The organism is Aquiflexum gelatinilyticum, assembly GCF_024741135.1.
Lineage (GTDB): Bacteria > Bacteroidota > Bacteroidia > Cytophagales > Cyclobacteriaceae > Cognataquiflexum > Cognataquiflexum gelatinilyticum.
This window is the reverse complement of the sequence record NZ_JANSUY010000015.1, coordinates 57,672-115,342: the sequence shown is the minus strand read 5'-3', so window position 1 is coordinate 115,342 and position 57,671 is coordinate 57,672. Positions and strand designations below refer to the sequence as shown.

General features: G+C 40.0%; 37 protein-coding genes (2 of these 37 cut by a window edge). 20 read left to right on the top strand and 17 right to left on the bottom strand.

Annotated elements, in window-relative coordinates:
* The 6 genes from NU887_RS16020 to NU887_RS15995 form a co-directional block, all read left to right on the top strand.
* Nucleotides 1-4,631 carry the 3' portion of a gliding motility-associated C-terminal domain-containing protein gene (locus tag NU887_RS16020; protein ID WP_258424396.1) on the top strand. The gene continues 865 nt to the left of window position 1, outside the view, so 4,631 of the gene's 5,496 nt are visible here — the last part of the coding sequence; its start codon lies off the left edge, out of view; the stop codon is at nucleotides 4,629-4,631.
* A 15-nt stretch (nucleotides 4,632-4,646) separates the two neighbouring features.
* The gene (gene yaaA / locus NU887_RS16015; RefSeq protein ID WP_258424395.1) at nucleotides 4,647-5,396 is read left to right on the top strand and encodes a peroxide stress protein YaaA; all 750 of its coding nucleotides are present in this window, start codon (nucleotides 4,647-4,649) and stop codon (nucleotides 5,394-5,396) included.
* 191 nt (nucleotides 5,397-5,587) lie between these two features.
* Entirely contained in the window at nucleotides 5,588-9,070 is a 3,483-nt protein-coding gene (locus NU887_RS16010; protein WP_258424394.1) for a flagellar hook assembly protein FlgD, read from the top strand.
* Nucleotides 9,071-9,330: 260 nt separating this feature from the next.
* Nucleotides 9,331-12,045 (top strand): hypothetical protein, encoded by a 2,715-nt coding sequence (locus NU887_RS16005; RefSeq protein WP_258424393.1) that lies wholly within the window; start codon nucleotides 9,331-9,333, stop codon nucleotides 12,043-12,045.
* A 148-nt stretch (nucleotides 12,046-12,193) separates the two neighbouring features.
* The gene (locus NU887_RS16000) at nucleotides 12,194-13,399 is read left to right on the top strand and encodes an MFS transporter (protein WP_258424392.1); all 1,206 of its coding nucleotides are present in this window, start codon (nucleotides 12,194-12,196) and stop codon (nucleotides 13,397-13,399) included.
* Between the two features lie 61 nt (nucleotides 13,400-13,460).
* Nucleotides 13,461-14,819, top strand: a complete 1,359-nt coding sequence (locus NU887_RS15995) for a glycoside hydrolase family 140 protein (protein WP_258424391.1) — start codon at nucleotides 13,461-13,463, stop codon at nucleotides 14,817-14,819.
* A gap of 27 nt (nucleotides 14,820-14,846) precedes the next feature.
* On the opposite strand, the gene galK is transcribed toward NU887_RS15995, so the two are convergent.
* The 9 genes from galK to NU887_RS15950 all read right to left on the bottom strand — a co-directional run bounded on the left by galK (nucleotide 14,847) and on the right by NU887_RS15950 (nucleotide 25,636).
* Nucleotides 14,847-15,992, bottom strand: a complete 1,146-nt coding sequence (gene galK / locus NU887_RS15990) for a galactokinase (RefSeq protein WP_258424390.1) — start codon at nucleotides 15,990-15,992, stop codon at nucleotides 14,847-14,849.
* Between the two features lie 11 nt (nucleotides 15,993-16,003).
* Entirely contained in the window at nucleotides 16,004-17,071 is a 1,068-nt protein-coding gene (locus NU887_RS15985; RefSeq protein WP_258424389.1) for an aldose epimerase family protein, read from the bottom strand.
* A gap of 36 nt (nucleotides 17,072-17,107) precedes the next feature.
* The gene (locus tag NU887_RS15980) at nucleotides 17,108-18,133 is read right to left on the bottom strand and encodes a LacI family DNA-binding transcriptional regulator (protein ID WP_258424388.1); all 1,026 of its coding nucleotides are present in this window, start codon (nucleotides 18,131-18,133) and stop codon (nucleotides 17,108-17,110) included.
* 25 nt (nucleotides 18,134-18,158) lie between these two features.
* A complete protein-coding gene (locus NU887_RS15975; RefSeq protein WP_258424387.1) occupies nucleotides 18,159-19,139 on the bottom strand; it encodes a M28 family peptidase in 981 nt (326 codons plus the stop codon).
* Nucleotides 19,129-20,619, bottom strand: coding sequence for a cysteine--tRNA ligase (gene cysS, locus NU887_RS15970; RefSeq protein WP_275982414.1), 1,491 nt, complete (start codon nucleotides 20,617-20,619; stop codon nucleotides 19,129-19,131). Before cysS ends, NU887_RS15975 begins: the two co-directional genes overlap by 11 nt.
* 232 nt (nucleotides 20,620-20,851) lie before the next feature.
* Nucleotides 20,852-22,378: a bifunctional phosphoribosylaminoimidazolecarboxamide formyltransferase/IMP cyclohydrolase gene (gene purH / locus NU887_RS15965; protein ID WP_258424386.1), complete on the bottom strand. Its 1,527-nt coding sequence runs from the start codon at nucleotides 22,376-22,378 to the stop codon at nucleotides 20,852-20,854.
* A 108-nt stretch (nucleotides 22,379-22,486) separates the two neighbouring features.
* Complete coding sequence (gene purN, locus NU887_RS15960) at nucleotides 22,487-23,044, bottom strand: phosphoribosylglycinamide formyltransferase (protein WP_258424385.1); 558 nt, start codon at nucleotides 23,042-23,044, stop codon at nucleotides 22,487-22,489.
* 204 nt (nucleotides 23,045-23,248) lie between these two features.
* Nucleotides 23,249-24,121, bottom strand: coding sequence for a geranylgeranylglycerol-phosphate geranylgeranyltransferase (locus NU887_RS15955; RefSeq protein WP_258424384.1), 873 nt, complete (start codon nucleotides 24,119-24,121; stop codon nucleotides 23,249-23,251).
* A 93-nt stretch (nucleotides 24,122-24,214) separates the two neighbouring features.
* On the bottom strand, nucleotides 24,215-25,636 hold the full coding sequence (locus tag NU887_RS15950) for an aminopeptidase P N-terminal domain-containing protein (protein ID WP_258424383.1): 1,422 nt from the start codon (nucleotides 25,634-25,636) through the stop codon (nucleotides 24,215-24,217).
* 173 nt (nucleotides 25,637-25,809) lie between these two features.
* On the opposite strand from NU887_RS15950, the gene pafA reads away from it, so the two are divergent.
* Entirely contained in the window at nucleotides 25,810-27,453 is a 1,644-nt protein-coding gene (gene pafA / locus NU887_RS15945) for an alkaline phosphatase PafA (RefSeq protein ID WP_258424382.1), read from the top strand.
* Between the two features lie 254 nt (nucleotides 27,454-27,707).
* On the opposite strand, the gene NU887_RS15940 is transcribed toward pafA, so the two are convergent.
* Together NU887_RS15940 and NU887_RS15935 are read right to left on the bottom strand one after the other, a co-directional pair.
* Nucleotides 27,708-28,871, bottom strand: coding sequence for a homogentisate 1,2-dioxygenase (locus NU887_RS15940; RefSeq protein WP_258424381.1), 1,164 nt, complete (start codon nucleotides 28,869-28,871; stop codon nucleotides 27,708-27,710).
* Between the two features lie 117 nt (nucleotides 28,872-28,988).
* On the bottom strand, nucleotides 28,989-29,189 hold the full coding sequence (locus tag NU887_RS15935; RefSeq protein WP_258424380.1) for a CsbD family protein: 201 nt from the start codon (nucleotides 29,187-29,189) through the stop codon (nucleotides 28,989-28,991).
* Nucleotides 29,190-29,272: 83 nt separating this feature from the next.
* Between NU887_RS15935 and NU887_RS15930 the strand changes: the two genes are divergently transcribed.
* Nucleotides 29,273-30,073, top strand: coding sequence for a glycoside hydrolase family 16 protein (locus NU887_RS15930; RefSeq protein ID WP_258424379.1), 801 nt, complete (start codon nucleotides 29,273-29,275; stop codon nucleotides 30,071-30,073).
* A 228-nt stretch (nucleotides 30,074-30,301) separates the two neighbouring features.
* Here NU887_RS15930 and dinB read toward each other — a convergent pair whose 3' ends face one another.
* The 6 genes from dinB to NU887_RS15900 form a co-directional block, all read right to left on the bottom strand.
* Nucleotides 30,302-31,492 carry a DNA polymerase IV gene (gene dinB / locus NU887_RS15925; protein WP_258424378.1) on the bottom strand — a complete coding sequence of 397 codons (1,191 nt, stop codon included), beginning with the start codon at nucleotides 31,490-31,492 and terminating at the stop codon, nucleotides 30,302-30,304.
* Between the two features lie 561 nt (nucleotides 31,493-32,053).
* Nucleotides 32,054-33,619: a calcineurin-like phosphoesterase C-terminal domain-containing protein gene (locus NU887_RS15920; protein WP_258424377.1), complete on the bottom strand. Its 1,566-nt coding sequence runs from the start codon at nucleotides 33,617-33,619 to the stop codon at nucleotides 32,054-32,056.
* Nucleotides 33,620-34,074: 455 nt separating this feature from the next.
* Nucleotides 34,075-37,107 (bottom strand): SbcC/MukB-like Walker B domain-containing protein, encoded by a 3,033-nt coding sequence (locus NU887_RS15915; protein ID WP_258424375.1) that lies wholly within the window; start codon nucleotides 37,105-37,107, stop codon nucleotides 34,075-34,077.
* 84 nt (nucleotides 37,108-37,191) lie between these two features.
* On the bottom strand, nucleotides 37,192-38,409 hold the full coding sequence (locus NU887_RS15910; protein WP_258424374.1) for a metallophosphoesterase family protein: 1,218 nt from the start codon (nucleotides 38,407-38,409) through the stop codon (nucleotides 37,192-37,194).
* Nucleotides 38,410-38,442: 33 nt separating this feature from the next.
* Nucleotides 38,443-38,865, bottom strand: a complete 423-nt coding sequence (locus tag NU887_RS15905) for a type II toxin-antitoxin system VapC family toxin (protein ID WP_258424373.1) — start codon at nucleotides 38,863-38,865, stop codon at nucleotides 38,443-38,445.
* Complete coding sequence (locus NU887_RS15900) at nucleotides 38,862-39,110, bottom strand: DUF6364 family protein (protein ID WP_258424372.1); 249 nt, start codon at nucleotides 39,108-39,110, stop codon at nucleotides 38,862-38,864. Before NU887_RS15900 ends, NU887_RS15905 begins: the two co-directional genes overlap by 4 nt.
* Nucleotides 39,111-39,547: 437 nt before the next feature.
* Between NU887_RS15900 and NU887_RS15895 the strand changes: the two genes are divergently transcribed.
* From NU887_RS15895 to NU887_RS15840, 12 genes are all read left to right on the top strand, one after another.
* A complete protein-coding gene (locus NU887_RS15895) occupies nucleotides 39,548-40,084 on the top strand; it encodes a septal ring lytic transglycosylase RlpA family protein (protein ID WP_258424371.1) in 537 nt (178 codons plus the stop codon).
* Between the two features lie 245 nt (nucleotides 40,085-40,329).
* Nucleotides 40,330-41,436: a TolB-like 6-bladed beta-propeller domain-containing protein gene (locus NU887_RS15890; RefSeq protein ID WP_258424369.1), complete on the top strand. Its 1,107-nt coding sequence runs from the start codon at nucleotides 40,330-40,332 to the stop codon at nucleotides 41,434-41,436.
* A gap of 327 nt (nucleotides 41,437-41,763) precedes the next feature.
* Nucleotides 41,764-42,894, top strand: coding sequence for a 6-bladed beta-propeller (locus tag NU887_RS15885; protein ID WP_258424367.1), 1,131 nt, complete (start codon nucleotides 41,764-41,766; stop codon nucleotides 42,892-42,894).
* 5 nt (nucleotides 42,895-42,899) lie between these two features.
* Nucleotides 42,900-43,406: a hypothetical protein gene (locus NU887_RS15880; protein ID WP_258424365.1), complete on the top strand. Its 507-nt coding sequence runs from the start codon at nucleotides 42,900-42,902 to the stop codon at nucleotides 43,404-43,406.
* Nucleotides 43,407-43,457: 51 nt separating this feature from the next.
* Nucleotides 43,458-45,068 carry an ArnT family glycosyltransferase gene (locus tag NU887_RS15875; protein WP_258424364.1) on the top strand — a complete coding sequence of 537 codons (1,611 nt, stop codon included), beginning with the start codon at nucleotides 43,458-43,460 and terminating at the stop codon, nucleotides 45,066-45,068.
* A gap of 636 nt (nucleotides 45,069-45,704) precedes the next feature.
* Nucleotides 45,705-46,751 (top strand): NHL repeat-containing protein, encoded by a 1,047-nt coding sequence (locus NU887_RS15870; RefSeq protein ID WP_258424363.1) that lies wholly within the window; start codon nucleotides 45,705-45,707, stop codon nucleotides 46,749-46,751.
* A 74-nt stretch (nucleotides 46,752-46,825) separates the two neighbouring features.
* Entirely contained in the window at nucleotides 46,826-48,007 is a 1,182-nt protein-coding gene (locus NU887_RS15865; RefSeq protein WP_258424362.1) for a 6-bladed beta-propeller, read from the top strand.
* Between the two features lie 564 nt (nucleotides 48,008-48,571).
* Nucleotides 48,572-49,810: a hypothetical protein gene (locus NU887_RS15860; protein WP_258424361.1), complete on the top strand. Its 1,239-nt coding sequence runs from the start codon at nucleotides 48,572-48,574 to the stop codon at nucleotides 49,808-49,810.
* A 335-nt stretch (nucleotides 49,811-50,145) separates the two neighbouring features.
* Entirely contained in the window at nucleotides 50,146-50,514 is a 369-nt protein-coding gene (locus NU887_RS15855; protein WP_258424360.1) for a hypothetical protein, read from the top strand.
* Between the two features lie 132 nt (nucleotides 50,515-50,646).
* Complete coding sequence (locus NU887_RS15850; protein ID WP_258424359.1) at nucleotides 50,647-51,714, top strand: efflux RND transporter periplasmic adaptor subunit; 1,068 nt, start codon at nucleotides 50,647-50,649, stop codon at nucleotides 51,712-51,714.
* Nucleotides 51,715-51,719: 5 nt separating this feature from the next.
* Complete coding sequence (locus NU887_RS15845; RefSeq protein WP_258424358.1) at nucleotides 51,720-54,746, top strand: efflux RND transporter permease subunit; 3,027 nt, start codon at nucleotides 51,720-51,722, stop codon at nucleotides 54,744-54,746.
* Between the two features lie 181 nt (nucleotides 54,747-54,927).
* Nucleotides 54,928-57,671, top strand: the 5' portion of a protein-coding gene (locus NU887_RS15840) for an efflux RND transporter permease subunit (RefSeq protein WP_258424357.1). It continues 358 nt past the right edge of the window; only the first 2,744 of its 3,102 coding nucleotides appear in the window; it begins with the start codon at nucleotides 54,928-54,930; its stop codon lies off the right edge, out of view.

Here is a 57,671-nt window from a genome sequence, read left to right as displayed (position 1 = left end):
ATTTTATTTATTTTTCCCGCGGTGATGAGTTGCTTCGGGTTCCATTGAGTGATCTGACTGCAACTCCTGAGGTAATTCCCTTTGAAAATGACGTTTTTCAGATCTATGATGTAAAAACAGGACCTGATGGCAGACTTTATTACATATATGAAGAAGTAGCTGGTGGTCCTCAATTGATCGGTCGTGTTGAAAATCCTGATGTGGTTGACCTTACTGAAATCGAATTGGAAGAAGATCCATTTAATGGAACAGATTTTTGTGGAAGGATTTTTCCACAGTTTGCTCCAAATCAAAACATCAATGCAACAGTAGATTTTGAATGGAATCCTGAAGAACCCTGCTCTAACAATCCGGTACAGTTGACAAGTTTGATTACACCCGAAAATTTTCGCCCTGTAAGCTTTGAATGGACTTTTAATCCGCCATTAACAGATGAAGATGGTGCTCCGGTTGATATCGATTTTACCCAAGAGCATTTGTTGATTCCTGAGGAAGCTACTTCCAACGAGAGCATTGATGTTACCTTGACAGTAACTTTTGCTGACGGAACCACACAAACAGTAAACAAAACCATCACATTGTTGCCTAATGAATTGCAGGTTCAATTCAGCGCGCAAGACACCACGGTTTGTGAGGGGGCCTGCGTAGATATTGGCTCAATGCTGGAAGTCCAGGCGGGTGACGACCAAGGCGGCGGTGGAGGCGGCGGTGGAACTTATGAATATTTTTGGTCCAATATCCGGGAATGGAGACCAATCAAAGACAATTGTGTTGATTTGCCGGGATTGTATTGGGTTTTAGTAAGGGAACCGGGTTCTGAATGCTATGCCTATGGCAGTGTTAGAGTTAGGATCTGGGATTTAAATGACCAAAGCAATAACGTTTGGTATTTTGGAGATGGTGCCGGATTGGATTTTAATCCTGATCCCAACAATCCCAATGGACCCACACCGAGAGCGGTCAGCCACAATCAAAACATCCCTGCAGGTACGACAACGATATCAGATGAAACTGGTCAGGTCTTGTTCTTTACTGATGGGGAAACAGTTTGGGACCTGAATGGGAATGTCATGGAAAACGGAGACAGCATCGGTGGAAGTAACCTTTCTTCCCAAAGTGTGTTGGCTGTTCCTGTTCCACAAGATGAAACAATATTTTATCTCTTTACTACCCAAACTGCAGCAGATGGAAGTAATCAGGTTAAATTTTCTGTTGTAGATATCAAAGTCGAAAATCCGAACGGGGTCGGAAATGTAGTCAGTAAGGACAATTTCCTTTTCAGTCCAAGCACAGAGCATTCAGCTGCATTGGCAGCGGGAGATACCACATGGGTGTTGTTCCACGAACTTGGCAATAATACATTCAGGGCATATCCTGTTTCAATATTTGGGATAGGTAGCCCGGTATTTTCATCTGTTGGATCCAATCATGGATTTAATACAGGTGTAGGTACGATGAAATTCAGCCCTGATGGGACGAAAGTTGCTGTTACTATTCAGGATGGGGCTTGTAGCAGATTGGAAATTTTTGATTTTGATCCTGAAACCGGAGAGATGACGGAGTATGCTTTGTTGGATTTGGGATGTAACGGAGAGGATATATATGGAATGGAATTTTCTCCAGATGGCAGCCGTGCTTATGTCTCATATACTGGGGGAGGAGGAAAAGTAGAGGAGTTTTTGATACATGCTCCGGAGCAAAACGGTACCACTCCTTTAGCCTGCGCAACCTGTTTTGAAAATGCCACCACAAGACCTCAAAGAGAGGCATGTATTTTGAATTCTTCAGTAAGGGGAGTGTTGAGCACATCGGGGCCATTTGGAGCCTTGCAAATCGGTCCCGATGGTCAAATCTATGTTGCCCGACCTGGCCAGAATATGCTTGGATCCATCAATTCAGGCACCGATTGCAATGTGAGTATTTACAATGAAATGGGTTCACCTCCATTGACAGGGATGAGTAACCTGGGATTGCCTTCTTTTGTGCAGCAGTCCGGTAGCAGCATACCTGATCCTTTACTTTCAGGAACTCCGCAATTATGTCTTGATCCCCAAAATGGAGTGATTGGACAGTTCCAAGGAGCTGGCGAACCTGATATTGACAGTTATTTCTGGACAATCACCCACGAGGACGGCACCGTTGAACTCAATAACTTTGGCGGTCCTGGTGAGCAGTTTCAGATTTATGAGCATCAATTTACCAGACCTGGTCTGTATACAGTTGATCTGAGGGTAGACCGCTGTGGAGATCCTGATTTTTATGAAGGAAGGCTTGAAGTTTTGGTGATTGCTCCTCCTGCACTTACATTGCCCGAGGCTGTTACTTTGTGTTTGGGAACTCCTATAAGTCTTACTGCGATTGATGGATATAATCCGGCTGATGGGCTTTATGATTTTGAATGGAGAAATGCAGCGGGACAATTGTTTGGTGACCAAAACTCCAATACTATCATTGTAAATGAAGAAAGTATTTTCACCGTATCGGTATCCCATAGACCGGGTGCGGGTGTAGATCCGGCCTTTTTTGACCCATGTCCTTCGGAAGCTTCTGTTTTTGTAGGCCCCGCTTTTGAATTTGACCTGACGCAATCAGCTGACCAGGTTTGTTATGATGAAAATCTTGTTGTATTCGCACCTAATACCCCTATTTCCGGAGAATGGTTTTATCAGGTTCAGGGAACCGTAAACAGGGTTCCATTAGGAGAGTTTTTTGAATTGAATCTGGTTCCCAATACTCTTCCCTCTCCTGGAGTCTATGATATAATTTTTGTTACAGAAGACCCTATCCTGGCAGGTTGTATTATTGAAAAACAATTGGAACTGATTGTATTTCCGATTCCGGTTTTCGAAGTGGTGGTTTTGACACAAGCAGATGACTGTGCCGCAGCCAATGGTAGTTTTGAAATAACCATGTTGGCGGATGCCGATGAGGTACGGATTGATGAAACAGGCCAAACATTTACCAATGTGGTTTCCGGCGATGTGTTGCCTGTTGTGACTGGACTGGAACCGGGAGTGTATACAATAGTGGCGACAAGTGATTCGGGTTGTGAATTTTTACTACCCGTAGTGGTTCAAAATTTGAATCCTCCGGTTGGTATTTCTGATTTTGAAATCACTGCCAATCCTGAAACCTGTACCGCAACAGGGGTTGACTTTGGATCAATGGATATAGTGTTTAATCTTGGCCCTCAGTCAGGCTCCTATCAATTGATCAGACAAGAAGATGGTCAGGAGTTTACGGGCACATTTACTGCTACTGATTCCATCAATGTCCCACTCCCTGATGGAACGTATAATTTGACTCTGATTGATATTGTAGATTGTGCTTTTCCCGATCCTGTTTCTTATATCATTGACAATGCCGAACAGGTTGTATTCTCAGTCCCTACCAATGTGACTGCCTGTGGTTTGTATATTTTAGAACCCCAATCTCAGATAGTACTTAATTATGAAGTACGGGGACCAAACGGGCAATTGATCAATCCTGATCAAGATGGAGGATATTTGTTTGAATTTACCGGTGTGTACACCGTCAGAGGATTTGACCCCAATGGGGTTTTGTGTCCAAGTGAGTTGAGTTTAATAGAAGTGGTCATTAACAGTCCTATCGATTTCTCTTTGAGCGACCCTATAGTAGACTGCGATTTGGGAGTATCCTATGAAGCTGTACTTTTTGGGTTTAATCCCAATAATGCGAATTTCTATTGGAGAAATGTAGCCGGGGATATTGTAGGTCGAAATCAGGTGTTTTTCCCGCCAAGTCCAGGAACATATACTTTAGAGGTTCAACCAAGAAGTGGAGGTTTATGTCCGGAGAGAACCATAGAATTTGAAGTAGATGAATTTTTAGAGGATTTGGAAATCAACTTGGTAGCACAACAGTTTTGTGCTGGAGACACCTTTGCCAACATTACGGTTGAGGCTGATTTTACCAATGTCTCCGAAACACTTTGGTTTAGTGTCGTGGGTTCTGTGAGGACGCCACTCCCTGACTTGACAGGACAGCAAACTGTTACTGTTTTTGATGTCGGGGTTTTTGAAGTTGCTTTAATTAGCGATTTAGGTTGTGAGTTGGCTAGGGAACAAGTGCAGATTTCCAGGTCGGTAATAGTTCCTCCCGTATTGGCCCCAAGCTATACGATCTGTGCAATAGAAAATGTGACAGTTCAACTTAACCCCGGGGTTTATGATTTTTATTCATGGAAACTTGAAGGAAATGAAGTTTCTCCTGATCCTGTTTTTGTACCTACTTTACCGGGAAATTATCTGCTTACCGTTTCTGATAACTTGGGTTGCGAGTATACAGTAAGCTTTGAAGTTCTAGAAGATTGTGCCTTGAGGGTAATATTTCCTGACGCCATGGTGCCAAGCAATCCCGATAGGAACTTTTTGGTTTATACCAATGATTTTGTAGATGAATTGGAAGTTTTCATCTTCAACAGATGGGGGGAATTGATTTTCTATTGCGAACAGAAAAACATAAGTGCAGATACATTTGTTTGCAGTTGGGATGGGACAGTGAACGGAACCTATGTCCCAATTGGCGTTTATCCTGTTGTAGTCAATTTTAAAAGCAACAACCAAAACGTTACCAACAAAATCACAAAGTCCATTTTAGTAATTGAATAAATATTAAAAATAAGCATGATTACCCTTATTTCACCCGCAAAAACACTTGATTTAAGTACCTCAGAATTACCTTTATTTTCATTGCCTGATTTCCAAAAGGAAACTTTTGAATTGGTTAGATTAATGAAAAGAAAATCCCTTTCAGACCTTCAGAATTTGATGGGGATAAGCGAAAACCTCGCAGTTTTGAATAAGCAGCGATTTGTTGATTTTCAAAATGAATTTGAAATGCATAACTCGAAACAAGCGCTATTGGCATTCAAAGGCGATGTCTATATGCAAATTGATGTGGATAATTTTTCGGAAGAGGATTTTCAGTTTACCCAAGAAAATTTGCGAATTCTTTCAGGTTTGTATGGATTGCTAAAACCATTGGATTTGATTCAGCCATATCGTTTGGAGATGGGGGTCAGGCTTGAGAATAAGAAAGGTAAAAACCTATATGAGTTTTGGGGGACCCGGATTGCAAAGGCTATCAATGAAACAGCAAAAGGAGAAGCATTGGTGAATCTTGCATCACAGGAATATTTCAAAGCGGTGGACCAAAAATTCTTGAAAATGAAAGTAATCACTCCTATTTTTCAAGAATATCGGAACGGGAAATATGAGGTCATTGGATTGTTTGCAAAAAAAGCGCGTGGAATGATGGTTAATCATATCATAAAAAATAGAATTAATGACCCCGAATTGCTCAAAACGTTCAATGAATCAAATTACGAATGGGCAGGAGAGGATGCTGAGGGAAATTGGAGATTTGTAAGATAATTACTTTGAAATCATACAAATATTTTTATTCAAACATGATTTTAAAAAACACTTTCAAATTATAAATCATACGAATAAATGTTTTTTATATTTAAATAAATGTATTTTAAATACAAAAATATTTTTTTCTACAATTAAAATACTGTAGATTTGGGTCAAGGTTTCTTTTGAATCTTTACCCTATCTCGCAAATGAAAAGTTTAAAAAATCACCTCATAGCAATTCTATTGCTTTTTTTGTCGGTGCAATCGGGAATTGCCTCTATAGAATCAGATTTGGACCATAAAAATCCGGGAGAAGTTTCTGCTATTTTACCGGGTACGATCAGCGATTTTGGAATAACAGGACCAGAAGAATTGTGTCTTTATTATGGAAGTATAATCGGAGAATTTTTTGGTGGAGGTTTGGTCTCAGATGTATTTCGATGGAAAATTATCAAAACTGACGGAAGTGTTCTAATAGAAAGGGAAGGTGGGTTTCAATCTTTCAGTTATACCTTTTCAGAACAAGGGGAGTTTGAAATCCAATTGACCATAAGAAGAGGGGTAGAAGAAGTATATTCCGGAACAAAAAAAATCATCATCAACAAAGGAGCGGATTTAATCATACAAAATTCATATCTGCTATGTAATGATGGTACAGCCACGCTGACATTATTGGATCCAAATACTCCTAAACTCAGTTCTTTCCAAATAAAATGGTATGATGGAAGCGGCCAACTTGTCGGAACAGGTAACAGTATCCAAGTCAATAAAGAGGATAAGTATAGTGTTGAATTTTTTACCCTGAATGAAATAGGGGGGGAAGTTTGTCCATTTTCAATTACTACCTACGTCTATAAACCCAAGGAGTACCAATTGTCCATCAGTACAGATCAGGTCTGTGAAGGATCCCAATCTACAATTGTGTCTGCAGGAAATTCGGTTTTCGGATCTTGGTTTTTTCAAAAAGAAGGTACTGATGATAAAGTATTTCTTGGAAATGGCAACAAATGGCAGATTGTTGGAGGTAGAGATTTGCAGGGCCCCGGGTTGTATAAGATAATTTTTGAAGTAGATAACAGCGCTTCCGAATATTGTAAAACTGAAGATTTTGTAAATTTCACAGTAAACCAGCATAGTAATTTCAATATTACCTTTGAAAAGGGTTCAGAAAATTGTGGCTCCAACGACGGGATTTTGGAAATCGTTGCTTTGACTGACTTGGATATCTTGAGGGTTAGAAGAGATGGAATTGTTTTTGCCACATTCCGAAACCTTACCGAAGGAGAAGTAATTAAAATCCCAGGATTGTCACCAGGTTTATATGCAGCTTCAGGTGCCTTGAATGGATGTTCAAGATCAAAAGGTGCTATTTTGCCCCTAACCAATCCCCCATCCAACCTTGAATACACCGTAAAGGAAGTGGTCGGAGAAACCTGTGATATTTCAGGAAAAATTGATGGCCAAATCTACATCAAAATGCTTGAGGCAAATTTCTCGGGGACGTACAGACTTTTGACAACAACAGGTGGGGTAGTGAAAAAGGGAGATTTAATTGATGTGGAAGAATTTTCCATTTTAGCCCCTGCAGGGAATTATTTTGTAGAAATCAGTGAAGCCGCAGGATGCGTTAATCCAAAAACTGAGAGAATTGTAATCGGCAGCAAACCTCAGGTTAGCTATTCTATTCCTGATAGACTGAATGTTTGCGGGTATTTTGACTTAACCCCGACTACAAATCAAAACCTGTCATTTACTTTGACTTACCCTGACAATTCTAAGGTGACAAAAACCAAAGACGAGGCTTTTAGAATTGACCAATCAGGAGAATACATTTTTTTGGGATTTGAAAGCGATTCTCAGGGAGGATTGTGTCCCAAAGAAACAACGCTGTTTGTGACTGTTTCCAATCCTATCGAATATCAACCTGAATTGATTTCAAGAGATTGTTTTGGTAACAAGCAGTATGTTGCCAATCTTTTTGGCGCTGATCCAAGCAGGTTTAATATTACTTGGTTCAATGAAAAAAATGAAATAGTCGGAACAGAAGAGTTTTTATTCCCAACTTCTTTTGGAGAATTTAAACTTGAAGTGCAGCCTAAAAACTCAGAGGCATGCCCAACACCTCCAAAATCCTTCATAATCGATCGTGAAATTTTAGAAGTGGAGTTATCTCTTCAATCTACAGCACTTTGCCCGGGGGGAATTTCCGAGATTACTCTTTCAACAGATCAAGAGTCAGTTGAAACCATTTCCTGGTTGTACATAGATTTATTGGGGAACATATCGGTTTTGGATCAATTCGAAAATGAAACCCGGATTTCTGTCAGCAGTCCTGGAAACTATGAGGCAGTCGTATTCAATGATTTGTCCTGTGAAATCGGCAGAGCTCTTGTCAGCATAAAAGAAAGTGAGGATTTGGCATTCTTTGAAGTACCTGAACAGCTGGTTGTCTGTGAAACTTTTGAACTTATTCCGATTACAGATTTGGATTTAAAATTCACAGTTATCAATCCAGATGGAACTTCAAATACTTTTGGGAAAGGCGAGAAATTCTTGATATCAGAAAATGGAGAGTATTCCATTACAGGAGAAAGTGCTGACAGCAATATTGCCTTGTGTACTGTCACAAAAAAAATACAGGTAATAAAGAATGCTTCAGTGGATTTTGAGCCCGAGATTTTAGAACAAAACTGTGAAGGAAAACTTGTTTATTCAGCCAACTTGTTTGGCAAACCAACTGCTGAAGTTGATATTTTTTGGTACAATGAAGTTGGTGAGTTGGTCGGAACCGAAGAATTCTTGAGTCCACAGAGTTTCGGTATTTTTGAGTTGGAGGTAAGACCAAAGGGAAGTTTTGCATGTCCTGAACCCAACAAAAAGGAATTTGAAATAAGTAAGCCAATACTTGCATTTGAAGGCAAGCTTGTATCCTCGCCTTACTGTCCGGACACAGAAAGTGTTTCCATTACATTAGAAGCTAATCTTTCTCCTTCAATCATTATAAATTGGTTTTTTACAGATTTCAATGGGAATAGAATCTCATTGGTAAATTTTTTAAACCAGAATGAAATCGTGGTTTCTCAAGAAGGTACATACGAGGTGGAGATGAGAAACCATCTGGGTTGTCTTTTGGGAAGTGACTTAATCCTCCTCATGAAAAGTATGGATGAAAATAGGCCTCAGGTCGAGGAAAATTATATCATCTGTCCGTCATTGGGAAATGTCGTTTCTATCAATCCGGGTTCTTTCTTAAAGTATGAATGGTTTTTGAACGGAGTTTTGGTGAATGACCAACCTACATTTTCACCTTCAGAGAAAGGAAGTTACAAATTGACCGTGACGAGTTTTGAAGGCTGTTTATTTACAACTTCCTTTGAAGTAAAGGAAGAATGTGTTTTTCAAGTCAGACATACTACTGGAATGAGCACAAAGGATGTTTCAATGCCATTTAAGGTTTATTCCAATTCTTTGGTTGATCAAATTGAGGTTTATATCTTTAATAATTGGGGTCAGATGGTTTTCCATTGTACCAAGCAAAATTTTGATGCTGGAATGGACTCTTGCGAATGGAATGGAGAATTCAATGGACAATCAATTCAGCCCGGGAATTATTCCGTCAAGATCATTTATAAAAATAATTTTGAAAATATTTCTAAATCCATAATTAGCTCAGTTACGGTTGTTGATTGACCCCTTCAGGATTTTGGGTCTTTGATTTTGAAGGTTGGATGGTTTTTTTTGTCATACAAACAATTTTAATTTTAAAAGTATAGGTGTAAAATATTTTCCATTGATAATTAGAAGGTTAGACCGATATTTTTGAGTTGTAATTTTTTGCAGAGGGATATTAATGGTATTGTTTTTGTGTTGTACATTGGGATGTTGGTTTTGGATTTCTGGTCTTAAATCACACTATCTCGCTGATATATCACCCACGGAACAATTATTTTATGAAAAATGCCCCTGACTTTTTAAGGCTTAGAATTATTTTGGTTCTTTTCATTTTGTTTGTAGAATGTGACCGGATTTTTGCAAATGAAATCGAAGGTTCAAATAATTCAAAAAATCTATTTGTTGACCCTGTATTATCCGGTCCGGACAACTTATGTGTCATATTTGGAAGTGCCATAGCTGATTTTTCAGGAGGTGGTGAACCGACAACGGATGTCTATGATTGGGTAATCATAAATCCCTCGGGAGGAGAACATTTTACCAGAAACGGAGGAGCAACTTTTCAGAATATCAGTGTGCAATTTTCCCAATTGGGGAATTATACTGTCACATTGAGTGTGAGACGGGGAAATGATATCATATATACGGCTTCAAAAAACCTTTCTGTAATCCAAGGCCCTCAAATAGTTCTTCAGCCGGATTATTTATTGTGCGGCAGTACTCCTGTTGTCCTCACTGCCATTAATCCAACTACTCCAAACATCAGCCAATACACTTTTGAATGGACCAATTCTGCAGGAGATATTGTAGGAAGCCAAAATGAATTGAGTGTACAAGATGAAGGGTATTATTTTATTTCACTGTTTTTGACAAATTCCTCAGGAGGGACGGATTGCCAAATAAACGGCGGAACTTACGTTGGACAGCCTCGGGATTTCCGTTTGTTGATCAACAGCAATGAGGTCTGTATGGGAGAAATTGTCGAAATCGGGTTGGATACTCCCATTCCGGGCCAATGGTTAATTCAAAAAATCGGCGAAACAGAACTGATAGATTTTGGAAATGCATTTTCCCTCAGTTTGGATTCAGAGGAGGATCTTTTTGGGTCAGGAAATTACAGGGCTGTTTTTAGAGCTCAGGACAGCCAATACCCTAATTGTGTTTCGGAAAGAGAAATCAGGTTTTCTGTAAAGAACCAAGCTGAATTTATGTATTCAAATGTCGTGGCCGCTTCCGGTTGCAATATGCAGGATGGAGGATTTTTGTTTACTGCCCAATCTGATTTGGATTTTCTTAGAATCAATGAACTTTCTTTGTTGGAAGCCGATCTTTCAGCAGGTGAAACAAGGTCTTTCGCCAATTTATACCCGGGAATTTATGTCCTAGAGACACAATTGGATGGTTGTAACAGAACAGAGGTGGTAATTATTCCAAATAACAATCCTGACCCTGAAATGCTGTTTGAGGTGGTTGAAATAGGAGAGTCATGTTCAGAAACAGGAAAAATAAATGGAATTATCAGGGTAAATTTACTGAATGGACCCTACACAGGGGAATATAGGGTTGTAGAAGCTTCGGGAGCTGTGTTCTTCACTGGAGCCATTTCCAATGTCAGTTCCTTTGATGTATCTGTTCCAGGAAATAATTATGCTATTGAAATAATTTCACCCTCAGGATGTAAACTTCCTGAAAACAGGATTTTGGATATTCCTGTGAAGGAATTTGTGCCATTTTCTATTCCTGAAGAAGTCACAATTTGTGGAGCTTTCGATTTTGTACCTGTGACAGAAGAGAACCTGACCTTTACTTTGATCAGTCCTTCAGGAACTGTAGAAACAAAAAATGCGGGTGAAGCTTTTGTGTTAACCCAATCTGGAAGCTATACTTTGACCGGAACAAGTTTGGATCCAAGTCCTGAATTTTGTCCGCGTACAATACCATTCTCTGTTGTAAACATAGCAGTTCCTAATTTCGAACCGGTTTTGGAAAGTGAGGATTGCTTTGGGAATAAACTTTACAAAGCAGAATTATTTGGTGTAGATCCTTCTACGGTGTCAATCAGGTGGTATGATGAAAACCTGAAAATAGTAGGAAGGGGAGAAATGTGGTATCCGACTGCTTATGGTAATTTTTCTTTGGATGTACAGCCTAGAGGCTCAAGTCTATGCGGTTTCAATCCAAAACCTTTTGAAGTGAAGCAACCGGTTTTTGAGGTTGATGTGACTTTGACTTCGGGTTTGATTTGTGGTGATGGACAATTTACAACAGTAACAATGGATTCGGATTTTGAAGAAGTAGAAAGGATAGAATGGATTTTTATCGCTGCGGATGGGACACAGACTAATTTGACGCAGTTTGCCAACGAAAGAGAAATAGAAGCCGGGGAAGAAGGGACATATGAAGCTGTAGTTTACAATCGCATCGGTTGCGAGATCGGAAGGGATTTGATCCTTGTGTTGAAAAGTTATGATGAAACTAGACCTGACATAAAACCCTTCTATTCCATTTGCACCGAGTCCAGTTATGGTGAAATTGTTAATCCGGGGATTTTTGAATCTTATGAGTGGTTTCTCAATGGAGAGTTTATTTCTGATGAACCAACATTGAATCTTAGAAGAGAAGGTAATTATACCTTATTGGTGACCAATGCTGATGGATGTGTCTTTGAATCTTCTTTTTCTACTTTTGAGGATTGTACCTTCCAAGCCATTCTTACAACAGGAATGAACTTGAGTGATGTCAATAAGCATTTTGAAGTGTATGTAAATGATGCAGTGGAAAAGGCTCAAATCTGGATCCATAATAGAAACGGGGAATTGATCCATTTCTGTGAAAACAGTGAAATCCAATCACGGGTAGCTTTTTGTCAGTGGGATGGATTGGTGAGAGGCAAAGAAATTCCGGTAGGTTCGTATACTGTCACCTTGAGGATCGTCAGTACAAGGTTTGGATTAGAACAGAAATTCATCCAAAATCTTATTGTGTTTGATTGATAATCCCGGATTTTTTCTTTTATCAAATCCTTGGATTCATAATTTTTTATGAAAGGGTATCACTATACCTGATATTTTTTATATTTTCCGTCTCAAATAAAATCAACCCCATTTAAAAGTCAATTGCAACCTTTTAAACCCAACCAATATGAACGAAAATTTAAACAAATCGGCATTATTTAATGCCAGTTGCTTTGCCCTAATTACTACTGCATTTACCTTCGCCATCCGTGCGGGTATTTTACCTCAGCTGGGAGATCAGTTTGGTCTTTCTGCCGAACAGCTTGGATTTATCAACTCCATGTGGTTTCTCGGATTTCCGATTTCTATGATCTTGGGTGGGCTTTTCTATCACACCATCGGTCCTAAAATCATCATGCAAATCGCCTTTATTGCACATACACTTGGAATTGTTTTGACCATTTATGCAGGAGGATATACAGGACTTTTAATTTCTACCCTATTTATTGGATTCGGTAATGGATGTACAGAAGCTGCCTGTAATCCTATGATTGCAGACATGTATTCAGGTCTTAAAATGAATAAAATGCTTAACAGGTTTCACATGTGGTTTCCAGGTGGAATTGTAATAGGAAGTTTGATTTCCAAATTCATGACTGATTTTGGAATGGGATGGCAAATGCAAATGTGGGTATTGATGATTCCTACTTTGATTTATGCATTCTTGTTTTTTGGAAAGGCATTTCCAAAGCCTACTGTGGAGGGTGTTACTTCCATTTCCAGTAATTTGAAGGCAATGTTCTCTCCGGTCTTCATTTTCTTATTTTTCTGTATGGCACTGACTGCAATTTCCGAATTTGGACCACAGCAGTGGGTAAACGTCGTGATGAGCGAAAGTGGAGCAAGCGGTATGTTGATCTTGGCTTTGACCACGGGTATCATGGCAGTTGGAAGATTCTTTGCCGGACCTGTTGTTAAGACATTAGGCCAAACAGGTGTGCTTCTAGGTGGAGCTATTTTTGCCACAATTGGGATATATATGTTTAGTACCGTAACAGGTCCAATGGCTTATTTAGCTGCTGTGGTTTTTGCCATAGGCGTTTGTTATTTCTGGCCGGTAATGGTGGGTGCTGTTGCACAAAGAGTGCCGTTGAGTGGTGCATTGGGTATGTCTATCATTGGTGGAGTAGGAATGTTCTCAACAGCGATTTTCCAACCAATTATTGGAAAATGGATTGACACAGCAAGGGCCATCCATGATAAAGACCTACTTGCTGGTCAGGCAACTTTGCTCAAAATGGTCATGTTCCCGGCAATATTGATCGTCTTGTTTACGATATTCTTTATTTGGCAGAAAAACTCAAAAGTCGCCGCAGGAGCTGCGGCACACTAAAAACTTCAAAGCAGTCCGAAAGGGCTGCTTTTTTTTTGTCTTTTGTTTTGTAAATTCCATCATGAAAAAGTTGGTATTTATTTTCTTCTTTTTGGGTTCTCTGGTTACCGGTTTTGCTCAGGTCAATGGTCCAATCAAATTGTCAGAAAACAAGAGGTTCCTGGCCCAATATGACGGATCTCCTTTTTTTTGGATGGCGGATACAGCCTGGGAATTGTTTCATAGGACTGACCGGGCAGAAGCTGAATACTATCTTGATACAAGGGTGTCTCAGGGATTCAATGTGGTGCAAGCTGTAGCCTTGGCAGAATTGGATGGGTTAAATTCACCAAATTCCTATGGGGAAATGCCCTTTAGCTCGATTACACCTTTGGCCTTCAATGAAAAATATTGGGAGCATGTGGATTATATCATTGATCTAGCTGCGCAAAAGGGAATCCATATAGCCCTTCTACCTACTTGGGGTGACAAGCTGTATAAAGACAGTTGGGGAATGGGTCCGGAAATATTCAATGAAGAGAATGCCTACACTTATGGAAAATGGATCGGAGCAAGGTACGCCGGAAAGAAAAACCTGATTTGGGTTTTGGGAGGCGACCGCAATCCCCGAAAAGACGCTGATGATGTGGAAGTCTGGAATCAGATGGCAAAAGGAATCCAATCTTCAGCCAAAACGGATAATCCGATTTTGATGACTTTTCATCCACAGCCAAACCGGCCGGCAGGTTCTTCGACTTGGTTTCATCAGGAGGATTGGTTGGATTTCAACATGCAACAAACGGGACATTGCCCCAATCAACCCACATACCGAATCATCAGTCACGATTACGGGCTGAATCCAACCAAACCGACTATCGATGGAGAACCGCTCTATGAAGAACATCCCAACTGCTTCAATGCCAAAGAGCTTGGCTATAGTAATCCTGACGATATTCGAAGAATCATGTATTGGAATGTTTTTGCAGGTGGGGCTGGACAGACTTATGGCTGCCATGCGGTCTGGCAGATGTTTACTTTGGACCGACAGCCTATCAATGCAACCTTAAGACCCTGGAAAGTTTCTCTGGATCTCCCTATGGCTAATCAGGTCAAGCACCTCAAAAATCTTATGCTTTCAAAACCGTATTTCACCAGAATTCCTGATGATGACATGGTGATTAGCAAGCAAGAAGATGATGAGCATTTTGTCATTGCCACCAGGGATACAGAAGGATCTTATGCGATGGTTTATTTTCCTACCGGAAAAAGCGTGGAAGTAGATTTTTCAAAAATGAAAAATAGAACTCTGAAAGCCAATTGGTACGACCCGAGGACAGGTGTTAGTTTTCCTTATTCAGGAACTGAATTGGTCAAAGGAAAAAATAACATTACCCCCCCATCGAGTGGAAAAGGTCAGGATTGGGTATTGGTGGTGGAATAAGAATGGTAGGTTCAATTCCTAAAAGCCTCAAATTAAACCTGTACCATCCTCCAAACTTACCTCATAAAACTTTGGGGTAACTCCAAATCTGGATTCAAAAGCGGGTTGGATACTTTCTTTAAGGGCTTTGAGTTTTGCTTTTTCGACAATATTGATGGTACAGCCACCGAATCCTCCACCCATCATGCGACTGCCAAGGACGTAATCCTGTTCCTTGGTGAAATCAACCAAAAAATCAAGTTCAGGACAGGATACCTCGTACAGTTTAGAAAGACCTTCGTGGGAAGCATACATTTTTTCTCCAAAACCTTTTAAGTTATTCTGGTCTAATAATGCTGATGCTGCCACCACCCTGTTGTTTTCTTCAATGATGTATTTACACCTGTTGAAAACTGTTAGGCTGATGTCAGATTGAATAGTATCCAATAGTGCCAAATCCATATCCCGTAGAGATTTTATGTCTGGATTATTTTTTTTGGCAGCTTGGACACCTTCTTGGCATTCCTGTCTTCTTTTGTTATAGGCAGAATCTGCCAAAGAATGCTTCACACAGGTATCAATCAGCAGGATACTATGATTTGGCAAGTTCAGAGGGAAATGTTGGAAATCCATTGACCTGCAGTCCAATCGGATGACATGGCCTTTTTTGCCCATCACAGAGGCAAACTGGTCCATAATGCCGCATTGAACACCTGCAAAAACATGTTCTGCTTTTTGTGCATAATGGATCAATGAGCGCTTTGGAATATGAAAACCAAACAAAGTGGTCAATGCAAATCCGACAGCGGCTTCAAAGGCGGCAGAAGAAGAAAGTCCTGCACCGACTGGAATATCCCCGCCAAAAACCATATCGAATCCCTGAACAGCATATCCGGCTTGTTGCAATTGGGCAGTGACTCCCAAGATGTAAGTCGCCCAATGACCTTTTTTTGGACCAAAAGAATCAAGGTTGAAAGCGAATTCCTCTTCAAAATCTACTGAATAAACCTTCGCTTGTCGGGTACGGTTGGCAGCGATGGCTACAATCATTTTTTTATCAATGGCTGCCGGCATCACAAACCCTTCGTTGTAATCCGTATGCTCCCCGATCAGGTTAATCCTCCCGGGTGAATAAACCATAAGTGGTTCTTTTTGGAATAATTCCTTGAAGGTGGTCTCGATAGGTTTTTTCATTTATAAAATCTTCACTCTGCCGAAAATACGAACTGGGTCCTGGATTGGAATATTTCTTCCGGCATCAGGAGTATGGATGGAAACTCAGGATGGTTGCAGGAATCCGGGAAATGTTGCGTCTCCAGACAGATGGCTGTTCTCTTTCCATAAGTCAGTCCATTTTTTCCCTCAAAATTATTTCCCAAATAATTACCTGTGTAGACCTGAATCCCAGGTTCGGTGGTAGAAAGTTTCAATTTTCTCCCTGATTCAGGGTCATAAAGTACAGCGCAATCCTCAGGTTGGTTGAGGACAAAGCAATGGTCGATTCCTCCCGCAATTTCTAATTGGGAGTGTTCCCGGTGAATAGGTTCGCTGATTGTTTTCAGGTTTCTAAAGTCAAATGGAGTTCCGCCGACACTTGCGATTTCCCCAGTTGGTAAGCTGTTTTGGTTCATTGGAAGGTATTTCCCTGCGTCTACAAAGAATCCGTGCCCCTCGATTGTTTTGGAGAAATCGCCCGTGAGGTTAAAATATGCATGGTTGGTGGGATTGATGATTGTTTTCTCATCGGAGCTCGCTTTATAACTGATCTCCAATCTGCCTGTTTCATCCAATGTATAAGTCACCCAAATGTCAATTGTGCCCGGATAATTTTCTTCACCAGCTTTGCTTTGGTAATAAAAAGTGACTCCCACAGAGTTATTGGTTTCAAATGGTTCTGATTCCCATACTTTCTTATCCCAGCCTTCCATTCCTCCATGCAGATGAATCCCGTTTAAGTTGGCTGGAAGTTCATATGTTTTTCCTTCCAAATGGAACCGATTGTCAGTAATCCTGCCCGCAATCCTTCCAATCGTCGATCCGATATAGCAATAATGTTCCAAATAATCTTTTTGCAAATACCCGTCTAAAGTATCAAAACCCAATACCACGTCTTCCAATTTTCCATTTCGATCAGGTATTAAAAGGTGCGTCCAAGTTGCCCCATAATTCATGACAGAGACCTCAATTTGACCAGGAATACTAAATGTAAAAAGTTGGATTTCATCTCCTTTTGGAGTATTCCCAAATTTCTTGGAAGTTAATACAGGTTGCATAGGCTGGTTTGGTTATAAAAAAAGCCATTTAAGGCTTTAAGATTTTTTCTTTGAGGAATTACGTGGTACTAATGTGGTCAGCAATACAAACGACTGTGGATCGTCAGGCACGATTTCCTCCAACTGATCAAGTAAATGGTTGGCCGCAAGTTGTCCCATTTCATATCCAGGCTGTGAAACCGTCGTGAGGGAAGGTTCCACTACGGCTGAGGTTGGATTGTTGGTAAATCCTGCGAGTGCTATCTGTTCAGGTATTTTGATGCCCTTTTCCTTTAATACTATCATGACATCCACCGCGACAGGATCTATCATTGCAAAAATAGCATCTGGCAAATCCCCACTTTCAAGCATTTCAATTGTCACTTGGCGGTTCATTTCAGGCGTCAGGTCAGTGAAATAGACTTTACTTTCTTTTTCCGACAGACCATATTCGGCCAAAGCTTCCAAATATCCTTCTTTCCGTTTTTTACTGATATAAAGGTCCTCTGGCCCCGAGAAGTAGGCTATTTTTCTGCATCCCTGGTCCAGAAGGTGCTTCACTACCAAATAGGCACCATGTGCATCATCAACCGTAATTTTGGAGACTGGGATTTCTTCAGTTACCCTATCAAACATGATAAAAGGAATACCTCTATCGAAAATGTCCTGAAGGTGTTCATAAGTTTTGGTTTCTCTACTTAATGAAATCAACAATCCATCAACCTGTGACGAAACTAGTGTCCTGATATTGGCTTTTTCCTGATCAAATGACTCATTGGATTGGCAGATCATGATGTTGTAGCCACGCTTGTAAGCAGTATCTTGAATTCCACTGATATTGCTCGAGAAAAAATGGGAAGTCAATTCAGGTACTATCACTCCTAAAACCTTGCTTCGGCTGATCCTGAGACTTTGTGCCAAAAGGTTATATTGGTAATTCATGCTTTTGGCCATATCCACGATCCGTTTTTTGGTATCGGGATGGAGCTCAGGCGAGTCTTTCATCGCCCGGGAAACAGTAGAGACCGACACGCCAAGTTTTTTGGCTATCTCTTTCATTGTAACCTGATGGCCTTTTTTCATGATTTGTTGGTGGTTTTATAGGATTTTATTCTTGGTAAACAGTGAATAAAACTGTTTGGCCTACAGCCTTAAGTGTTCTTTTATCTATTATTTCCATATTGTCCATATGGGTATGATGGTAGTGACCAAATCCTGCCCTAGGAGAAAATTCAATGATATCTATCATCGGAATCCCCGCATCTCTATTTACAAAAACATGGTCGTCAATGATTTCAGGAGCATTTTCCAAGATAAAGAAGTCTGAATATCCCAATTCTGAGGCAAAATTCCACACTTTATTGACAATGTTTTTAGCATAGCGCATGGAATTGCCCTCTTTGAAGAACCTCGCACCTTTTGCCCCGACAAGATCTACCAATATGCCGTAGTAGGCTGAATACCCTGCTTGGTGAGGATTTTTCGACCAATGCTGAGAACCGAGACACCACCAAACCTGTGAATTATTGGAAAAGGAGGTATGTTCAGGTTCTCCATCATCTTCCCCATCAAAAAGGATAAAATCAATCCCTATTTCAGGTTTTTGCTCCGAAATGCTGATAATCCTGGCAATTTCCAATAGCACACCCACACCTGATCCGCCGTCATTGGCACCATCTATAGGTTCATCAATCCTTTCGGTATCTTTGTCAGCAATCCTTCTTGTGTCCCAATGGGCAGCTAGAAGCACTCTTTTTTTCGCCGAAGGATTATAAGAAGCAATGACATTGGTCAGATTCCAAAGTTGGTTGTCATAGGTTTTGGCCTGAAAATCTTGGGTTTGAACGTCCAATCCAAAGCTTTCAAATTTTTGAACAAACCATTCTTTTGTTTTTTTATGCGGTTCCGTGTTGGGCACCCTTGGACCAAAATCCACCTGTTTTTGGATATAAGCGTAGGCTGAGTCTGCCACAAAATCGGGAACAGGTTTGTATGAGACCTGAACCTGACCGGAATCTGTTGTTTTGTCTCCGTTACAGGACCAAAGGAAAATGAATACAAGAATATATATTCCCCAATTACTCTTCATATGCCCAATCGATTTTGTCTTTCATATCCTTAACCACTATTCCCAAGTCTTTCAACCCATTCCGGATCTCATCCACTTTATCGTAGTTGCGGGCTGTTTTTGATTCAGAATAAAGTTTCAACAGAACATCCAAAAGGCCTTGTTGGTTATTGGCTACTTCTTCTTTTAGACCCAATATTTTTTCAACAAAAACCACATAGGTCTGGATCATTTGGTCAAAAACATCCTTGCCAAATACATTTACATTCAACTGGCCTGTATAGATGGAATTGATTTTTTTCAACAAATTGAAAATATGGCCAATCGCCTGAGCTGTGTTGAAGTCATCTTCCATCGCTCGATATGCATTGTTGATGCTGCTTTGGACCTGCTTGATCTGCTCCGCATCCAAGGATACTTTCTCGTCGGCTGCAAATTCCAATTTTTTTGTAATGCGTAAACCATTGATGATTTTCTTATATCCTTTTTGGGCGGCTTTCAGGGCATCATTTGAGAAATCCAAAGTGGACCGATAATGGGCCGTCAATATGAAATAACGGATCGTCATCGGGCTATAGGCTTGCTCCAGGAGTTTGTGGTCTCCGGTGAAAAGCTCCTGAAGGGTAATGAAATTACCCAATGATTTGCCCATCTTTTGCCCGTTGATGGTGATCATGTTGTTGTGCATCCAATACTTAGCAGGGTCCTGATGGTTGCAGGCATTGCCCTGTGCTATTTCACATTCATGGTGCGGAAACATCAAATCCATCCCGCCTCCGTGGATGTCAAACTGCTTTCCAAGGTACTTGGAACTCATCGCGGTACACTCGAGGTGCCAACCAGGGAAGCCCGTACCCCATGGTGATTCCCATTTCATCAGGTGTTCGGGAGAAGCATTTTTCCACAAGGCAAAATCAACAGCATTTCTTTTCTCACCCTGTCCGTCAAGGTCACGGCTTCCGCTGATCAGCTCCTCTAAAACCCGGCCTGAAAGCTTTCCATATTCATAAGTTTCATTGTATTTCAATACATCAAAATACACCGAACCATTGACCTCATACGCCAATCCTTCTTTCAAAATATCCTCCACCAAGGCGATCTGCTCAGGAATATGTCCTGTTGCCCTTGGTTCAATGCTCGGTTTCCATGTATTGAGCGCCTCCATGTCACGGTGGTAAGTGTCAGTATATTGCTGCGCCACTTCCATCGGTTCCAATTGCTCCAATTTTGCTTTTTTGGCAATCTTGTCCTCACCCTCATCCGCATCGCCCTGCAAATGTCCTACATCTGTGATGTTGCGGACGTAGCGTACACGATAGCCAAGATGCGTAAGGTATCTATTGACAGTATCAAAAGTGATTGCCGGTCTAGCATGGCCTAGATGCGCATCTCCGTATACGGTAGGACCGCAGACATACATGCCAACAAAAGGAGGGTTGATCGGTTCAAAATCTTCTTTCTTGCGGGAAAGAGTGTTGTAGATTTTTAGATTATGAGTCATAATATATGGGTACGGAATACCAAAGAATAAAGGTATTTAAAATGAAGACGCAAAATAGAAAATAGAAATCGGGAATGAAAAGAAATGGGTTGGGATAAGCCTTTAATATTCAATTGATCTCCTGATGGTAAAAAATCAATCAGGTTTCCCAAGTATTCCAGTGGTTTGAAAAGAAAAGACCGTCTGAAATGTTTTCAAACGGTCTCGTTTCTGATCTCTCGCTTTTCGCAAATCAATGCTTGAAATGTCTCACACCTGTCATCACCATACTCATGCCATGTGCATCGCAGAAGTCGATGCTGTCTTGGTCCTTGATGGATCCGCCCGGTTGGACGACAGCGGAGATGCCTGCTTCATGGGCGATTTCTACGCAATCAGGAAAAGGGAAAAATGCGTCTGAAGCCATTACGGCACCTTTCAACTCAAAGCCAAATGACTTTGCTTTTTCTATCGCTTGTCTGAGTGCGTCCACCCTTGATGTCTGTCCCACTCCCGAAGCAAACAATTGGTTGCTGTTGCTAAGGATGATCGTATTGGATTTGGTATGCTTGCAGACTTTGGCAGCAAATACCAAAGCGTCCTGTTCTTCGTCAGTTGGCGTGATTTTGGTCACCACTTTGAAGTCGGCTTTGGTTTCGGTCTTCAAATCTTTATCCTGTTCGATGATGCCATTGAGCAAAGTTTTGATTTGCTTGGTGCCTTCGATCTGGATTTTCTGCCTGAGCAGGATTCTGTTTTTCTTTCCTTTGAGCAATGCCAAAGCATCCTCGTCAAAAGAAGGAGCGATCAACACTTCAAAGAAAAGGCTGTGCATTTCTTCGGCTGCCGCAAGGTCTACGTTTTGGTTGGTTATCAAAACTCCCCCAAATGCGGAGGTGGTATCCGCCTCGAAAGCTTTTTTATAAGCTTCCTGAACGGTTTTGGCGGTTGCGACACCGCAGGCATTGGTATGTTTTAGGATGGCAAACGCCGTTTCTCCATCAAATTCAGCGATCAAAGCCACCGCTGCATCCACATCCACTAAGTTGTTGTAGGAAAGCTCTTTACCATTCAATTGGTCAAATAAGGCCTCCATGTCCCCGTAGAAATGGGCGGCCTGATGTGGGTTTTCTCCGTAGCGTAATGCCTTGGCTTTTGTTTCGGAGATTTTGAGGGCAGGGATATTTTCAGTTTGGTTGAAAAAGTTGAAAATATGGGTATCATAATTCGAAGAAACCTGAAATGCCTGCGCCGCAAAATAACGTCTGTCTTCCAAAGTCGTTGCGCCATCCTGTCGGCTTAGCCTTTCCTCTAGTTCAGCATATTGTCCTTTGGAAGCGATGATAACGACATCCTTGAAGTTTTTGGCTGCTGCACGGATTAGGGAGATGCCTCCAATGTCTATTTTTTCTATGATATCTGCTTCGGAAGCACCTGAGGCGACAGTTTCTTCAAATGGATACAAGTCCACGATCACCAGGTCAATGGCAGGAATATCAAACTCGGCAGCTTGGGAAATATCTCCTGAATGGTCTCTTCGGTGGAGAATTCCTCCAAAAATCTTTGGATGAAGGGTTTTGACACGTCCTCCGAAAATTGACGGATATCCTGTCAATTCTTCAACAGGGATGACTTCAGCACCTTGTTGTTCGATAAATGCCTGAGTACCGCCGGTAGAGTAGATTTTCACTCCTTGGGCTTTCAGTTGGGCAATGATAGGTTCGAGATTGTCTTTGTAATAGACCGAAATGAGGGCGGATTGTATTTTTTTGGTAGCCATGTTTGAATGAATCCCACAAAGACACTTTTCAGATCAGGAATAGTGTGCTATTGGGGTGATTTATTTATTGGAAATTTTTCAAGTCGCAAAGGTAGGAAAACCAAGGGATTATAGCAGGCTTTCAATCACATTTGGGAAGTATTTGTGCTCAAGTTGATGGACTTTGTCAGCAATATCGTCAGGAGTATCGGAGGGAAGTACAGGTACAGCTGCCTGAAAGATGATTTTTCCTTCGTCATAATGTTCATTGACCATGTGTATGGTGATTCCTGTTTCAGCATCCCCTGCATCTTTCACAGCTTGGTGGACATGGGCACCATACATTCCTTTTCCGCCATAACTTGGTAACAGAGCAGGGTGGATGTTGACAATTTGATTTGGCAATTTTTGAATTAGATTATCAGGAATTTTGAGTAGGAAGCCCGCCAAGACTACCAAATCGATCCCTAAAGTCTGAAGTTTGTCGGTTAGGATTCCGGACTCAAGTTCTGATTTTGAAAAAATGAAGGTTGGTACCTGAAATTTCTTAGCCCTTTCTAGTACGAAAGCGTCTTTTTTGTTAGAGGCTACTAAGACAACTTCACCTTTTTGGGAATTTTGGAAATACTCCATGATTTTCTCCGCATTGGTACCGCTACCTGAAGCTAGGATGGCTATTTTTTTCAAGGTTGCTTGGCTTTTTTTGAAGCTGTAAAAATAGAGGATTGGTATTTAAAATTCCTTTTTAATCCTAGAATAAATCATCCAAGGTTTTTTCTGACAATTATTGTTCTGAACCCAATACAATTTTAACCAAAAATTGTATTGAACTCAAAACAATATTCTAATTATGAATTTTTTTAATCTCAAATCTCACATCTCAAGTCTCTTTCACAAAAAAGCCATGCTCAAAATCCCCGTAATCATCAGCATCTTGGAAAGAATACTCAGTTGGGTGAAATGGGCTTTGCGGTCAGCCATATAGATTTTATACATAAAGATGAAAAAGAGAATACTCAGACCTCCAAAGTAAAAGTACAGCTGGGTATTATTGATCTTAAAAGTCACTACCAAAATCGCACAGATAAAGCAAAAGGCAATCAGAAAGATGATCCTTTTGGTATTGCGGAAGCCAAACACAATGGGAAGCGTGCGACAACCGTGTTTTCTGTCGCCCTGTCTGTCCTCAATGTCTTTTAGGATTTCCCGGATCAAGTTAATGAAGAAAGCAAAAATGGCATAAGTGAGCACTAGCAGTTCAGACTTTTGGTAGTAATACCCAATCATCCAAATGGCAGTTCCTGTCAATAAGGCCACAGTGAAGTTCCCGATAAATGGAAGCCTTTTCAAAGAATTGCTATACAACCAAAGCAAAAAAGAAGCAATGAAATTGATCAAAGCTATTCTTGGACTAACGATAAGTCCGATTCCAACTCCGGTGAGGTTTAGGAATGAGTGAAAGAATATAACAACCCTTCTTTTCATTCCCTTGCCAATGATGACTTCATCGGGTTTGTTGATATAGTCTATTTTGACATCATAATAATCATTGATCATATATCCTGCAGCAGTCAAAATTACTGTGGAAAGAATGATCAGGTAAAGATTGATATCCTGTAATATCGGAAGACCTTTTCGTGTAGTCTCTACCAAAAAATAAGCAGTCATGAGCTGCGCAAATGCCACAATCACCAGATTTAAGGGTCTGCTGATTTTGAAAAGACTCCAAAAAGAAAATTTTTTGGCTTTGACCGTAGCGCTCATGATTCAAAATTAAAACAAAAATGGTCAGGAACTTGGATATATTCCTGACCACTATCAACTTTATTTTAAGCAATTAGGTTTTGGGGATTCTGCTTATTTCTTATTCAAATTTGGAAGCCTGGTTTTTTGCAGAAGACCTTCCTCTTTCATCAATTTTTCAATTTCGGCAATGGTTCTAGGCACAAATTCACTCAGGTTTTCATTTCCTTCTTTGGTGATCAAAATATTATCCTCGATCCGGATGCCGATTTTCCACCACTTTGGATCTACCGGACTGCCTTCTGGAATATAAATGCCCGGTTCTACCGTCAGGATCATTCCGGGTTCCAAAATGCCATAAGCACCCCGGTCATGAACATCCAGACCTAAATGATGCCCGATACCATGCGGAAAATACGGATGCCTTTCTCCCGGCTTGACGATTCCCAAAGCTACCAACCCATCGTTTATGACTTTACGTGCAACGGCATCTACTTCTCTGTAATCAGCGCCAACCACACAAGCTTTTGTCCCTGTCTCTAATGCTTTCAAAACGATTTCATAAATGGCTTTTTCCTCAGGAGAGAAAACGCCTTTGACCGGGGCTGTTCTTGTGATGTCACCTGAATAGCCTCTGTATTCCGCTCCTACGTCCATCAACACGACTCCTTCTTGGAGATTAATTACACCATTGTCAACATAGTGCAGAATAGTGGAGTTGTTACCCGAACCGACAATCGAACCATATCCGACATATTCTGCTCCCATGGCCTTATGGACAAATTCATGTGCTCCTTGGATTCCTCTCTCTGTTGTGCCAGGTTCGATAGATCTGAACGCTTCTATATGGCCATATCCAGAGATTGCTACGGCTTTTCTCAAAAGATCAATTTCTTCTGGGGTTTTGACTACCCTCAATTTTTCCATGAGGTTATTCAAAGCCATATCGGCTGGTTTTGTCGGAGTGGAATTGGCTGATTTTAATGCAGCTACCATTGCCTTTAGAGGATTGTTGTAATCGTTTCTTTCAATTTCCCCCATATCAAAGGAAAACACACTTTTCAGTTGCTTCAGGTCAATTACAGGATTTTTTAGAAAATCAGAATAAAGATAAACATGCTCAAATCCGAGCTTTTCTTTGACTCCTTGCACACCCAATCTTTCACCGTCCCATTGTTCTTTGGCAGGGTCTTTGGGTTGGATATAGATGATTTCACTGACTGTTTTTCCTTCTATTGTCTGAGGGCTTTTAAAAATGATCAGAGCAGAATTCGGCTCCCTAAAACCTGTGAAATAATAAAAATCGGAGTTTGGTCTATAGGTAAAATCAGTGTCGTTGGAGCGGTTTTTGACTGGATTGTTAAAAAAAACAGCTGCCGAATTTTCAGGCAACAAAGCCCTCAGGGCTTCGCGTCGGCCTTTGTGGAATTCGGGACTCAAACCATCAGCGAAAAAAGATTGAGCAAGTAGGTTGTTTTCAAATAGAAAGTGGGCAATTAAAGCAAAAAGGAAAATGCCGGAGAATTTGAATTTCATTTAGTTTTATTTTTTGATAAAGTGGGAAATATAGTGCCCTTTTAATAAAAAAAGTAAACCGATAATGGAAAATCGAATCCTCCTTCTGACAAATACCCTTCGATTAACAAATTGGTAAAAAGCTTCCAAACTGGAAATCTATATATTTGCCAAAATTTAAACCTTAGAGAAGAATGAAAAAATTATCGGCCGCTTTGATCTTTTTATTTTTTAATCTGATTGCACTTGCCCAAACCGAAAAAAAAGCACCTGCTTCCAAACCAAAAATAGTGGTTGGTATAGTAGTGGACCAGATGCGCCAAGAGTATTTCTATAAGTTTCAGGATAGGTATACTGAGGGTGGCTTCAAGAGACTGATAAAGGATGGGTTCATGATGAAAAATGCTCATTACAACTATATACCTACCTACACAGGGCCTGGACATGCCTCAGTGTATACCGGAACAACCCCGGCTACCCACGGAATCATAGCCAATGATTGGTATGTGCGAAGCCTTGGCAGAACCATGTACTGTGCGGAAGACAGCACAGTCACTGCGGTAGGAGGGGATGCTGAAAACGGGAAAATCTCTCCGCGGAATATGTATTCGACCACGATCTCTGATGAAATGAGATTTGCATCAAACAAAAGGTCGAAAGTCATTGGAATTGCCATCAAAGACAGAGGAGCCTCCCTTCCCGCAGGTCATTTAGGAGATGCCTATTGGTTTGACAACATTACAGGCAATTTCATGACTTCAACATACTATTATGATTCTTTGCCCACTTGGGTACAAAAGTTCAATGAAAGGAAACTGGCAGAGAAATACAGTTCCAAAAAATGGGAAACACTTTTCCCCATCGAAACTTACAAACAAAGTATTGCGGATGACAATACATTCGAGGGTCCTTTTATAGGTCAAGAGAAGACAGTTTTCCCATATGACCTGCCAAGTTTGATGGAAAACAATGGGGGTCTTGGCATAATTGCCGGGACGCCATTTGGAAATACCCTCACCTTAGAAATGGCTTATGCAGCCATTGAAGGGGAGAAGTTGGGCAAAAGAGGAGAAACCGATCTGCTCTCAATCAGCTTTTCTTCACCCGATTATATAGGGCATCGGTTTGGGCCGACAGCTGTAGAATTAGAAGATAACTACCTGAGACTCGATAGGGAACTGGAGCAATTTTTCAATTTCCTAGACAAGGAATATGGCAAAAATGAGTATTTGGTTTTCCTGACGGCCGATCATGCAGTGGCAGATATTGTGGATTATATGTTGAGCGAAAATGTTCCTGCCGGAAACTTCAATACCCGTTATATCCTAACCCAAATGAGAGGATTTTCAATTTTGAAATATGGTGAAGGAAACTGGATTTCAAGTTTTACCAACGAGCAGGTTTTTCTAAATCATGATCTGGCAAAAGAAAAAGGGGTCAACATAGAGCAGATGCAAAGAGATCTTGCGGAATTTTTGTTAAAATTTCCCGGGATCAAAGAAGTGTATACCGGAACAGATATGAGAAGAATGGATTATCTGACAGGAAAAAAATCATTGCTTCAAATGGGATATAACCACAAAGCTTCAGGTGACTTGTTGCTTGTGCTGGAACCTGCGTGGTTAAGTAGCTCTTTTAAAGGAACAACACACGGAACTGGCTATACCTATGATACCCATGTGCCGATTGTGTTTATGGGATGGAAAGTCCCGCAAGGAGAAAGTTCAAGATACGCGACCGTTACAGACATAGCACCGACTCTCTCCATGATGCTGAATATCCGTCTTCCCAACGGCGCCACGGGTCAACCAATATTGGAAATAGTGGATAAAAAATGATTCGGACCAAATAGATACTGGACATTTGGTTAATATCTGTCCATAGACCACAGTCGACGGTCCATTGCCACTTCAATTGAACCTCACTCCGAGTTTTAAATGGTTAAGGAAAGAAAGTGTAAATACATAACTAGTATATGTTAGAGTTAATCATTTTCAAAAAAAAAGAACAGCTTCCCATTTTTAATGGGAAGCTGTTTTGCTTTCAAAACCTGCTCAAATAACCATTAACCATTAACCAATTAACCATTAACCTACTCCTTCCAGGACATCGGATAGTTTGGGTCAACAAATTCAAGACCTTGGGTAGTGACCTGTAATGGCTTGAATGTGTCAAGCATCACGGCAATCTCTTCTGTAGATTTTGCCCCTATGGATTTTTCTACTGTTCCCGGATGCGGACCATGCGGAAGTCCGCCCATGTGTATGGTAAATGAGCCTCGGTCAATGCCTTTTCTGCTCATAAATTCGCCTTCGGCATAATAGAGAACCTCATCAGAATCGATATTGCTGTGGTTGTATGGGGCAGGAATGGCCAAAGGATGGTAATCAAACAGCCTTGGCACAAAAGAACATATCACAAATCCCCAAGCCTGAAAAGTCTGGTGTACCGGAGGCGGTTGGTGGATTCGGCCGGTGATCGGCTCAAAATCATGGATCGAGAGTGCATAAGGATACAAATAACCATCCCATCCGACGATGTCCAATGGACTGTGCCCGTACGTATAGGGATGGAGCATTCCTCCTTTTTTGATCTGTACGAGATAATCCCCCGTTTCTGATTCGATGACCAATTCACTTGGAGTGCGGATGTCCCTTTCGCAGTAGGGAGAATGTTCCAATAATTGTCCCACTTCATTTCGGTATCTTTTGACAGTTTCAATCGGGCCGTGAGATTCGATCACCAATAGCCGCAAAGGGCCTTCTTCTTTCCATTCAAACCTATAGATCGTAGTCCTCGGAATCACAATGTAATCACCTTGGCGTACTTCCAGTTTTCCAAATTGGGAATACATCACACCTTCACCATCATGAACATAGATCAGTTCATCACCATCTGCATTTTTGAAGAAAAAGTCCATTTTTCGCTGCTCGGGTGTGCAAATCCCCATCATCACATCATTATTCATCATGAGCATTTTGCGGGCAGAAAGATAATTCTTACCAGTAATACCGACACCGGAAGTTTTTAAATGTGTCTGTTGCAATCCATGTGCTTTGGCTGGTTCCCAAGAAAATGGGCTTGGCTTGCCGATGGATTTTACGTTATTGGGATTGTGAATATGGTAAAGGTTGGAATAGATGCCGGAAAATCCCTTGGAGCTGACAAGTTCTTCTTTATAGAGGCTTCCGTCTGGCTGCCTGAATTGGGTGTGTCTTTTTGGGGGAATATTCCCCAATCTGTGGTAATAAGCCATTTGTATTTGGGTTTATGTATCCAGCAAATTTATAAAAAATGAAATATCATTCTTCCGGGATGGAAATTAAAATAGACAGCAAAAAAAAGAGCGGCAGAGGCCGCTCTTGTACTTATTTTAGTTTTGGTTTTCTTTTCCAAATAGGAATTTGCTGAGTTCCTCTTTTGCTGCGCCTGTTTTCTTTTGGAGCCTACCGAGCAACTGGTCTTCTTGACCTTCTGCATAAACAAGGTCATCATCTGTGAGTTCCCCGTATTTTTCTTTTAATTTACCTTTCAGTTCGTTCCAGTTTCCTTTAATCTTTAAGTCAAGTGACATAATAGCTTTGGTTTAAGTTTAAAATAAAATACATTTTAAATGAAACAAATACCATTCCAAAGTAAAAATATTAGATATTTATTATGAAAAATATTGTAAAACCAATTTATTTCTTTCTTTTGATGGCTTTTGGATGTAATGAAAAGGATCAGAATCTAGTCTGGTCAGATGAATTTGAAACAAATGGCCTTCCGGACTCAACCAAATGGACTTATGATGTCGGTGATCACGGTTGGGGCAACAATGAATTGCAATATTACACCAAAGAAACCCTTGCCAATGCAAGGGTTGAAAATGGGAACCTGATCATTGAAGCACATCAGGACAGCAGTTATGCTAAGGCTTACACTTCGGCACGATTAGTTACCAAAGGCAATTCTTCGTGGCAATATGGATATATTGAGATTAAAGCCAAATTGCCCTCTGGCTTGGGGACTTGGCCGGCGATATGGATGCTTCCCGAAGAAAACAAATACGGGGGATGGCCCAAAAGCGGCGAAATCGACATCATGGAGCATGTAGGCTATGACCAGGGAACTGTTCACGGGACGGTTCATACTGAGGCTTTCAATCACAGGATCGGGACGCAAAAGGGAGCTACCAAATCAGTTCCTACCTGTTCAGAGGAATTCCATATTTATGCCATCGATTGGCAGGAAAAGAAAATTGATTTTTATATCGACGGGGAACTGTACCATACTTTTGTAAATACTGAAAAAAATACCGCAGAATGGCCATTTGATATGCCGTTTCACTTGATCATGAACATTGCAGTTGGCGGAGATTGGGGAGGCAGCAAAGGTGTTGCTGCTGATATTTGGCCCCAAAGGATGGAAGTGGATTATGTGAGAGTTTATAAAGAAAAGCCGGAGGAAGTTAAATAAGGAAAATTGAAAGCCTGACTTTTCAATGGAATTGAGCAGGGTCAATTCATCCAATTTGGCCCTATCCACTTTTAAACATGTAATTTTTCGGTTACGATCGAAGAATTACATGTTTATTTTCGGTTAGGTTGGAAAAGCTTCACAAGGAATCAAAGTTTCAAAGCATTCCTCATCCATAAGAAATTACTTTTTAGATAACATTTAACTGCTCAGAAGTAGAATAATACCTCACATCGCCACCCCATTAAAAGGATTGAACCGCCTTCTGCCTACGGACATGCCGATGGCACGGCAGACGGTTTTGTCGCCATATCTGGTATTGAGCCGGTCGAGGGCCTGGTAAAGCCGGATCTGCTCCTGCGTATCTTCGAAGAGGTTGATCTGGTAATTGCCATGGACAAGGTGACTGAAGCGCACCCCGATCAGACGGATCAGCATACGGCGGTTGTACAGTTTTTTGAACAATTCCTTCACGATCGGGATCAGCGTATGGTCCGCAGAAGTGTAAGGCACGCGCTGCTGCACGGTATGTGTGTCAAAATCCGAATAGCGGATCTTCACGCTCACGCAGGCTGTAAGCTGTTGTTTTTGGCGCAGTTTGGTGGAGATTTGCTCCGTCATGGCGATGAGGTTTGCTTCGAGCATCTTGACATCGATGGTGTCCTGCTCGAAGGTGTTTTCGGTCGAAATGGATTTTGCTTCGGAATAGGGTGTCACAAGGGAGCGGTCTATGCCGTTGGCTTTTTCCCAGATCATGGTGCCGTTTTTCCCAAAAGTAGCTTCCAGCAGTTCGGCGGGCATGACCTGCAGCGTCTGTACCTTTTTGACGCCCATATTGTATAAGGTGTGCGAAGTTTTTTCTCCGATCATGGGAATCTTGCGGACGGATAGGGGAGCGAGAAAGGGTTTTTCCATCCCATAGGGGATTTCCTTTTCGTTGTTGGGTTTGGCTTCTCCGGTGGCTACTTTGGAGACAGTTTTGTTTTCCGAAAGCCCCAAAGAAATCGGCAGACCGCTTTCTTTGATGATCCTTTTGCGGAGTTCATGCGCCATCTTGAAGCAACCAAAAAACCTGTCCATACCGGTATAGTCGATATAAAATTCATCGATGGAGGACTTTTCAAACAACGGCACATCCTCCCGGATGATCTCGGTGATCTCGTGGGACTTTTGGCTGTACTTCTCAAAATCCCCCCGGATGATCAGTGCCTCCGGACAAAGCTGCCGCGCCGTGCGCATGGGCATGGCGGAGTGCACACCAAACTTCCTCGCCTCATAGCTGCAGGAAGCCACGACTCCCCGGTCTCCCGATCCGCCGATGAGAATGGGTTTTCCATTCAGCCTGCTGTCATACAGCCGCTCCACCGATACAAAAAACGAATCCAGATCCATGTGGACAATACTCCTCTTCCTTTCCATAATATGTCAATTTAATAAACATTTTAATGTTTATAATTTAGACATATTTTTCAATACCGAAAAGTAAGAAAAATGAAGGTTTACCGGAAATCCAAAAATACTGTGACAATTGCCTGTAGCTTTCTTATGACTTTTAGAAAACGAATAAGGGTTGAACTCTGTCATTCTAAGTTTTTAACAATTTTGAAATGTTAAGAAAGGGTAATGGCGATGGAATTCCCGTCATCCTGAATCCGAGGTACGAGGATGAAGGATCTCAAAAAAAGAGACTCTTCGCTACACTCAGAGTGACGGCTCCGACGAATTCGTAATTGGTAACCGCAGCCTGCGAAGGTGAAGAATCTCTCTTAACTGAGACACTTCACTACGTTCAGCGTGACGGGCGCAAACAAGTCATTGGAAGAAAGGAATAAAAAAACACCCCAAGTATAGGATTGGGGTGTTCAGTTTCTTGTGATTTATGGGCAATGTGTTCCAGTATCAAACTTAGAATTCACCTCATAATATCCATCAATATCCGATTTCAATTAATATCCGATTGATTTATGGATTAGAGATCAATTACTGCTCAATTCTAAACGTTTTGGTTCCTGTATGTTTTTGGCCAAACATGTCCGTGGCCTCGACCTCGATGGTATGCACGCCTAATTCTAAACCTGAAGATATCGGAGCTCTCCAAAGGTGGTCTGTGCGCGCGGCATTGGAAGGCCTTCTTCCGTCAAGGAGTGTTTCGGTGGTATCCCATTCGAAGATTTTGAGCAGATAAGAAGGGTCGTAATCTGTGAGGTTGGTCATTTTTCTCCATTCGCCATTGTCGATCCTGTAACGTACCTCATCATTGGCTGTGCCCATAAAGAAGTTGACAATAATTCCCGTGGAGGTTCTTTTTCCTTTCTCCAATACTTTTGGAGCAAAGATTTCCATCTGATAGGTGTCGGGTTTCCCGGCTGCTTTGTACCTCGCTTTGTATTGGTTGCCTTCAAAATCCATGAATACATAACCGTTTGGCGAACCGTCACGCATGGTGGATTCGGGCACGCCGCTTTCTCTCATCCTTCCGCTGTACCAATCTCCCGAAGGAGTGCCGATGTTATAATGGTGATGGGCTTTGCTTTGGTTATACCCTTCCGCTTTTCCGAAAAAAGTCTGCTTCTGATAGTGCGTATGTGCGGAGAGCGACACGGTATTTGGGAAATCCGAGAGCAGTTCCAGCAGTTTTTCTCTGTCTTCGTCCCTGTAGCTTTCTCCCTCTTCAAACAACGGGATATGCATGAATACCACGACCAATTTGTCTTTTGGAACGAGTTTGAGGTTGTTCTCGACAAACTGTAACTGATCAGCCCTCAATCCTCCCCAATATCCCTGTCCGTCTCTTGGATCCGGATAGAGGATATTTTCCAACACTATAAAGTGGACATCACCTTCATTGAAAGCATAGGTGGCAGGGCCAAAAATTGATTCAAAAGTCTCGTCTGTCAGCTCGTCTGCTGTCGCGTCAAGGTTCATGTCGTGATTTCCCATAACTGAAAACCAAGGCACGCCTACCTTTCCGATGGTTTTTGCATAGGCTGGGTACAAGGACAGGTCATCTCCTGCGATGTCGCCCACCGATATCCCAAAGCGGATTCCCTGAATGCCAGCGACTTCATTGACCACTCCTTTTTCAAAATATCCCAACTCCGTCATATTGTACGGCTGTGGGTCACCGAATACCAAAGCAGTAAATTTGCTTTCGGACGTGGAGGGCAAAAGTCCAAAATCCACCGATTTGGGCAATACTCCTGTCGGACTGAGGCCTGCATATTTCAGGTTGGTGGGAGAACCTTTTGGCTTATGGCTGTAAAAGAACTTGGGAAGGTTGTTTTCGTTTTTTGGCAGGGCGTAATCCGATGGCTTGATCACAAATATGGTCTGATCTTCCTTGATCGGAAGTACATATTGACCCTTGTCATCTGTTTTGACTACTTCTATCCCATTGGATACAGATACATTTGGGAGTCCTTTTTCACGTCTTTCTTTTTTTCCGTTTGCATTGAGATCCTCATACACATAGCCGGTGACTGTATTTTGGCCATATCCAGACAAACTCAACAAAGAGAGTCCGATGAGTAGTATGTATTTTTTCATGGGTGGATTGGATGTTTATTTATGAAGTTATGAAATTAAGCCAATCATGCGAGGAGTATATTATTTGGAGGTTATGGTTTTATTATGAATGGTAAAGGAAGGATTTTTTTGTCCTTTTAGTCTCATATTCTTTCATGAATAAGCTGAATTTTTTCTTATTATATTTTTGTAATGTGTTGATAATAAATAAAATATGATGAAATTTTGAATTTACTCAAGGTACTGAGTAAAAATACTCAATGAATTGAGTAAAATGTCTTTTTAAGATCTTTGTGAAGACACAAACATCGGCTGAATAAAGAATTTAAGTAAGTACAAACATCAGCCTTAGCAATCTGGAGACTGCATTTTAAAGGTCCAAGTCAGGAGACTTGAACCAATGGAAGACTGAACCAATAGGTCTGAAGAGACTGAAACCCACGGGGAATCTTGTCTCATGTCTCAAATCTCCCGTCTTAAAAAGAATACCCCACCTGACTTCCTTTTTCAGGATCGAGTTCAATCTTGGCATAGACGCCGATTTCTTGTTGGAGTTCTTCCACATGGGAAATGATGCCAACGATCCGGTTTTCGTGGCGGAGTGACTTGAGGGTTTCGAAGACGACACGAAGGGCATTTCTGTCCAAAGCCCCAAAACCTTCATCCAAGAAAAAGAAACTCTGATCGGCCTGATTGAGGGATTTGACTTTTTCTGCCAAAGCCAAAGCAAGACATAAGGAAGCCTGAAAAGTCTGTCCCCCGGAAAGGGTTTTGAGTAATCGCTTCTTGCCTCCATTGAGGTAATCGACCACCCAAAATGTGTTGTTGTCGTCAATTTCCAAACTGAGGCTGTTTTTGGTGAGCTTCATAAACCGCAGGTTGGCCGTATTGCAGAGTTCTTTGAGGTAAATCGTGCTCACATACTTGACAAATCCGCTTCCCCGGAACAGGTTGTCCAATTCCCTCAGGTTGGATTCCCTGTTTTCCAAAATGCTGAATTCTTTTGCCAATTCTTGTTTTTTATTCAATTTGGTTTTGCTGTCTTCGATGTCCTGAATTAATAAAGTCAGTTGTTTTCTGAATCCTTCCAAACTTGACCTTTTCTCCTTCAGTTCATCCAAAAGTCTCCCAAATGCTTCTTGGCTGAAGTCCAAGACACCGTCTTCCTCTTTAAGTTTGTCCAGGTTATTTTGAACAAGTAGCCTCCTGTCCTCATATTGGCGGATCTCCGCATCGGTTTTGTCGGCATCCAAGGAATGATGGTACAAGGCCTGAAGATCGGACTCACTTTCAAATCCATGTGTCTTTTTCAGGGTTTCATATTGGCTTTCCAACTCGACAATTTTGACTATTGTCTTCTCTACCAAATCTTCAAAATTCTTGAGATTTGCAAGGTTGGTGGATTGCTTCGCCCGGGTTTCTTGGAGGACTTTCCGCTTGCCGTCCAGGTCTTGGATGGTTTTTTCGATGTCCTTTTCTACTGTGAAGATGGCGTTTTCGATGTAATCAGTAGGTTTCTCGAAAAAAGGTTTGGTGAATATGGGGTCTTTGATTTCATCTTTTTTGGCGGCAACGGTACTGTGCAAGGCCACCTGCTTTTGTTCGGCGGCACGGAGTTGCTGTTCTTCTTTTTCCAAAAGAGCCTTTCCTTGCTCTTGGCTTTTTCTCAATTCCCTGATTTCCTGTGCGAGTTGGTCTTTTTGCTTTAAAGCCAAATCAGTATCTCCGATCAACTTGGACAGACTCTCTTTGGAAGGAATGTTTTTTAACTTCAGACTTTCCATCAGGGAAGTCAATTCTTTCTTGGAATCGGCAAGTTCTTTTTCTTTTGCTGCCAGGTTTTGACGATGATTTTCCTGACGGATTTGTTGCTCGGAGAGCTGTTGGGATAGGTTTACTATTTTTTCCAAAGACGATTTCGCCCCCTCTATTTGCTTAGAGAGATCATTCCATTCACTTTCTTCCTGACTTGCTGTGATCGGGTCAGGATGCTCGGTGGCACCGCAAAGCGGACAAGCTTCCCCGTCCTGCAAAAGATGGACATGGGCAGCAAGACCTTTTTTGCTGAGTAGTTTCTCCTTATCGGTTTCAAGGTTTTGGATTTGCTTTTTTTGGTTTTCAATCCAAGTTCCAAAGCTGTCAAACCCTGATGGAATCTGTTTTTGGATATCAAAAATGGCTGTATCCAAACTTGTCGATGTCTGCCTGAGCAAATTGAAGTCTTCTGTCAACTTTGCCAATTGGCTTTCGAGGTTTGTCCAATCTTTTGCTGCGCTTTTCAGGTTTGAGATTTCGTCTGTATCCGGAAGCTTTATGCCTTCGATTTTGGATTCTTTTTCTTTGATTGCATTTTCGATATCCTTTTGAGAATTTTTCAGGCTTTCGATATGCGGGCTGAGCGTTTCCACCTGTTTTTCCGCATCCTTCAAACCCGCCAATAATCCTTTGATTTCGATCACCTTTTTGAGGTCACGGATTTTCGCTTCTCTATTTGGGCGGTCGTCTGCTTTTATTTTGAGTTCCGCTTCCTGTTTTACCAGATCAGCAACTTCACCTTCATATGTTTTTTTGAAATCAGTGCAGTTTTTCACACTGACCCGGTATTTTTCCAATTCGATTTTGGCTTCTTGAATTTGGTCCCAAACAGGCTTCAGGTAAGTTTTGGCTTTGAGAAAATCCTTCCAAATGGCTTTTTTAGCTTCAATTTCCGGTCTTTGGATTTCAAGATTATTCCATTCCTTCTGTCGTTCTATCAATTGCAGGTTTTTGGCTTGCAGTGCTTCCTGTTTTTTAGATTCGGCTTCTAAGGTTTGGAAGGTTTTTTCTTCCTTTTCGAGGAAAATGGTTTTTTCAGAACGCAGGTTTTCTTTGTCTTTCAATGCTTCGGGAGAATAATCTACCAAAGCCAAAAGTTGGGTTTCCAACCTGATTTTTTCTTCCCTGACAGCTTTGAGCAGGCTTCCTGTTTTTTGGGAAAGGTCGAATCTTTCCAAACCAAAAAGCTCCTTCATCATCTCCGCACGTGGTTGGGGAGTCAGGTCGATAAATTCCCTGAATTTGCCTTGAGGAATAATAACAGTCTGCTTGAAATGCTCTTTTTTCATCCCGACGATTTCTTCACCGCCTTGGGTAATCGGAATCAGATTGTCTCCGTCTTTTTCATAAAAAGTATGCTCACCCGGCCGGACCTCTTCAAAGTTTTTGGGATTTCTTTTGGCAGCATAGCGGGCGAGGTAGGATTTGGAATTGTTTTTCCCTGATCGAAATTCAAAATTGATCAGCAGGGTTTTGCTCTGCAGGTTGAGCATGCTGTTCTTCTCTCCCCGGTCAGAAAGCCGCTCTGTACTGCCATAAAGCGCCAAAAGGATGGCTTCCAAAATGGAGGATTTGCCGCTTCCAACAGCCCCAAAAATCCCAAAAAGACCCGCTCCGGTGAGCTGTTCAAACTCAATCGTCTGTTTTTCTTTGTATGAATAAAGTCCTTGTATTTCGAGCTTAACGGGTATCATGGGTAGTTTTGGTTTGTTTAGGAAATCCTCCAAGGGTTCTGAACCCTTGGAGGATTAGGGGTTTTGGACTCTTAAAGGATTGGACTATTCTTGGCTGATGACTTCTTTAAAAATCCCGATCAGTTCCGCATTGGGTTCCTGACCTTTTTCACTTTTGTAATACATGTTGAAAAGCGTGACCATGTCCTTTCCGAGGTCTTCGACTTTCAGGCTGAGACTTTCCTGTCCTTGGGGATTTTTGATTTGGGGAATCAGGCTGACAATCCCGTCGTGGGCCTTCATGATGGCTTTGCGGGTAGCGGCATCTATGGAATGCTCCGTGACAAAGGTTATTTCGACAAAGCAATAGGGGTTTTGCTCTAGCCATTGCACCGTCGCAGGAAGATCATCAAAGGTTTTTCTATACAGCGGCCTTCCTTTTTCCAAACCCATAGCCTTGTAACTGACGGCTGTTCCCGGTTCAGCTTCAATGATAATGACCTGTTTTTGTTGGTCGGCTTCGCTGAAGGAGTAGGCAAGGGGAGAACTTGAATAGACCACCGGAAAGGGATTTTTGCCCACGGCATGGTAGCGGTGCAGATGGCCCAAAGCGGCATATTGGATCTGGTTTGGGATATTGTGGGTAAAAAGAGCCTGCGTGCCACCGACATGGAGGATGGGCCGCTCGGATTCCGGTTCCGGTTCGACAGGACCACCTTCTTTCATAAAAAAGAAATGTCCCATAAAGAGATTCACTCCTTTGTCATGACAATAGGTGTCTGCAATTTTCCCCCATTTATTAGCCAAAACTTCCCTGAACTCCGCTTCTCTGTCTCCCTCTCCCAAGTAGGTTTTGAGAAGCACTTCATTGGCATAGGGAGCGAGGATAACCCTGATGGGGAAATTGTTTTTTGGGATACAGATTTCCACAAATCCCGGTTCGCTGCGGGTAACTTCGATGCCGTTATCCAATTTTCCTGTAGGAATGACGCTGTCATATCGGCTGTAGAAAAAGATGCCCACTTCTCTTGCCAAGGGATCCGGGGCTTCGACAAACTGCGTACTGTCATGGTTGCCGGAAATGGCGATAACAGGTCTTTGGCCGTCTTTGGAGAGTTTTTTGAGGGTTTTGTACAGGAGCTCAACAGCCTCATGGTTGGGATTGAATGTGTCAAAAATATCTCCTGCAAGCAGCACCAAATCCACTTCTTCACGGTCGGCGATCTGGATGATTTCTTCCAAGACGAGCTTTTGCTCCTCCAACCTGGAAAATTCCTGGAGTCTTTTTCCCAAATGCCAATCCGCTGTATGGAGTATTTTCATAGTTTAAAAATAAGAAGACTTTTTTAATCGGGCTTATTTTTTTAGTCTCTTGATTATTTCCACCATTTCGTCGGGAGCAATGGCGGGAATAGGGGATTTTCTGAAGTCCTTAAGATTTCGGGTGACAATATAATCCATCCCACCTGTGGACTCAGCATTAAAAATTTGAAGCGCATCCTCAAAATCATTGAAATCAGATATAAGCGCTTTTTTTAACTGTGCCTTTGTGACATCAAGCACATCTACCAACTCTGTCAATTCCAAGAGTTTTGCCCTCAGCTCCTTTTCATCTGAATATTTTTTGAGAATATAGTAGGTGGTAGCAAATGCATGGGTGGAACTGTATAGCAAAACATTACCTGTCCCCAACAAGAAAATTTCTGTGGCATGCTTTGTAAATGCGCCTCTGTCTGTCAAAAAATCAACAAGGATATTGGTGTCTAAAAATATTTTCATTTGAGATGTTTTTCTTCAAAGTATTCTCTAAGGATTTTTTCTTCATCAAAATCCTCGGGGATCTGGATTTTACCTGCGAGTTTTGTTATTTTTTCCTTTTGGGAATTTTCAGGATGATGTTCTTCGACTAGATTTTTTAGGTAATTTTCGACCAAACCGGATAGACTTCGCCCCGTCTCTGAAGCATAGACCTTTGCCTTTTCGATGATGTTTTCGTCTACATTAAGTGTGAGTTTTCTGGCCATGTACGTGAGGTTTTTTTAAATGTACGTAAATTTTTAAAATTATTCAGTTTTCTTTTAAGGAATTAATGTGTTTCAGCATTGTTGTACGTACAAAACACACCACAAAATTTTCTTTTTAAAAACTGATCTCCATACATTCGACGTGGGGAGGAATGACGGCGGACCGGGCCGGCCCAGGCCTTGTGCGCGGATAGGATTCTGCCGTCTTGACTTTTTTGGCTACTTTTTTTGTCAAGAAAAAAAGTAGCTGTAAAATAAATAACCGATTTGCTGAGGCACTAAGAATATCAATAGAGTTAATTTTAGCCCATTTATTTTTTATGCCAATTATTCCCTATTTTGGGTTGCTGTTTTGTATCGGTTTTGGATCTACCGTATCCTTTAGATACAACGAAACGACAATTGGCACATTAATTGTAAAATGCGAGCTAATGAAAATGAAAAACATCCTATTCGTTTTGCTGATGCTGATGGGTCCGATGCCGCTTTTGGCAGGCGGTCCTAAGGCTGATGTAGGCGATTCGCTGAAAATTCAGGAAGGCGTCGCAAGTTATTATGGGCGCAAATTCCACTTAAGAAAGACCGCAAGCGGAGAGATTTTTGACATGGAGCGAATGACTGCTGCCCACAAAAACCTTCCCTTTGGCACCATGCTGAAGGTGACCAATCTCAAAAACGACAAAGTGGTGTGGGTACGGGTCAATGACCGCCTTCCACAAAATTCCAAAAGAATCATCGACTTATCTCGTGCCGCCGCCACAGAAATCGACATGGTCAAAGATGGCCTTGCCAAAGTAAAAATCGAGGTACCTGATCAGGCCACCGTGAACTTGTTGATGAGTCATTATCAGGACAACAAGCCGAATGATATCAGGCTGAGGATCTACGAAGAACCAATCTTATTTGACAAAATGGACCTGTGTATGATAGGATTTGAGATCGACCTTGCTGAGAAGGTGGAAGTTTCGATTTGATTTTTCGAGACTGATTAAAATCTCTGTTTTTTTTCAGATAGAATCTTGATTTTGCTTTTTCTTTTATAAATAGATAATCATAAAATTTTATTTTTTACAAATGATCATGTGTATCATTGATCTAGTCTTTGTCTAAATTTTTTCTACAGAAATACAAGTAGATTTAGTTTTATTTTTTTAATTTTAGCTGATATTGATTTGGAATCAGTTTGAAATGAAATTGCGGATGTTATCAACAATCGATTATGGTTAACCCACTTAATTTTTGGAAAGGACTTTTACCGCTTTTGATTTACACAGTTGCTCTTTTTTTTGGCTGTGCAGAAAAGGATGTAGAACGTCATGTCTTTTCCTTGGATAATCTTCCTGCACCGAGTAAGCTAATCGGTACAAAACATTTATATGATGAACTTTTAATTCCATACAAAATTCACTTCACCGGGAATTATTTGATCGTTGCAGAGAGTAAAACAGTCCAGAATGACAAAATTCATATCCTAGAGCCCCTAAACAGGAAATATGTTTCAAGCAAAGGAATAGATGGGTTAGGGCCTGGTGAGATAACCCAAGTACAACAAATTGAGCATATTTCAGAAAATGACGAGTTTTGGATATATGATTTTGAGCGGATTCTATTCTCAAAATTTGATATTTCAGATTCATCCAAATTAGCGTCAGAACAGGTAAGTCCTAAAAGAAGTACGGTTTTTATGACAGATGCAACTTTGGCATCAACAAATTCAATATTTGGAAATGGGGTAGATGGATGGACAAAATACATCGAAATGTCATTTAGTGGGGATACCTTAGCATTTTTTGGAAATTGGAAGGATATTTTGATTGGCAGACAATTACCCAACGGACACAAAGTTGAAAATCTCGATGCCAATTTGGTAAGCAACATTCATCAAGGTGTTTTGAAAGGAAACCTCCAAAAAAGAATGTTTGTGAAAGCCGGCATAATAGTAGATTATTTTGAAATAATCGATCTAGATAAACAAACTACTAGAACTTTTTTCGGTCCTATTGACCAAATTCCTGAATTTACCATCGCTTACAGTATGGGTTATCAGATGCCTGATTATAACCTTGACAACCTTAAGGACCAATATTTAGACTCCTATGTGGGGAAAGACAGTTTTTTTCTTTTGTATTCTAATAAGAATTTCAGGAATTTGACAGACTCGTCAGAACCTGACAGAATTTTTGAGTTTAATTTTGAGGGAAAACCAATTAACCATTTTATCCTAAGCAACTTTAAACTATCAAGCTTTACTGTTGATGAAGTTTCGAGAAAAATTTACGGGTTATCAGAGGATGATAATCCAAATGTGGTTGAATTTGATTATTGAATCTTGAAGAAATTTTAAAAAAAAGAAAAAGGAAATAAAAAGCCAGAGTTATCTTTTGATCTAAAAAGCGAGGTTGATTATTTGATGTCATGGCACTCTTTATAAATTTTTCCATCAGAATTCCATTTTGAACTTATTTTTTCAAACTTTTTAACATCTATCCTTTTGAATTTGTTTAAGAACTTAGTTTATTGTAATCATATTCAATAACCACAAGTAATATGCGATTTTTTGATTATGGAAATATTTTAAATCTCAAAATTATCAGAAATCTTGTTAAATTGAATTCACTATTTAGTCTTGATTACAGCATAATTCATTTTAAATATGGTAAGTAGGAATTTAAGAATACTTAAAATATTTGCTTTTGTATTTACTTTTTACGCTTGTGAAAAACCCGTCAAATCAAATACAGGTGTGGGAGATGAAGAAAGTTTTACATTCGTTTTTGACAAGATTCAAATGGATTCCCATTCATTTGAGATTTACACATTAATTCCTTTAGAAACCACCCAAAACAACTTTCTTTCAAATAACTTGACGGTCAAGACTACAGAAGATTTCATTTTCGTTTTTGATGAAAAAATCAGAGATGGGATTCACAAATTTGATCAGAAAGGAAGATATGTTTCCCAAATTATAAGTGTTGGTGAAGGACCTGAGCGGGTCAATAGCATAGCCGATTTTATTATTTCAGGTGACAATATTGAGATTTTAAGTGGAAAAGGAGCTTATTCAGAAATTATCTATTTTTCAATAATAGGTGAAAAAATCGTGAATAAGCTTAAATTAGAAATTATCGGGTTTTCATTCGAAAAAATTGGAGAGACATATTACATATATTCCAGTTATAACTTTCCCTTTGCTGAATATCGTGTCTCTAAGTTAGATCTTCAGGGAAACATCATTTCAGGTTTTCTTAATAATGATTACTCAGGAAAAATGATGCCCGTTATTGAACGGAATTTTTTCACGAATAATGGCAGTACATTTTTAACTGAATCATTTAGCAATAAAATTTATGAGTTAACAGAGGAAGCTTTAAAAACAAAATATATTATTGATTTTGGCAGAAATAATATTCAACAGGATTTTTTTGAAAATGATATGATGGTCGCTTTTGAGAAACTAAATAATAATGGGTTCTTTAGCATTAGGAATCACTTTGAAAGTCCTGACCTTGGCTATACTAATTTGGTATTTCAAAAAGAAAATACTTCAGAATTATATCAAGTATTTTTTGATAAACGATCAAAAGAAATTGTTAAAAATAAGCTAGAGGGACCTTGGATAGAACTGTTACAGTATCCAATTGGCATGACAGGTTCAAACCTTCTTATATTTTCAATACCTCCCAAAGTTTTATTACAAAATGCTGAATTACTGAATTTACAATTGAATTCAGGTATTGAAATAGATGACAATCCTGTTTTGGCTTACTTGAAACTCAAAAAATAAGAAAAATGCTAAGAGATAATTTCAAATTTGTCCTCGTATTAAGCTTTGCACTAGGTACGGCTATTACAGGATGTAATAATAAAAAAAGTGAAAGTGAATTTCGAGAAATTGTTCTACCCAAAAACCTAGAATTTATTGAAATAGATAAATCACAAAAGTTTGATAAAAGCTGGTATGATAGAAAATATAAGGTAGTGGTTTTTGCAAGACACGGCGATACACATTCTCCACTCAAGTTGGATTGGCAAAGTGCTATTTCTGAATTTGAAGATATTGCATTTTTATTCTATGTATCAGAGAAGGATACAGCAAAATTGATCAGGAATCTAAAGCAGTTTAGCTTTACCCATCCAATTATTCATGATCCAAGTGAAGAGTTTAGGGAATTAAACGTTAAAGGAAAGGAGTGGACTTTTATTTCCTATTTGGTTAAAGACAATGAGATAGTTGGAATGGGCAATCCGTCATTCCCTGATTTTAAAGAAAAATTGATTGAGTTAAAAGATGAATGAAGTTTTAAATGATTTTATTATGGATTTTTTATTAATGAACATTTTATTGGAATGAATAATTATGTGTATTTTTTCTTTGCAATACTTTTATTATTTGGGACTTTGAAAGTAGGTGACTATGGAATTTCCATTGATGAACCGATTGAAAGGAAACATGGGATTGTAGCATTTGATTATGTGAATGAAAAATTTGGTTTATTTTCAAGTATTCCAAAAGGAACCGAAATTAATCTAATAAATTATGACCATCGGGACTATGGGCTTATTTTTCAATTTACAGCATATAGTTTGGAGTTACTTTTTAATATTGACAACAGTAAGGACGTATTTCTCTTACGTCATCTTTTGGTTTTTTTACTATTTTGCGTGAGTTTGATCTTCTTTTATAAAATCATAGAATGGCGGTATAAGGACTGGAAAATAGGCCTATTGGGGGTGATTTTTTTCTTACTGAGCCCACGTCTATTTGCTGATTCTTTTTATAATCCTAAAGATATCCCCTTGATGTCTTTTTTTATTATTTCCGCCTTTACAATGGTTAAATTTTTTTTCCAACCAACTAATTCAAGTGCTGTATGGCATGGAGTTGCATGTGGTCTGGTAGTAGGCACTAGAATAGTTGGTATTTATATGCCTATTTTCACTTTATTGCTTATTTTATTAAGAATCTATCAAATACGGTCGTCTAGCCAGTTAATTAGGAATTTTCTTGTAGTATCATCAATTTTTATTTTTTCCCTATGCCTTTCAACTCTTATTTTTTGGCCAATACTTTGGGAGGACCCACTTGGTAATTTATTGTACTCATTTAACAGCATGAAAAAGTTCAGATGGTATGGTAATATTCTTTTTTGGGGTCAAATGGTTAATTCTAATAACTTGCCTTGGTATTATATACCCTCTTGGATTTTGGTTACTACTCCGCTTTCAATAGTCCTGTTTTTTTGTGCAGGAATTTTTTCTATTTCTAAATCTTTATACAATCAAAAATGGAGTTATTTAAAATCCCGATCGAATCAAATGGATTTGATATTTCTGGGTTTATTTTTAGGGCCTCTTATTGCGGTGATTATTTTTAATTCAGTTCTCTATAATGGATGGAGGCACTTATATTTCATCTATCCTTTTTTTCTTTTGATCGGAATGAGGGGGTTCATGTCTCTTTTTTTATTTGTAAGAAGTAGTTTCCTACTGAAAAAAAGAATCTTTGTCTCAGGAATTCTAAGTGTTTTTATTGTTTTTAACCTAATCCAAACATTGGTTTTTATGTTTAAAAATCATCCCCATCAAAATGTGTATTTCAATGAATTGGTTCGAAATGTCGAACACAACTTTGAGCGTGATTATTATGGCTTGTCTTACAAGCAGGCATTGAAATATCTATTGGAAAAAACAGATGATGATAGTTTGATGATTTACAGCCATGATTTTATCGGAAAGATCAATACCATGAATTTTCCCAAAAAAGAAGCCGAAAGACTTCACTTTGTTTCCAATTTGAATGACGCGGATTATTTTATGTCCTTATTGAATCCAAGAGATGAAAAAGAGAAATTTGAAATGATAAACAAAAATAGCCTTTACAATAATCCTGAGTTTTTTAATATCAAAGTCTCTGGATATAGGATAATTAGTATTTATAAATTAGAAAGGGAAAATTGAATGGAAGGAAAGAGCATAGAGATTATTGTTTTCAAACTTTTTAACATCAACCCTTTTGAATTTGTTTAATAACTTAGTTTATTGTAATCCTATTCAATAACCACGAGTGATATGCGTTTTGGTAATTTTTAAATATTAAGAATAATTGTTTTTCCTAATTGACGACTTACCCGTTTCAATTTTAAATTAGTCGACTAATTTTCCGGAAGAATTAGGAAATGCAGTTGGGGGGGGGGTAATTTAGTTCACAGAAAGTAAATCTACCGGTTGAGCAAACTTTTTTAGGAGAACCACACTGCCTGTCTGTGTGTGGAATCGTATATTTAAAATGAAATGATTATGAAAAAATTAATTCTTTCTTTATCCTGTGCCTTATTATTAACGACATTGAATGAGGTATTTGCTTGCCAATCTGTTACTATGTGTGCAAACGCAGAACGGATTTCTTGTACTGGAACCCGGTGCGAAGCCGGATCTAGTTATGTAACCTGTTATGGTGCAAATGGATCAGTTTCCTCATCGTACTGCGATGACATACCTTAAATTATTTAATTACTCTGATGATTACAAGAATTTTTAACCTTGCAATCATCAGAGTTTTTAGTGCTATAAAATCTCTATATAATTATAAAAAACATGAAAACAAGTATGAAGGTTAAGTCAATTATAATTATGTTTTTTTTTATTTTGATGTTCAATTCTTGCAAAACAAAAAATAATGAAATAAAGGTTAAATTATTAAAACCAGAAAGAGAAATAGAATCCATTAAAGATTTATACTATATAGCCAATATTAACTTAGTTTCAAATGAAGACCAAATTTTCATAGTTGATCGTAGTCAGGGAGTTCTAATTGCAACTGATAAAAATTTTGATCCCCAATATTTGATAAATAACAAAGGTGACGGTCCAGGTGAGTTACAACAACCTATAAACGTTGTTTATCAAAACGACACACTTTTTATTGAGGATATTCAAAATAGAAGAATGAATTTTTTTCAATCTAATTCAGGTAGATTTTTGAATTCATTCAAAATTCCATTTGCCACAACAGGGAAGAGGTTTAGTATCGATTTAGAAGGGAATTTTCTATTTTCTAGACTTCCTGATGAGTCAGGAAATGCAATTACAAAGGCAAATAAAAAAGGGGAGAAATTATTTGATTTTGGATCAAAAATACCTGATCCATTCAGTAGAAAAAACAATCAATCCAAACTTGTACAAGTAAATGAAAATAACGAATACATAGTTACATCAGTTACGTTTGGTGTTCTTGAGATTTATAATTCAAAAGGAAAAATTTTGAGCAGTATTGATTTAAAAGAATATGAACCTATAAAAAGGGGATTTGATTCGTTAAAGGTAGACTTAGCTGCTTTGGAAAAGGCAGAAGATAAAAGATCCATTCCTCAACTTATTCTAGACTCACAAGTAATTGGTGATATGATTTTTATAACATTTACAGATCGGATAGGTCTGGATCGTTCAGGAACAAGGCATTTACTTCAACTTCAATTAAAAAATAATGAAATTTATTTAAGGAATATTTATCGGTTTGTAACGGGATCAGAGGATGATGATTATAATTTTATGTCATTTCATTATGATAAATATGAAAGGAAAATATATGCTCAAGGGTTAATTACCAATAAACTTTATGTTTTTCCGATGGATACAAAATAGTAAGCCAGTTCCTCAAATTAACTTTTGATTTGGTCTGTAGTTATTTCTTAAAGTTTTCGATATTCAAAAGAAATATGCGTCTACTCCCTTTGTTATTGTTTGCTTTGGTAATGATATTGACTGTTTCTTGCAAGGAGGGAAAAAAGGAAGCGAAAGTGATAGAAGAAGTAGATCAAACTGATTTCAAAGCAATGCATACTGTTTTTGTCAAAACAGAGATCGAAATTGAGAATCTATTTGAAATCGAAGAAATCATTCCTTTGGATGTTCCGGATGGGGAGACTTTGGTAAGTATTTATAGGCTTCAAACTTTTGAAGGTAATTATTACCTACTCGACCTGGATTTTGGGACACTTCTCAAATTTTCACCTGAAGGAAAGGCATTGGCCAAAATCGGCAAGTTGGGAGAGGGGCCTGAGGATTTGCTTGATTATTCTGATTTTGCTTTGAGCAAATCAGCAAAAGAACTTCTTGTGGTAAGTATGTCAGGAATGTCAATTTCCTTTTTTGATTTGGAAGGGAACTTCAAAAGAAAGATTAGGTTAAAAAGCCAATCCGAAATGATTGCTGTCGATAAAGACAGAAATATTGGAATGTCAATTACCTATTTTAATGAAGACTTTTACAATTTTGAGACGCTAGATAGTTCCGGGACTAGTGTCAATAAATTTTTCCCTTTCCCTAAGGGAATGGATGCGATGCTGCTTAGATGGATCTCAGGCCATATTTCAGGTTCTGAAAAGGGAGGGTTTTTGTACCATGAGCCTGCAAACTCGGTGATTTTTGAAATAAACGGAGCGGAAACCTTTCCCAAATACCAGTTTGAAAGTAATGAACCAATGTGGCCAACAGATAAAAAACATCAAGTGATTAAGTATTTCGAGTCTTTGGCTTCCGGACAAATTTCATTTCTAACGCGCTTTTTTGAGGAATCGGAAAGCCATCTTTTTTTTACATGGAACAAAAAGAAAAGAGCTATAGCCGAAAAGGTTGTTGATTATAGAACCGGGGTATATGACAAATCAACTAATCAAACTTATATCACTAAAGAAAATAGCCTTTCGGAAAAGATGGCAGGCCCAATGGCTGTGGAGGGCAACTCCGTTTTGTTTTCCATTTCACTGTATCAATTGCTGGAAATTGCTGAGGAACCGATTTTGAAGAAGCACATGGTTCAGATCCAAAAACTCAAAAAAGAAGAAGGAGACACCGATTTTCCTGTAATATTGAAAATGAAATTGAAGGAATTAGAGTAAAGGGAGTTTAAGTAAGGTTTTTCCTTCAGGATCCAATTTTGAACTTACTTTTTCAAACTTTTTAACATCCACCCTTATTGGTGATAATAAAATTTTCTATCTGAAAACTTATCCGTTTCAATTTTAAATTAGTCGACTAATTTTCTGGAAGAATTAGGAAATGCAGATGGGGGGGGTAATTTAGTTCACAGAAAGTAAATCTACCGGTAAAGCATACTTTTTTAGGAGAACCGCACTGCCTATCTGTGTGTGGAAGCTTTAATTTAATATGAAATGATTATGAGAAAGACTAGTAAAGTTTTGTTAAGTCTGTTTATTTTAAGCTTACCAATATTGGTAGGTTCAAATAAAAACGTTAATGCAAATACTGATTGGGAATGGGCTACTTTAAGTTCAGTTCAAGGTATTGCAGTCTGTGACGGACCTTCGGATAATTGTACTAAACCGGTAAGACCGAAACCACAAACCTAATTTTAATCAAAGTCTGCCCTATATTTAGGGCAGACTTTATTTTTTTAATTCTTAAGCTAAATTAGGTACAGCAAAAGCCCACAAAAAATATTTATGATTGTTAAAAATTGCATTGATATCATTCAACACCGTATTTATTCTAATTTCCTTAGTTTGTTTCTCATCTCTATAGGCTATTCTTGCCAAACAAAAAGTCAGGAAAATATACCTCAAATTAAAGACATCACCGTTGATTTGGGGGCTTATTCAATTATTGATACTCTTAAACTGAATTCCGATTCAGTTAATTTTAGATTTTCAAATATCGAGAAATTCAGGAGTGATTCTCTATTGCTTTTTAATTACCCTGACCTTGATTTGCATTTCAGTAATATTGGATTTGAAGATTTAGCCTTAATTAGTCTGGTTTCCGATTCTAAAGGAGGGTTTCAAGGTTCTTTTATAGAACCACTTTGGGATCTAGACAATAATATAATTATTGTAGAACAAGGTAATATTCCAATGCTTACCTTTTTTGATTCAAATTTTCAATTTGTTAAAAAATTAAAATTAAACGAATATATAGATGAAAACTTCTATTTGCCATCCATTGCTTCAAGGGCAAAAATTTTAAAAAATGATTCAAAAAAAACTCTATTAATGACTTCGGAAAGCATGGATTTCATGAAAAACACTAAAGATTTTTTCTCTTCGAGCTATGTTTTCCTTAAAGTGGTTTTAGATTCCTCAGATAATTATTTGTCGCATTCTTTTCATTTAAGGTTAAATGAATACGATGAAATAAAAAAATCCATAAAAACCAATAAGAGATATTGGTCAAGTTCCATTCCAAAATTTGATGTTTACAATGATAAAGTTTATGTTGTATATGAATTTTCTGATCAAATTTTTATTTATGATTTGAACTTCAACCTTGAGAAAATTATTCCAATTCAGTTTTATAATCAGTCTTTTACGCCGTTTTCTGTTGGGCTGAACAATGGTGAGAGAAGTGATCCAAACGAAAGTGTAAAAATTGAATTTTTGTTAAGGCATTCCAAGCCACAAATTGTTGACATAAAAGTTGATTCTAATCGAATCGCTTTACTCTATAATGAGGTAGTTGAAAAAAATAAGATCCCTTCCAATATTTTTGAAGAAAACAACTATTTGTATCATTCTTTTCTTCAAGTAATTAATAATACCGATGGGAAATCAAATCAACTTTATATTCCTTTAGCAGATGACTTTTCTCCCTATGGACCAATTTTTTTAGAGAATAAATCAATTTTAATTAATAAAAACTTTAATAAGTCAGATGGGTATGAAATTCTTGAAATTATTGTCGATTAGGCTATTTGTAATTGTGTTTTTAAGTTTTGGAATTGTGGGTTGTGGAAAATCAAATTTGGAATTTTCATCAATTCAAATATTGCTTCCCAAAGAATGTCTAGACTTTAATTTTGTTGTGCTGGTTTCTGATAGATCATGTAAATTTTGTTACGATCAGATTAATTCAATAGACAAGAAAAGTGAGGTATTAATCCTATATTTTACTGACAATAAAAGTGGTCAAAAAAGCATCCAAAATTTCGATAATTTCATTTATTTGAATGATTATTCTGTGATACATGAGGTAGCAAATATTACAAAAAACTATAAAGAACCCTATCTAATCAAATTAAACTATGGAAAAATTACTGATATTATTTCTTTGGACGAATCTCCTTCTATTTTCTAAAGTCACAAATGAGTTGGATTTATTTTTAGAGACTGAACTAAGAAACTGTAATTGTTCTGGCGAAGTCATTATAGTAGTCGCTTCTGATTCCCCTCAATTTGATTTTAATAAAAATCTCCCTTCAGTTTTTTCTTCTAGGAAAATTATTTTTCTTCATGAGGGCAAAAAAAATAATAAAATGAACAATTCCTATTTAGTTCATGATAAAGATATTGTTTCATTGCTGAAGGGAATAATGAAAACAAATGGTCCATTTTTGATAGAATATAGCAATAAGCAAACGAAAATGGTTGTTGATTTATCTAAGTTAATTTAGAAGATTAATTTTCCTTTGGAATAACTCCTAATTGATTTCGAACTCACTTTTTCAAACTTTTTAACATCCACCCTTTTGGATTTTGTTTAATAACTTAGTTTATTGTAATCCTGTTCAATAATCTCAAAAAATATGCGGTTTGTCCATCTGTTTTTATTTGTTTTTTTATTGTTTGTTTCCATTTCCTGCAAGGAAGAAAAAGCCGAAAGTCAGGATCAGCCCTTGGAGGCCTTCCGGGGTGAAGTGGCTGCTACTCCTGTCCGGATAGCCAAAGCCGAGAAGCGGACTTTTGATTACCTGATCAATGCCTCCGGCAAAATCGAAGCTGCAGAGCAGGTCAAAATCATCGCCGAGCGGCCGGGATACCTCATTGAACTTACCGTGAAAGAAGGTGACTTTGTCGAAAAAGGTAAAATCCTCGCCCGCCTCGATCAGACAGAAAGCTTATTGAACCTTGAAAAGGCAAACATAGAACTCAAAAATGCAGTCGCCACTTACCGTTCGGAAATCCTGAGCTTCGAAAGTATCATGAACAGCGGCGATGAAGAAAGAATAGCTCAGGTACAGGAACAGCTTAAGGCGAAGAGTGGACTTTTTTCAGCAGAGATTGGCGTCAAGGAAGCAAAGATGGATGTGGACAAAACTGTCATCAAATCCCCGATTTCGGGTCGGGTGGCAGACCTCAAGACCAAGCCGGGAAGCCTTGTCAAGTCAGGTGACGAAATGCTTGAAGTCATCAATACGGCTGCGCTCGAACTCAAAGTGAAAGTCCTCGAATCAGACATCAACCTTATTTCCCTAGGTCAAAAAGCCGAAATCCTTCCCGTCGGTGGCGGGGAAGGCATCAGCGGTTCGGTCAGGAGTATCAATCCCAAAGTGGATGAAAACGGACTTGTTCAGGTCAATATCCTGATCAACGGAGGCAAAGGATTGCTTCCAGGGATGAACGCACGCGCCATCATCCGCGCCCCACAAAACAACAGCATCGTCGTCCCCAAAGAAGCATTGGTGTACCGTTCCCAAAGGCCCGTTGTCTTTACGATTGAAAAAGACGAATCAAAATGGAATTATGTGGAGGTAGGAAAAGACAACGGAAAGGAAGTTGAAATCCTCAGCGGCATTGAATCCGGAATGACCGTCATCACTTCCAACAACCTGCAGCTTGCACATCAGGCACCGGTACAAATCCTCAAAGACTAGGCGCTATGGTAAGGTTTTTACTGGCAAGACCCATAGCTGTATTGATGGTTTTTTTGGCCTTGATGGTCTTTTCGGTCATCGTGTTCAGGACGCTTCCGATTTCACTTTTGCCTCCGATCGATGTCCCGCAGATCGTCATCAAGGTCAACTATCCCAATGCTTCTCCTGAGGCCATAGAGCAGAATGTGCTTTCCCCGATCAGGGAAGGCCTGATGACACTCAATGGGCTAGAAGATGTAGAAAGTAAAGCCGGAAGCGAAACAGGCACGATCCGACTGACTTTTGACTATGGCACCAAAATGGAACTCGCCTATATCGACGTCAATGAAAAGATCGATAGACTTACCAACAGCCTTCCTTCGGACCTTGCCCGTCCCCAAGTCATCCGGATCAATACCAATGACATTCCTGTCGTCCGGGTGCAGGTCATTCCCAAACCTGGATTTGACTTTACAGAAATTAGTCAGTTGACCGAAAATGTCCTGAAGAAAAGGATCGAACAGTTGGAAGGGGTTTCCTTGGTCGACATCAATGGCAAGAAGGAGCGTATCATCACTGTCACCCCGGACAAAGCTGCCCTCCGTGCCCTTGGCATGACGGAAGACAATGTGATCAATGCCATCCAATTTGGCAATGAAGAACTACCCGGGATCAGTGTGGAGGACGGTCAGTTCAGGTATTACCTGCGGTTGGCGACAAGGGTGGATTCCCCTCATGATATCATGAAGCTGCCCGTCACTTCCGAAAAGGGAGTTACTGTTGATTTGGCTAGGGTCGCGATGGTACAATACGAGACGAATGAGGTTTTGGGACATCACCTTTTTGGAGAAAAAGAAGGGCTTGTCATCACTGTGCACAAGCAGGCTTCCGCCAAGATGAATGAACTCCTTCCCAAGGTTTATGAAGCAATAGAGTTGTTCAAAGCGGATTACAACCAAGTGGATTTTGAGTTGACGCAAGACCAATCCGTTCTGCTGAATGCCGGCATCAGCAACCTGCAGACAAGCTTGCTATTTGGGGGATTGTTTGCTTTTGGGGTATTGTTCCTCTTTATGGGCAATTACCGCATGCCGATCATTATCGGTATTTCCTTGCCGACTTCTTTGCTGATCAGTTTTCTGGTTTTTTACTTCTTCAAAATCTCGATCAATGTCATATCCCTGTCAGGCCTCGCCTTGGGTTTGGGGATGTTGATAGACAATGCCATCATCGTATTGGACAATATCACCCGAAAGAGGCTTGACGGATTGCCGATATTTGAAGCCTGTGTTCAGGGAGTCAATGAAGTGATGTCGGCTTTGGTCAGTTCGGTGCTGACGACCTTGGCGGTATTTATTCCTTTGGTGTTTTTGAGTGGGATTTCGGGAGCCTTGTTTTTTGATCAGGCCGTTTCTGTGGCTGCGATTTTGGGGGTTTCCCTTTTGGTGGCATTTATTTTCCTACCGATGCTGTATCATTTTTTCTATAGAAAAAAGGCGGTGCAAGAAGAAAAGGGAGATGACAGCAGGTTTTTCAAGATCATTTTAAAAGGCTATAAAAGCCTGTTCAAAAAGGTTTTCAGTTATAAAAAACTCAGCTTTGGAGTTTTCATTTTGCTGATACCTGCAGGTTTGGCTTTGGGCTACCTGCTCCAAGTCGAAGGCCTGCCACCGATAGAGAAGTTTGATGCGGTAGTGGAAATCGACTGGAACGAACCGATCGGAGTGGAACAAAACAAAGACCGGGTATTGTCTATCTTGGAGTCCATGAAAGGCGCATACCTGAAGTCGGAGACAGACCTTGGGGTAAGGCAGTTTTTGCTTTTTGATGGGGAAAGTTCCCTGCAGGAAGCCAACCTCTATTTCCTTTTTGAATCACAGGATTCCAAATCTTTGCAAATGCAACGGTTACAGGAATTGGTTTCGGGCAATTATCCCAATGCACAAATCTCGGTTTTGGATGCTCCCAATGCTTTCGATCAGTTGTTTGCTTCCAACATTCCCTTTTACGAAGTGAGGTGGAAAGACCTGGCGACCAAAAAGCCGATCGAGGAAGGCAGGATGGATGAATGGCTGTCAGTATTTCCTGTGAAGGAATTCAGCCGAGGACCAGGATTACAGAAAGAAGCCTCGGTGATATTCAGGTTGGATGGTGGCAAACTCGCGCTCTATGGCATCAATCCACGTGACTTGCAGGAGCAGGTGAAGCAGTTGTTTGGGGTGTACCCGATTACCGACATCAAGCGATTTGGGGAAATCACCCCCATCAAACTCAAGGCCGACAAGACCAATTTTGAGCAGATTCTCAACAATAATTTCCTTCGGGGAAAAGACGGCAACGAATATGCACTGAGCAATTTCATCAGTTTTGATTATGAAAACCATTATAAATTTGTCACTGCGGACAAGGGTGGTTTGTTCCAATCGGTCATTTTTGATTCAAAAAATCCAACGGCCTATAATGCCGAGATCATCAATTGGGCAGCGGATAAGAATCTTGGAGTGTCTTTTTTTGGGCAATACTTCAAAGATCAGGAGCGGATCAAGGAATTGGTCAGTATCCTTTTGATCTCTGTGCTGTTGCTTTATTTTATCCTTGCTGCGCAATTTGAAAGTTTTATTCAACCATTGATCATCATTGCTACATTGCCTTTGGGAATCGGAGGGGCGTTTTTCATCCTTTTTCTAACCGGAACTTCCCTTAATGTCATGTCAGCGATAGGTTTGGTTGTCATGTTGGGAATCATGGTCAATGATGCCATCCTGAAAATCGATACCATCAATAGATTGAAAGAACAGTACAGCAATCTCCCCGTGATGGAAGCTTTGGATAAGGCTTTGTATGAAGCTGGGCAGATCAGGTTAAAACCTATCCTAATGACTTCGATCACGACCATCTTGGCTTTGTTGCCGGTGGTTTTCTCTTCAGGTTTGGGTGCGGACCTGCAGCGGCCCTTGGTATTTTCCGTCATCGGCGGTCTGACCATCGGAACCTTTACAGCGCTGTATTTTGTGCCTTTGGCTTATTGGTTTATAAGTAGACGTGAGACATAAGACATAAGACATAAGATTTGAGACATTAGACATGAGAAAGAGCCTCGCTACAAAAGCCAAGATGTAAGCCAGTACAATTATGTTATTTCGAGGAAATTTCGTTTCTAGTTTCTTGCTTCTCGCTTCTCGTCTCTCGCTTCTAAAGTCTTGATACTTGATACTAAATACTTGCTACTAATAAATGACTCCCTTCCGCATCATCATATCGTTCATCGTTCTTGCCATCATCGGCTTTGCCCTGGTGCCGAGGCTTTCTGTGGATCTGAATCCACGAGAGCGTGAACCGGTATTGACGGTGAGTTTTGGGGTGCCTAGGTCTTCTCCGGATCTTGTAGAAAAGCTGGCCACCTCTCCTTTGGAAGGAGCACTTTCGCAATTGGCTGAACTGAAGAAAATCAACTCTGTCTCCAACTACGACAGGGGATCGATCACCCTGCGCTTTGACAAGGAGACGGATATGGATTTCAAGAAATTTGAAGTCTCCTCCATCATCCGGCAGGTTTATCCGGGATTGGATCAGAAGGTCTCTTATCCCTTGGTCACCCAAACTGCCGAGCGCAGGTCCGACCTCAAAACCCCGATTTTGACTTATTCTGTCAACGGTCCTTTTGCTTCTTTTGAGATCAAAAAAATCGCCGAAGATGTTATCAAAACTTCCCTCAATAGGTTTGCTGAAATAGAGGAAATTACGGTTCGTGGTGCAAACGACCTGCAGCTATTTGTCACTTATGACATCAAAAAATTGCAGGCATTCAAACTTTCCAAATCCGATATAGAATCGGTAATTGCAGGCTCATTTGGAAGGTCTTTCCCGGGTTCACTCGTCAACAACAGGGGCGAGACACTTTTTATTCAGGTGGACCGCTCATTGAAGGACCTCAGCCAACTTGAAAACCTCCTTGTCACCACGAGAGAAGGAAAAGAGATTTACCTGAAAGATCTGGCAGTTTTGACTTTGGAGGAAGCCGAACCCAATTCCTTTTACAGAATCAATGGCAACAATTCAGTTACGCTATCCATCATCAACCGCGACGGGGTCAACAAAGTCCTTTTGGCCAAAAACATCAAAGAAGCTATTGAAAGTACCAAACCTTTGCTGCCTACAGGATTTGAAGTAAGGCTTGAAAATGACGATACAGAGTTTCTGGAAAAGGAACTGAACAAGATCTATAAGCGCTCGGGACTGTCAATTTTTATTTTGATCGTGTTTATTTTCCTGATCAACAGGAATTTAAGGTACCTCAGCATTTTATTTTTGGGCATCATCGTCAACCTGAGTATTACCGGTATTATCCTGTACCTCCTGAAAGTGGATATCCATTTGTATTCCTTGGCAGGGCTGACGATTTCTTTTGGGTTGATAGTGGACAATGCGATCATCATGATCGACCACTTGCACAAACATAAAAACAGAAAAGTGTTTGTTGCCCTGCTAGCAGCTTCGCTGACAACGATTGTGGCTTTGTTGATTGTGTTTTTCCTCCCGGAAGACGACAGGAAAAACCTGACCGAATTCTCCGTGGTAGTTACTGTGATGCTAGCAGTTTCCCTTTTGGTTGCGTTGCTTTTCACCCCTGCGATGTATAACCTTTTATTTGGCCATGAGGCACAAAAAGGAAGGGTACTCACTGTCGCCCAACTTCGAAAAAGAGTTAAGGCTTTCGGTGTTTTCAACAGGAGTATCGCATTTATAGCCCATTACAGAAAGACTTTTATTTTCTTACTTCTGCTGCTTTTTGGTTTACCGGTTTTTTTCCTTCCTGCCAAATGGGAGGGTCAGGAATGGTATAACAAAACCGTTGGCTCAACATTGTATCAGGAAGAAATCCGGCCTTATGTGGACAAGGCACTTGGTGGTTCGTTGCGTTTGTTTGTCCGTGGGGTTTTTGAAAAATCATCCTACCGAGAAGCGGAAAAGACACGGCTAAACATTACGGCCCGGCTGCCCTTTGGCAATACCTTGGAGCAAATGGATTTTATCATGCGGGAATTTGAGAAATTTCTCCAAGGTGTGGAGGGCATAGATCAGTTTGTAACCTGGGTTCAATCCGGCCAATACGCCCAAATTACCATCACTTTCAAAGAAGCTTATGAGAAATCTGCTTTGCCTTACCAACTCAAAGGCCGGCTCTCTGTCAAGTCCACCGATTGGTCGGGAGCGAGTTGGTTAATTTCAGGGGTAGGGCAGGGGTTTTATACAGGTTCAAGTGGTGATGGAATCCCCCAATATAGGGTAACTCTAAAAGGATACAACTACGACGAACTCGAAAGGCAATCAGAATTGTTAGCCGAAAAACTCCTCCGACACAAAAGGATCCAAACTGTCAATACCAACGAACGCTTGGGTTGGGATGAACAGAAAACAGAAGAATATGTCCTTCGCCTCGACCAAAGCAAAATGGCCCTAGGCAATGCAAACCAATACCAAGTCATCAATGCGCTCAACAACGTCTCGCGTCCATCCGGTCCTTCGGTGTACCTTGCTTTGGAGGATAAAAACTATGGCGTAGTAGTCCGAGAAAAAGAATCCGGTGCTTATTCCAAGTTTGACCTGGAAGAAAATAGCCTGATCGGAGGGGAAGATCAGGTTTTCAAAGTCAGCAACTTCGGAACCTTGACAAAAGAAACCACTACCAATGCCCTGCACAAAGAAGACCGGCAATATATCCGTTTGGTGGCTTTTGAATACATGGGTTCTCACAAGTTTGGCAATGAATATCTGGACGAAGTATTGGTCGAAATGAAAGCCAATATGCCGATAGGTTATACCGCAGAGAAGGAAACATGGAGTTGGGATTGGAACAAAGCCAAAAGGCAATATAGCCTGATATTGGTGTTGGTGGTGGGGATTTTCTTTATCTGTTCGGTGCTTTTTGAGAACCTCAAGCAGCCTTTTTTCATCATCATTATCATTCCCTTTTCATT

Excerpts from the sequence above, each read along its gene's own strand:
- yaaA (WP_258424395.1), top strand. The coding sequence starts at position 4,647 with ATGATTACCCTTATTTCACCCGCAAAAACACTTGATTTAAGTACCTCA.
- NU887_RS16010 (WP_258424394.1), top strand. The coding sequence starts at position 5,588 with ATGAAAAGTTTAAAAAATCACCTCATAGCAATTCTATTGCTTTTTTTG.
- NU887_RS16005 (WP_258424393.1), top strand. The coding sequence starts at position 9,331 with ATGAAAAATGCCCCTGACTTTTTAAGGCTTAGAATTATTTTGGTTCTT.
- NU887_RS16000 (WP_258424392.1), top strand. The coding sequence starts at position 12,194 with ATGAACGAAAATTTAAACAAATCGGCATTATTTAATGCCAGTTGCTTT.
- NU887_RS15995 (WP_258424391.1), top strand. The coding sequence starts at position 13,461 with ATGAAAAAGTTGGTATTTATTTTCTTCTTTTTGGGTTCTCTGGTTACC.
- galK (WP_258424390.1), bottom strand. The coding sequence starts at position 15,992 with ATGAAAAAACCTATCGAGACCACCTTCAAGGAATTATTCCAAAAAGAA.
- NU887_RS15985 (WP_258424389.1), bottom strand. The coding sequence starts at position 17,071 with ATGCAACCTGTATTAACTTCCAAGAAATTTGGGAATACTCCAAAAGGA.
- NU887_RS15980 (WP_258424388.1), bottom strand. The coding sequence starts at position 18,133 with ATGAAAAAAGGCCATCAGGTTACAATGAAAGAGATAGCCAAAAAACTT.
- NU887_RS15975 (WP_258424387.1), bottom strand. The coding sequence starts at position 19,139 with ATGAAGAGTAATTGGGGAATATATATTCTTGTATTCATTTTCCTTTGG.
- cysS (WP_275982414.1), bottom strand. The coding sequence starts at position 20,619 with ATGACTCATAATCTAAAAATCTACAACACTCTTTCCCGCAAGAAAGAA.
- purH (WP_258424386.1), bottom strand. The coding sequence starts at position 22,378 with ATGGCTACCAAAAAAATACAATCCGCCCTCATTTCGGTCTATTACAAA.
- NU887_RS15955 (WP_258424384.1), bottom strand. The coding sequence starts at position 24,121 with ATGAGCGCTACGGTCAAAGCCAAAAAATTTTCTTTTTGGAGTCTTTTC.
- NU887_RS15950 (WP_258424383.1), bottom strand. The coding sequence starts at position 25,636 with ATGAAATTCAAATTCTCCGGCATTTTCCTTTTTGCTTTAATTGCCCAC.
- pafA (WP_258424382.1), top strand. The coding sequence starts at position 25,810 with ATGAAAAAATTATCGGCCGCTTTGATCTTTTTATTTTTTAATCTGATT.
- NU887_RS15940 (WP_258424381.1), bottom strand. The coding sequence starts at position 28,871 with ATGGCTTATTACCACAGATTGGGGAATATTCCCCCAAAAAGACACACC.
- NU887_RS15935 (WP_258424380.1), bottom strand. The coding sequence starts at position 29,189 with ATGTCACTTGACTTAAAGATTAAAGGAAACTGGAACGAACTGAAAGGT.
- NU887_RS15930 (WP_258424379.1), top strand. The coding sequence starts at position 29,273 with ATGAAAAATATTGTAAAACCAATTTATTTCTTTCTTTTGATGGCTTTT.
- dinB (WP_258424378.1), bottom strand. The coding sequence starts at position 31,492 with ATGGAAAGGAAGAGGAGTATTGTCCACATGGATCTGGATTCGTTTTTT.
- NU887_RS15920 (WP_258424377.1), bottom strand. The coding sequence starts at position 33,619 with ATGAAAAAATACATACTACTCATCGGACTCTCTTTGTTGAGTTTGTCT.
- NU887_RS15915 (WP_258424375.1), bottom strand. The coding sequence starts at position 37,107 with ATGATACCCGTTAAGCTCGAAATACAAGGACTTTATTCATACAAAGAA.
- NU887_RS15910 (WP_258424374.1), bottom strand. The coding sequence starts at position 38,409 with ATGAAAATACTCCATACAGCGGATTGGCATTTGGGAAAAAGACTCCAG.
- NU887_RS15905 (WP_258424373.1), bottom strand. The coding sequence starts at position 38,865 with ATGAAAATATTTTTAGACACCAATATCCTTGTTGATTTTTTGACAGAC.
- NU887_RS15900 (WP_258424372.1), bottom strand. The coding sequence starts at position 39,110 with ATGGCCAGAAAACTCACACTTAATGTAGACGAAAACATCATCGAAAAG.
- NU887_RS15895 (WP_258424371.1), top strand. The coding sequence starts at position 39,548 with ATGAAAAACATCCTATTCGTTTTGCTGATGCTGATGGGTCCGATGCCG.
- NU887_RS15890 (WP_258424369.1), top strand. The coding sequence starts at position 40,330 with ATGGTTAACCCACTTAATTTTTGGAAAGGACTTTTACCGCTTTTGATT.
- NU887_RS15885 (WP_258424367.1), top strand. The coding sequence starts at position 41,764 with ATGGTAAGTAGGAATTTAAGAATACTTAAAATATTTGCTTTTGTATTT.
- NU887_RS15880 (WP_258424365.1), top strand. The coding sequence starts at position 42,900 with ATGCTAAGAGATAATTTCAAATTTGTCCTCGTATTAAGCTTTGCACTA.
- NU887_RS15875 (WP_258424364.1), top strand. The coding sequence starts at position 43,458 with ATGAATAATTATGTGTATTTTTTCTTTGCAATACTTTTATTATTTGGG.
- NU887_RS15870 (WP_258424363.1), top strand. The coding sequence starts at position 45,705 with ATGAAAACAAGTATGAAGGTTAAGTCAATTATAATTATGTTTTTTTTT.
- NU887_RS15865 (WP_258424362.1), top strand. The coding sequence starts at position 46,826 with ATGCGTCTACTCCCTTTGTTATTGTTTGCTTTGGTAATGATATTGACT.
- NU887_RS15860 (WP_258424361.1), top strand. The coding sequence starts at position 48,572 with ATGATTGTTAAAAATTGCATTGATATCATTCAACACCGTATTTATTCT.
- NU887_RS15855 (WP_258424360.1), top strand. The coding sequence starts at position 50,146 with ATGGAAAAATTACTGATATTATTTCTTTGGACGAATCTCCTTCTATTT.
- NU887_RS15850 (WP_258424359.1), top strand. The coding sequence starts at position 50,647 with ATGCGGTTTGTCCATCTGTTTTTATTTGTTTTTTTATTGTTTGTTTCC.
- NU887_RS15845 (WP_258424358.1), top strand. The coding sequence starts at position 51,720 with ATGGTAAGGTTTTTACTGGCAAGACCCATAGCTGTATTGATGGTTTTT.